General features: G+C 38.1%; 60 protein-coding genes, 1 pseudogene, 1 riboswitch and 1 other annotated feature. Of the genes and pseudogenes, 42 read left to right on the top strand and 19 right to left on the bottom strand.

All coding sequences use genetic code 11. The features are described 5' to 3' along the window. Window positions 1-77: 77 nt before the first annotated feature. From sigI to N7Z68_RS20370, 7 genes are all read left to right on the top strand, one after another. Window positions 78-803 (top strand): RNA polymerase sigma-I factor, encoded by a 726-nt coding sequence (sigI, locus tag N7Z68_RS20400; RefSeq protein ID WP_275120318.1) that lies wholly within the window; start codon window positions 78-80, stop codon window positions 801-803. Window positions 804-805: 2 nt separating this feature from the next. Beyond that, window positions 806-1,948: an anti-sigma-I factor RsgI family protein gene (locus tag N7Z68_RS20395; RefSeq protein WP_275120317.1), complete on the top strand. Its 1,143-nt coding sequence runs from the start codon at window positions 806-808 to the stop codon at window positions 1,946-1,948. Window positions 1,949-2,068: 120 nt separating this feature from the next. After that, the gene (locus N7Z68_RS20390) at window positions 2,069-2,686 is read left to right on the top strand and encodes a flavin reductase family protein (protein ID WP_275120329.1); all 618 of its coding nucleotides are present in this window, start codon (window positions 2,069-2,071) and stop codon (window positions 2,684-2,686) included. A gap of 270 nt (window positions 2,687-2,956) precedes the next feature. Beyond that, window positions 2,957-3,871: a sulfurtransferase gene (locus N7Z68_RS20385; protein ID WP_275120316.1), complete on the top strand. Its 915-nt coding sequence runs from the start codon at window positions 2,957-2,959 to the stop codon at window positions 3,869-3,871. Between the two features lie 220 nt (window positions 3,872-4,091). Then, complete coding sequence (locus tag N7Z68_RS20380) at window positions 4,092-4,808, top strand: MBL fold metallo-hydrolase (protein WP_275120315.1); 717 nt, start codon at window positions 4,092-4,094, stop codon at window positions 4,806-4,808. A 1-nt stretch (window position 4,809) separates the two neighbouring features. Beyond that, entirely contained in the window at window positions 4,810-5,391 is a 582-nt protein-coding gene (locus tag N7Z68_RS20375) for a TetR/AcrR family transcriptional regulator (protein WP_275120314.1), read from the top strand. A 188-nt stretch (window positions 5,392-5,579) separates the two neighbouring features. Next, window positions 5,580-5,735, top strand: coding sequence for a hypothetical protein (locus tag N7Z68_RS20370; RefSeq protein WP_275120313.1), 156 nt, complete (start codon window positions 5,580-5,582; stop codon window positions 5,733-5,735). Between the two features lie 187 nt (window positions 5,736-5,922). Here the strand turns inward: N7Z68_RS20370 and N7Z68_RS20365 are convergent, their stop codons facing one another. After that, the gene (locus tag N7Z68_RS20365) at window positions 5,923-6,465 is read right to left on the bottom strand and encodes a hypothetical protein (protein ID WP_275120312.1); all 543 of its coding nucleotides are present in this window, start codon (window positions 6,463-6,465) and stop codon (window positions 5,923-5,925) included. 152 nt (window positions 6,466-6,617) lie between these two features. Between N7Z68_RS20365 and N7Z68_RS20360 the strand changes: the two genes are divergently transcribed. The 4 genes from N7Z68_RS20360 (at window position 6,618) to N7Z68_RS20345 (ending at window position 8,273) form a co-directional block, all read left to right on the top strand. Further along, window positions 6,618-6,713: a YjcZ family sporulation protein gene (locus tag N7Z68_RS20360; RefSeq protein WP_275120311.1), complete on the top strand. Its 96-nt coding sequence runs from the start codon at window positions 6,618-6,620 to the stop codon at window positions 6,711-6,713. A 107-nt stretch (window positions 6,714-6,820) separates the two neighbouring features. Next, entirely contained in the window at window positions 6,821-7,063 is a 243-nt protein-coding gene (locus tag N7Z68_RS20355) for a YozQ family protein (protein ID WP_275120310.1), read from the top strand. Between the two features lie 135 nt (window positions 7,064-7,198). After that, entirely contained in the window at window positions 7,199-7,597 is a 399-nt protein-coding gene (locus N7Z68_RS20350) for a hypothetical protein (RefSeq protein WP_275120309.1), read from the top strand. Window positions 7,598-7,760: 163 nt separating this feature from the next. Beyond that, entirely contained in the window at window positions 7,761-8,273 is a 513-nt protein-coding gene (locus tag N7Z68_RS20345) for an HAD family hydrolase (protein ID WP_275120308.1), read from the top strand. 84 nt (window positions 8,274-8,357) lie between these two features. Here the strand turns inward: N7Z68_RS20345 and N7Z68_RS20340 are convergent, their stop codons facing one another. The 5 genes from N7Z68_RS20340 to N7Z68_RS20320 are packed head-to-tail and all read right to left on the bottom strand — an operon-like array spanning window position 8,358 to window position 12,120. Further along, window positions 8,358-9,152 carry a hypothetical protein gene (locus N7Z68_RS20340; RefSeq protein WP_275120307.1) on the bottom strand — a complete coding sequence of 265 codons (795 nt, stop codon included), beginning with the start codon at window positions 9,150-9,152 and terminating at the stop codon, window positions 8,358-8,360. Beyond that, entirely contained in the window at window positions 9,149-9,850 is a 702-nt protein-coding gene (locus N7Z68_RS20335; RefSeq protein ID WP_275120306.1) for an ABC transporter ATP-binding protein, read from the bottom strand. The genes N7Z68_RS20340 and N7Z68_RS20335 overlap by 4 nt, the downstream gene beginning before the upstream one ends. 5 nt (window positions 9,851-9,855) lie before the next feature. After that, window positions 9,856-10,227, bottom strand: coding sequence for a GntR family transcriptional regulator (locus N7Z68_RS20330; RefSeq protein WP_275120305.1), 372 nt, complete (start codon window positions 10,225-10,227; stop codon window positions 9,856-9,858). Window positions 10,228-10,249: 22 nt separating this feature from the next. Further along, on the bottom strand, window positions 10,250-11,203 hold the full coding sequence (locus tag N7Z68_RS20325; protein ID WP_275120304.1) for an ABC transporter permease: 954 nt from the start codon (window positions 11,201-11,203) through the stop codon (window positions 10,250-10,252). Then, window positions 11,200-12,120: an ABC transporter ATP-binding protein gene (locus N7Z68_RS20320; RefSeq protein ID WP_275120303.1), complete on the bottom strand. Its 921-nt coding sequence runs from the start codon at window positions 12,118-12,120 to the stop codon at window positions 11,200-11,202. The genes N7Z68_RS20325 and N7Z68_RS20320 overlap by 4 nt, the downstream gene beginning before the upstream one ends. A gap of 269 nt (window positions 12,121-12,389) precedes the next feature. Between N7Z68_RS20320 and N7Z68_RS20315 the strand changes: the two genes are divergently transcribed. Continuing rightward, on the top strand, window positions 12,390-13,337 hold the full coding sequence (locus tag N7Z68_RS20315; RefSeq protein ID WP_275120302.1) for a nucleoside hydrolase: 948 nt from the start codon (window positions 12,390-12,392) through the stop codon (window positions 13,335-13,337). 67 nt (window positions 13,338-13,404) lie between these two features. After that, complete coding sequence (gene ykzS, locus N7Z68_RS20310) at window positions 13,405-13,602, top strand: protein YkzS (RefSeq protein ID WP_275120301.1); 198 nt, start codon at window positions 13,405-13,407, stop codon at window positions 13,600-13,602. Here ykzS and N7Z68_RS20305 read toward each other — a convergent pair whose 3' ends face one another. Next, complete coding sequence (locus N7Z68_RS20305) at window positions 13,603-14,550, bottom strand: ATP-binding protein (protein WP_275120300.1); 948 nt, start codon at window positions 14,548-14,550, stop codon at window positions 13,603-13,605. Between the two features lie 165 nt (window positions 14,551-14,715). Between N7Z68_RS20305 and N7Z68_RS20300 the strand changes: the two genes are divergently transcribed. From N7Z68_RS20300 to N7Z68_RS20270, 7 genes are all read left to right on the top strand, one after another. Continuing rightward, a complete protein-coding gene (locus tag N7Z68_RS20300) occupies window positions 14,716-15,891 on the top strand; it encodes a MalY/PatB family protein (RefSeq protein WP_275120299.1) in 1,176 nt (391 codons plus the stop codon). 176 nt (window positions 15,892-16,067) lie between these two features. Then, entirely contained in the window at window positions 16,068-16,241 is a 174-nt protein-coding gene (gene sda, locus N7Z68_RS20295) for a sporulation histidine kinase inhibitor Sda (RefSeq protein WP_275120298.1), read from the top strand. A gap of 94 nt (window positions 16,242-16,335) precedes the next feature. Further along, window positions 16,336-16,482, top strand: coding sequence for a hypothetical protein (locus N7Z68_RS20290; protein WP_275120297.1), 147 nt, complete (start codon window positions 16,336-16,338; stop codon window positions 16,480-16,482). A gap of 131 nt (window positions 16,483-16,613) precedes the next feature. Next, window positions 16,614-17,120: a YwpF family protein gene (locus N7Z68_RS20285; protein WP_275120296.1), complete on the top strand. Its 507-nt coding sequence runs from the start codon at window positions 16,614-16,616 to the stop codon at window positions 17,118-17,120. 175 nt (window positions 17,121-17,295) lie between these two features. Beyond that, entirely contained in the window at window positions 17,296-18,492 is a 1,197-nt protein-coding gene (bcbE, locus tag N7Z68_RS20280; protein WP_275120295.1) for a bacillibactin exporter BcbE, read from the top strand. 29 nt (window positions 18,493-18,521) lie between these two features. Continuing rightward, a complete protein-coding gene (gene ytkD / locus N7Z68_RS20275; RefSeq protein WP_275120294.1) occupies window positions 18,522-19,031 on the top strand; it encodes an RNA deprotection pyrophosphohydrolase in 510 nt (169 codons plus the stop codon). After that, window positions 19,028-19,822, top strand: a complete 795-nt coding sequence (locus N7Z68_RS20270; RefSeq protein ID WP_275120293.1) for an alpha/beta hydrolase family protein — start codon at window positions 19,028-19,030, stop codon at window positions 19,820-19,822. Before ytkD ends, N7Z68_RS20270 begins: the two co-directional genes overlap by 4 nt. A gap of 75 nt (window positions 19,823-19,897) precedes the next feature. Here N7Z68_RS20270 and pckA read toward each other — a convergent pair whose 3' ends face one another. Further along, entirely contained in the window at window positions 19,898-21,481 is a 1,584-nt protein-coding gene (pckA, locus tag N7Z68_RS20265) for a phosphoenolpyruvate carboxykinase (ATP) (RefSeq protein WP_275120292.1), read from the bottom strand. A 440-nt stretch (window positions 21,482-21,921) separates the two neighbouring features. On the opposite strand from pckA, the gene N7Z68_RS20260 reads away from it, so the two are divergent. Together N7Z68_RS20260 and metK are read left to right on the top strand one after the other, a co-directional pair. Beyond that, window positions 21,922-22,353 (top strand): hypothetical protein, encoded by a 432-nt coding sequence (locus N7Z68_RS20260; protein ID WP_275120291.1) that lies wholly within the window; start codon window positions 21,922-21,924, stop codon window positions 22,351-22,353. Window positions 22,354-22,453: 100 nt separating this feature from the next. Beyond that, window positions 22,454-22,564: riboswitch (SAM riboswitch) on the top strand. A 189-nt stretch (window positions 22,565-22,753) separates the two neighbouring features. After that, window positions 22,754-23,956: a methionine adenosyltransferase gene (gene metK / locus N7Z68_RS20255; RefSeq protein WP_275120290.1), complete on the top strand. Its 1,203-nt coding sequence runs from the start codon at window positions 22,754-22,756 to the stop codon at window positions 23,954-23,956. A 79-nt stretch (window positions 23,957-24,035) separates the two neighbouring features. Here the strand turns inward: metK and N7Z68_RS20250 are convergent, their stop codons facing one another. The 3 genes from N7Z68_RS20250 to N7Z68_RS20240 all read right to left on the bottom strand — a co-directional run bounded on the left by N7Z68_RS20250 (window position 24,036) and on the right by N7Z68_RS20240 (window position 26,675). After that, window positions 24,036-25,193 (bottom strand): glycosyltransferase family 4 protein, encoded by a 1,158-nt coding sequence (locus N7Z68_RS20250; protein WP_275120289.1) that lies wholly within the window; start codon window positions 25,191-25,193, stop codon window positions 24,036-24,038. A gap of 42 nt (window positions 25,194-25,235) precedes the next feature. Continuing rightward, entirely contained in the window at window positions 25,236-25,775 is a 540-nt protein-coding gene (locus N7Z68_RS20245; protein ID WP_275120288.1) for a phosphatase PAP2 family protein, read from the bottom strand. A gap of 378 nt (window positions 25,776-26,153) precedes the next feature. Further along, window positions 26,154-26,675, bottom strand: coding sequence for a gamma carbonic anhydrase (locus N7Z68_RS20240; protein WP_275120287.1), 522 nt, complete (start codon window positions 26,673-26,675; stop codon window positions 26,154-26,156). Window positions 26,676-26,835: 160 nt separating this feature from the next. Between N7Z68_RS20240 and N7Z68_RS20235 the strand changes: the two genes are divergently transcribed. Both N7Z68_RS20235 and tbcS read left to right on the top strand, forming a co-directional pair. Next, window positions 26,836-27,615 carry an alpha/beta hydrolase gene (locus tag N7Z68_RS20235; protein ID WP_275120286.1) on the top strand — a complete coding sequence of 260 codons (780 nt, stop codon included), beginning with the start codon at window positions 26,836-26,838 and terminating at the stop codon, window positions 27,613-27,615. 235 nt (window positions 27,616-27,850) lie between these two features. Beyond that, the gene (tbcS, locus tag N7Z68_RS20230; protein ID WP_275120285.1) at window positions 27,851-28,909 is read left to right on the top strand and encodes a tetraprenyl-beta-curcumene synthase; all 1,059 of its coding nucleotides are present in this window, start codon (window positions 27,851-27,853) and stop codon (window positions 28,907-28,909) included. Between the two features lie 308 nt (window positions 28,910-29,217). On the opposite strand, the gene N7Z68_RS20225 is transcribed toward tbcS, so the two are convergent. From N7Z68_RS20225 to mnmL, 3 genes are all read right to left on the bottom strand, one after another. Continuing rightward, the gene (locus N7Z68_RS20225) at window positions 29,218-29,784 is read right to left on the bottom strand and encodes a beta-class carbonic anhydrase (protein ID WP_275120284.1); all 567 of its coding nucleotides are present in this window, start codon (window positions 29,782-29,784) and stop codon (window positions 29,218-29,220) included. Between the two features lie 127 nt (window positions 29,785-29,911). Beyond that, the gene (mnmM, locus tag N7Z68_RS20220) at window positions 29,912-30,484 is read right to left on the bottom strand and encodes a tRNA 5-(aminomethyl)-2-thiouridylate-methyltransferase MnmM (protein WP_275120283.1); all 573 of its coding nucleotides are present in this window, start codon (window positions 30,482-30,484) and stop codon (window positions 29,912-29,914) included. Further along, complete coding sequence (gene mnmL / locus N7Z68_RS20215) at window positions 30,481-31,449, bottom strand: tRNA modification radical SAM protein MnmL/YtqA (RefSeq protein ID WP_275120282.1); 969 nt, start codon at window positions 31,447-31,449, stop codon at window positions 30,481-30,483. Before mnmL ends, mnmM begins: the two co-directional genes overlap by 4 nt. A 630-nt stretch (window positions 31,450-32,079) precedes the next feature. On the opposite strand from mnmL, the gene N7Z68_RS20210 reads away from it, so the two are divergent. From N7Z68_RS20210 to N7Z68_RS20185, 6 genes and pseudogenes are all read left to right on the top strand, one after another. After that, window positions 32,080-33,291 (top strand): MDR family MFS transporter, encoded by a 1,212-nt coding sequence (locus tag N7Z68_RS20210; RefSeq protein WP_275120281.1) that lies wholly within the window; start codon window positions 32,080-32,082, stop codon window positions 33,289-33,291. Between the two features lie 112 nt (window positions 33,292-33,403). Then, window positions 33,404-33,637: a binding site (T-box leader), on the top strand. A 122-nt stretch (window positions 33,638-33,759) separates the two neighbouring features. Beyond that, window positions 33,760-36,180: a leucine--tRNA ligase gene (leuS, locus tag N7Z68_RS20205; protein WP_275120280.1), complete on the top strand. Its 2,421-nt coding sequence runs from the start codon at window positions 33,760-33,762 to the stop codon at window positions 36,178-36,180. 414 nt (window positions 36,181-36,594) lie between these two features. Beyond that, window positions 36,595-36,759: pseudogene (locus tag N7Z68_RS20200) on the top strand (acetyl-CoA C-acyltransferase); the annotation flags it as partial. A gap of 15 nt (window positions 36,760-36,774) precedes the next feature. After that, window positions 36,775-37,224: a universal stress protein gene (locus N7Z68_RS20195; RefSeq protein WP_275120279.1), complete on the top strand. Its 450-nt coding sequence runs from the start codon at window positions 36,775-36,777 to the stop codon at window positions 37,222-37,224. 172 nt (window positions 37,225-37,396) lie between these two features. Continuing rightward, on the top strand, window positions 37,397-38,770 hold the full coding sequence (locus N7Z68_RS20190) for a sigma-54 interaction domain-containing protein (RefSeq protein ID WP_275120278.1): 1,374 nt from the start codon (window positions 37,397-37,399) through the stop codon (window positions 38,768-38,770). Window positions 38,771-38,927: 157 nt separating this feature from the next. Further along, window positions 38,928-39,722 (top strand): enoyl-CoA hydratase/isomerase family protein, encoded by a 795-nt coding sequence (locus tag N7Z68_RS20185; protein WP_275120277.1) that lies wholly within the window; start codon window positions 38,928-38,930, stop codon window positions 39,720-39,722. Window positions 39,723-39,757: 35 nt separating this feature from the next. On the opposite strand, the gene N7Z68_RS20180 is transcribed toward N7Z68_RS20185, so the two are convergent. Continuing rightward, complete coding sequence (locus N7Z68_RS20180; RefSeq protein ID WP_275120276.1) at window positions 39,758-40,555, bottom strand: hypothetical protein; 798 nt, start codon at window positions 40,553-40,555, stop codon at window positions 39,758-39,760. A 311-nt stretch (window positions 40,556-40,866) separates the two neighbouring features. Here N7Z68_RS20180 and N7Z68_RS20175 point away from each other — a divergent pair, with 311 nt between their 5' ends. Genes N7Z68_RS20175 through N7Z68_RS20155 form a run of 5 tightly spaced genes read left to right on the top strand, consistent with a single transcriptional unit; the run spans window position 40,867 to window position 45,845 of the window. Beyond that, window positions 40,867-41,631 carry an enoyl-CoA hydratase/isomerase family protein gene (locus N7Z68_RS20175; RefSeq protein WP_275120275.1) on the top strand — a complete coding sequence of 255 codons (765 nt, stop codon included), beginning with the start codon at window positions 40,867-40,869 and terminating at the stop codon, window positions 41,629-41,631. A gap of 40 nt (window positions 41,632-41,671) precedes the next feature. Continuing rightward, window positions 41,672-42,514 carry a 3-hydroxyacyl-CoA dehydrogenase NAD-binding domain-containing protein gene (locus N7Z68_RS20170; RefSeq protein WP_275120274.1) on the top strand — a complete coding sequence of 281 codons (843 nt, stop codon included), beginning with the start codon at window positions 41,672-41,674 and terminating at the stop codon, window positions 42,512-42,514. A gap of 33 nt (window positions 42,515-42,547) precedes the next feature. Continuing rightward, window positions 42,548-43,696 (top strand): acyl-CoA dehydrogenase family protein, encoded by a 1,149-nt coding sequence (locus N7Z68_RS20165; RefSeq protein WP_275120273.1) that lies wholly within the window; start codon window positions 42,548-42,550, stop codon window positions 43,694-43,696. Continuing rightward, a complete protein-coding gene (locus N7Z68_RS20160; RefSeq protein ID WP_275120272.1) occupies window positions 43,697-44,395 on the top strand; it encodes an alpha/beta fold hydrolase in 699 nt (232 codons plus the stop codon). Between the two features lie 19 nt (window positions 44,396-44,414). Next, window positions 44,415-45,845 (top strand): NAD-dependent succinate-semialdehyde dehydrogenase, encoded by a 1,431-nt coding sequence (locus N7Z68_RS20155; protein ID WP_275120271.1) that lies wholly within the window; start codon window positions 44,415-44,417, stop codon window positions 45,843-45,845. Between the two features lie 513 nt (window positions 45,846-46,358). On the opposite strand, the gene N7Z68_RS20150 is transcribed toward N7Z68_RS20155, so the two are convergent. Both N7Z68_RS20150 and N7Z68_RS20145 read right to left on the bottom strand, forming a co-directional pair. After that, window positions 46,359-47,624, bottom strand: a complete 1,266-nt coding sequence (locus N7Z68_RS20150; protein WP_275120270.1) for a BaiN/RdsA family NAD(P)/FAD-dependent oxidoreductase — start codon at window positions 47,622-47,624, stop codon at window positions 46,359-46,361. Window positions 47,625-47,893: 269 nt separating this feature from the next. After that, window positions 47,894-47,977: a YjcZ family sporulation protein gene (locus N7Z68_RS20145; RefSeq protein ID WP_275120328.1), complete on the bottom strand. Its 84-nt coding sequence runs from the start codon at window positions 47,975-47,977 to the stop codon at window positions 47,894-47,896. Window positions 47,978-48,147: 170 nt separating this feature from the next. Between N7Z68_RS20145 and N7Z68_RS20140 the strand changes: the two genes are divergently transcribed. Together N7Z68_RS20140 and N7Z68_RS20135 are read left to right on the top strand one after the other, a co-directional pair. Beyond that, window positions 48,148-48,549, top strand: coding sequence for a secondary thiamine-phosphate synthase enzyme YjbQ (locus N7Z68_RS20140; protein ID WP_275120269.1), 402 nt, complete (start codon window positions 48,148-48,150; stop codon window positions 48,547-48,549). A 68-nt stretch (window positions 48,550-48,617) separates the two neighbouring features. Next, the gene (locus N7Z68_RS20135) at window positions 48,618-50,258 is read left to right on the top strand and encodes a putative polysaccharide biosynthesis protein (protein ID WP_275120268.1); all 1,641 of its coding nucleotides are present in this window, start codon (window positions 48,618-48,620) and stop codon (window positions 50,256-50,258) included. A 265-nt stretch (window positions 50,259-50,523) separates the two neighbouring features. Here N7Z68_RS20135 and N7Z68_RS20130 read toward each other — a convergent pair whose 3' ends face one another. Further along, entirely contained in the window at window positions 50,524-50,889 is a 366-nt protein-coding gene (locus N7Z68_RS20130) for a hypothetical protein (RefSeq protein WP_308447236.1), read from the bottom strand. 260 nt (window positions 50,890-51,149) lie between these two features. On the opposite strand from N7Z68_RS20130, the gene ftsW reads away from it, so the two are divergent. From ftsW to N7Z68_RS20110, 4 genes are all read left to right on the top strand, one after another. Beyond that, on the top strand, window positions 51,150-52,289 hold the full coding sequence (ftsW, locus tag N7Z68_RS20125) for a putative lipid II flippase FtsW (protein WP_275120267.1): 1,140 nt from the start codon (window positions 51,150-51,152) through the stop codon (window positions 52,287-52,289). Between the two features lie 27 nt (window positions 52,290-52,316). Continuing rightward, window positions 52,317-53,495, top strand: coding sequence for a rod shape-determining protein RodA (gene rodA, locus N7Z68_RS20120; RefSeq protein ID WP_275120266.1), 1,179 nt, complete (start codon window positions 52,317-52,319; stop codon window positions 53,493-53,495). A 328-nt stretch (window positions 53,496-53,823) separates the two neighbouring features. After that, entirely contained in the window at window positions 53,824-54,510 is a 687-nt protein-coding gene (locus N7Z68_RS20115) for a hypothetical protein (protein ID WP_275120265.1), read from the top strand. Next, window positions 54,500-55,213 carry a pseudouridine synthase gene (locus N7Z68_RS20110; protein ID WP_275120264.1) on the top strand — a complete coding sequence of 238 codons (714 nt, stop codon included), beginning with the start codon at window positions 54,500-54,502 and terminating at the stop codon, window positions 55,211-55,213. The genes N7Z68_RS20115 and N7Z68_RS20110 overlap by 11 nt, the downstream gene beginning before the upstream one ends. Before the next feature lie 42 nt (window positions 55,214-55,255). Here the strand turns inward: N7Z68_RS20110 and N7Z68_RS20105 are convergent, their stop codons facing one another. Next, window positions 55,256-55,474, bottom strand: a complete 219-nt coding sequence (locus tag N7Z68_RS20105; RefSeq protein WP_175576473.1) for a DeoR family transcriptional regulator — start codon at window positions 55,472-55,474, stop codon at window positions 55,256-55,258. 406 nt (window positions 55,475-55,880) lie between these two features. Here N7Z68_RS20105 and pepV point away from each other — a divergent pair, with 406 nt between their 5' ends. Beyond that, a complete protein-coding gene (pepV, locus tag N7Z68_RS20100; protein WP_275120263.1) occupies window positions 55,881-57,302 on the top strand; it encodes a dipeptidase PepV in 1,422 nt (473 codons plus the stop codon). The last annotated feature ends 369 nt before the right edge of the window (window positions 57,303-57,671 follow it).

Here is a 57,671-nt window from a genome sequence, read left to right as displayed (position 1 = left end):
TAAGCTTTACCTATTCATTAATTTAGCGTATGCTTATCGACATACAACAGCGGTTTCATGAAGAAGGTGTATCGATAATGGAGAATTTTAATTTAAACACAACCCTTGCTCAAGCAAAGACGGGGAATGACATTGCACGTGAGCAATTAATTCTTCATTACAAGCCATACGTCATCAATATTACTGGCAATATTTGTAAAAGGTTTATCACCTGGAGCGACGAGGAATCGAGTATAGCAATAATTGCCTTTAATCGAGCCATCGATACTTTTTCTGAAGAAGGTGGACGTACTTTTCAAAACTATGTTTATTTGTTGATTAAACGAGATCTAATTGACTTCTTCCGAAAAGAACAAAAGGAATCTCACCTATCTCTTACATTGGATGATTCTGAGCAGGATACACTTACTTCAAATTTTGAAAATGATAAGGCGATCGAAAAGTATGAAGAAATGGTCCAGTCACATGACTTAGTAGATGAAATCTTAGAATTAGATCAGAAGCTCAGCGAATACAAAATATCATTTGAGGAACTCGAGCATTACTCACCTAAACATGAAGATACTCGATTGTCTTTATTTGAAATGGCTGCTGTTTTTGTAAATGATGATGAACTGGTGGACAGCTTGCTACGGAAAAAGCAGCTGCCAATCGGTCCATTTTCTAAAAAAGCAGGCTACAAAAAAAAGACGCTTGAGCGTCACCGAAAATATATTATCACATTAATTGTAATTAGCTTAAATCCACAATGGGTCCACTTAGCCGAATATGTTAAAGGGACTTCAGGAAAAGGGGGGAAATAAAGATGGAGACGATCAAAGGTACGGTCGTAAAAGTTACAGAACAACATATTGTCTTGTTGACGACCGATGGAAGGTTTAAAAATGTTCCTCGATCTACTTCCGAGGTACCACTCATTGGACAATCGTTTACTCATATTGAAAAGTCGAAAAGAATATTTCCTATATATAAGGTTGCATCAGCAGCCGCCGCTTTATTTTTAATGATCGTCACTTACTTTATTTTTCCTTTTAGTGGGGACGGTAAAGAGGTATATATTATTTCACTCGACATTAATCCTAGCTTTGAAATCGCAACGAATGGTGACTTTAAAGTAGTTCGTGCAGAAGGTTTAAACGAAGAAGGATCAGAAATTATAGAGGCACTTCATTGGAATGACAATTTATATACTGTTATCGATGAAATTATCGACATGACGATTGAAGCCGGTTATATCGAGCAGCATATCGAGCCGGTTGTTGTGACATCAGTAATTCCTTTAGAGGAAACGTCTGAACCGTTCATTGATGAATTAAAAGAAGCTATTGATACATCGTTAGAAAAAAATGAAACGATCGTTCCGGTATCTGTTTCTCTAGATGAAAAAGAGACTTATGAAGAAGCGAAACAATTCAATATGTCTGTCAACTATTATAAAGAGTTTAAGCAATTGGAAAAACGAGGAATAGTACAAAATCCGAATGAAATCAAAGGAAGAACCATCTCTGAGTTAAAGAGAATGGAAAAACAGCCGGAACGAGCAAGAGAAAGATCAAATTCGTCAAATGGACAGTCTAAAAAGAAGAATGACGCTCCTCCAAAAGACGAAAAGAAAAAAACTTCAAACGAAAATCAGCTAGATAAACAGGAAGGTAACAAAGGAAAACCTTCTGAAAATAAAGGAAATGCTCCAAGTGAGCGAGGAAAGCCATCCGAAAATAAAGGAAATGCTCCAAGTGAACGAGGAAAGCCATCCGAAAATAGAGGGAATGCCCCAAGTGAACGGGGGAAACCAGCAGAAATTAAAGGGAATTCCAATTCAAATCCAGGGAAACAACAAAAAGAAATTAAAGGACCGCCATCACCACCCCCTGGGCAACAAAAACGAGAAGAACGGTCGAACGCACCCAAACAACCACCAGGGCAACAAAATAGAAACAACAATTAATTTAAAAACGGTAGCAGGTACCTTTAGCAGACTAAAGGTACCTGCTACCGTTTTTTGCTTTCTGTTTTGTTATAATGGTGGGGAGTTGTAGGAACGCAGCAAAACAAAGGAGTGTCTATGATGGTTTATATTGATCCGAAAGACCGAAGCAGAAAAGAGAACTATCAGTTATTGAGCAGTGCCGTCATTCCTCGACCGATTGCTTTTGTCACATCGCAAAATGAAGACGGGGTGGTCAACGCAGCACCCTATAGTTTTTTTAACGTCATTACGGCAGAGCCGCCGCTTATTTCTATTTCAGTCGGGCGCCGGAATGGTAAAACAGTGAAAGATACGGGACGAAACATTTTAAAAGGAAAAGAGTTTGTTGTGCATTTGGTTGATGAAGAAATCGTACAACAAATGAACCAATCGGCAGCCGAGTATCCATCAAATGTGAGTGAAGTAAAGGAAACAGGCTTAACACTGACAGACAGTCAAATCGTCAGGGTTCCTAGTATAAAAGAAGCTAAAATACGAATGGAATGTAAACTACATCACGCAGTAGCGCTCGGAACAGAGGAAGAAGCGAGCTGTGACCTGCTGATTGGAGAGGTCGTCATGTTTCACATTGCTGATGACTTCTACAAAGATGGAAAAGTCATCGCTGACGGCCTGAATTTAGTCAGTCGCCTAGGAGGCGCTGATTATGCTCGCATTAAGGACACTTTTACTCTTCAAAGACCAGAAATGAAGTAATAAGAAAACCGCCATCATGGCGGTTTTTTATTTTCGTTATGTTTAAGTCTAGATGGCTAAAGCTGATGTAATTCACTGAAGTTAGATTTAATCAATAAACAAGCACCAATAAAGAAGACCAAAAACGACCGGCCGAAATCACAAGCACAAAAGTGTATTCACTCATCTTTTTTCCCTTCTTGTATCATTTTGCCTCGATGATATGAATTGTATCTTTTTCGTAATTGAGCATAATAAGTCGGGACTAAAAGAGGTGGAGGGTCATAGAAGATGAAAAAGCAGTCAGTTTTACTCGTTGTTATTTTATCGATGTTAGCCGTTTTAGTAGTTAGTCCTTGGACAGACAAAACCATGGCGAGTGAAATAGGGCAAGATGTAAGAATTGCAGCAGATATAATCGTTAGCACGGAATGGCTCCAAAAAAATAATGAGCTAGTCAAAGTCATTGATACTCGAAAGAATGGTTTCGATGAAGGGCACATTCCAGGCGCGGTCCATTTGCCTTATACCGAATTAAATGATCCCAATCATCCCATTGAAGATTACATGATCTCGAAAAAAGACTTTGAAAAAAAGATGAGAACGTTAGGCGTACGGAACGACCAGACAGTAGTCGTATACGATGACGGCCGAAGTCCTTATGCGGCGAGGTTATTTTTAGCTTTAGATTATTATGGACATGAGGATGTACGGTTACTAGATGGCGGCCTAACAGCTTGGACTGAAAGTGGTAAAGAATTAGCACAGGATGTGGATGAATATAAAAAAGGAAATTTTAAAGCCAGCCTAAAAGAAAAGCTTCTAGTTGATAAGGACTTTGTAAAAAATGCGATTGGAAAAGAAGGTGTTGTCCTCCTGGATGTCCGGTCTCCTGAAGAGTATCGCGGGGAAGATAAACGCGCGAAAAGGGGAGGACATATACCAACAGCTGTAAACTTAGAATGGAAAAATACAATAATACCAGAAGGAATACCTTATCTTAAACCATTACATCAACTAGAACAGCAATTTGAAGAACTGGGGGTCACCAAAGAAAAAACGATTATTATTTATTGCCACACGGCTTTACGAACGTCACATACGTATGTTGTGTTACGGTTATTAGGCTTTGAAAATCTCCATGTGTATGAAGGTTCATGGGCAGAGTGGGGGAATGACCCAGATACTCCGATCGATAAACCGTAACTAAAAAAACACCTCAATGGATTTGAGGTGTTTTTTAGCTGTTTTCTCAAAGATTGTTGCTTTACGGGACATCCCAACGCGACAATCCGTACTTTCTTGGATCATTAAATACTCACTCCTCTAAAAAAATAAAAATACTGGAAAAAAGCTATTGAAAAACTAATGCCATTAGTTATAATTAAAACTAAGGGTATTAGTTTTAATATGAGGAGAGAATAACATGAGAATGATGCGAGAAGGTTCAGTTTACCAATTGTCGTTTATGCCACGATTTTTCCCTGTGAATTGTTACTTTGTTGAAGAAGAAGATGGTTTGACATTAATTGATACGGCATTGCCTTTTAGCAGTCAATCCATCCTGAAAGCTGCTAAAAGTATAGGAAAACCAATTACTAATATTGTGTTGACACATGCACATGATGATCATGTTGGTGCACTAGATCGCTTAAAAGACGTTCTTCCTCATGTTCCAGTTTATATTTCAAAGCGTGATGCCAGATTAATGGCTGGAGACGTGACTCTTGACCGAGAAGAACCACAGACGCCTATACGAGGCGGTGTGCCGAAAAAAATAAAAACGCGTGCGGATGTTCATCTCGAAGATGGAGACAAAATTGGCTCTCTTGTTGCTATTTCAACTCCAGGCCATACTCCTGGTCAGATGGCATTTTTAGACACGAGGTCTCAAGCGGTAATTGCCGGAGACGCCTTTCAAACGCTTACGGGGCTAACGGTTGTCAGTGACTTAAAACTACGTTTTCCCTTTCCAGCATTAGCTACATGGAATAAAACTCTTGCGTTAACGAGCGCCGAGAAATTATTAAATGTAAAACCCTCTTTACTAGCTGTTGGTCACGGGAACATGCTTAAAAATCCCGAGGCACGAATGGCAAGAGCTATTGATGAAGCAAAACGAAAGATAGAAAGGGATAATTAACATGTCACCGAGAGTTGGATTAGATACAGATACGATCGTAAAAGCAGCAATAGTTATGGCAGATTCAGAAGGAATTGACGCTGTAACAATAGCCTCTTTAGCTAAACATTTAAATATACGCCCGCCTTCACTATATAATCACATTTCAGGATTAGAAGAAGTGAAAAAAGAGGTAGGAATTTATGGATTGGAGCAACTGTATGAAAGGATAGCAGCAGCTGCTGCCAATAAAAGTGGAGATGATGCCATTAAGGCTATTTCTTTAGCATATGTTTCATACGTCCGGTCCCATCCTGGTTTATATGATGCAACGGTCCAAGTACCTGATTTGAGAGATCCTGATGTTCAAAAAGTTGGCGAAAAGATTGTAAATCTCGTCGTTCAATCATTTGCTAATTATCATTTATCAAAAGAGGACGCCATTCATGCTGTACGGGGACTACGGAGTATTCTTCACGGTTTTTCTGCATTAGAACAAAGTAATGGCTTTGGGCTCCCTCTAAATGTGGATTTAAGTTTGAACTTTATCATTGATACTTTCTTAAAAGGAATCCATACGATGGAAGGTAAAAGTGAGAAGTGAATTTTTTAGGAATACATCATGGTTGTATTGAAACGAGGAAAAGAAACGAGGGAGCCAATGGAAGACTCCAAGTTAATAAAACTGATTTAAGAAAAATACAACGAATTGTAAAAAAGATTACCAGACCCGAACCATTTAGGTTTTAGAGAATATTATAAAACTGATTAATGTAATGAGGAGGGTTTATGGTGGAAGAAAAAGAAAAAAAGGTTACAGAAGCAGAGACGAAACGTCAGGAAGTAGCAATGGATCCTTGGGATATGCTTGTATTTGGTCCTCCGAGGCAACCAGCGGCTCAACCCGAGAGTACTGAACAACAACCTGAGGAAAAGAAAAAAAAGTAAATACGGTCGTCAAGAAAAAGAAATGACCACACCCCGCTCAGCAGATGAATTTAAATTGATTTATCTGCTTTTTTGTGTTCATTTTACAAGCAACTTGTCCAATGTAGAAAAGATGGCTCAAAAAGTGCCATAAAGACATTTAATGAGTCATCCTCTCTTGTTGTTTTCCTAAATGAAGAACGCTCAATTATAAAAAGAATGGTAAAAACAGTCCGCCTAATCCGAAGAATGGGAAGCGACGACGTCTGAATCTACGGAAGCGCCTAGGATATCCGTATCCAGGGCCATATCCAAATCCAGGGCCAAATCCGTATCCAGGGCCATATCCTAAACCGGGGCCATATCCGAGTCCAGCACCATATCCTAAACCGATTTGGCGGGAATGATCATGCTGGTGTTGTTGGTGGTGATGCTGATGTTGATGGGTGTCATCATCCATGTCTCCTGTTGGAATTAACATCGTTACACCTTCATGGTCAACATGTTCAATAATTCCTTCAACTGTTTGCCCGTCAATCATTTGTAACTGAACAAAGTGTAAATGAAGACTCATGCAAGAGTCATGCATGTTCTTGTTATGGTCTTGGTGGCCTTCTGCCGCTGCCGTAATGTGTGGACCATGAACAGCAGGGTGTGCCATGTGACCATGTTGCATAGGTGCAGTATGTTGTTGAGTCATGTGTCCAGTAGGTTGATGAGCCATATGGGCGTTCATATGAGAATGTTGCATTTTGTTACCCTCCTTAATGTATTCACCCATATCATATTCATGAGGTAGGCATTTGTTCATTCTTTTTTAAAAGGACTCAAGCCCAAACATCTGAAAAACGATTTGCATACAGTATGGTTGTAAGCTGAAATTTATTTAAAGGAGTGAATGAAATGTCAGGTTACGGATACACTGGTGGATTTGCGTTATTAGTAGTATTGTTTATCTTGTTAGTAATCATCGGCGCTAGCTGGGGTTACGGTTATTAATTAGTTCATGGAAAGAGGGTGATGCTTTGTCGTCACCCTCTTTTCTTATGCTATTAATATTATTTTTCATGAAAGGGAAACTATAACTAATGAAGGGAGGGCTTACAGTGAACAAAGATAATAACAAAACACCGATTGACCAGAGCCTGGAAGTTGCTGAAAATTCGTATCACCCATCTGATTACAAAAGTTCAAATGAAACGGAGCAAGGTCTTGCGTTTGTTCATGAACAAGTAAGTGATGCGTATGTAGAAGGTACAATTGATGGTCAAATTGAGGAATCACGAAACAATGCAGATCTAGGAAGAGCTGAAGAAGGTTTTAAAGAAATGGAGAACTTCGAAAATTAGTAACACGACGGGCTATTTCAATAGTGCAGGACAAGCTCTATTGGAGTAGCTCATTACATTTTCATCTGAAGCTTCAAAAAGTTGATAAAGTTGTGTATATTAGAAGGACAGTCTATGAATTGAAGAGGTGAAATCATGAGTAAACTTAATATTAACCTTGTGCTTTGTCATGAAATTGACAAAGGTACAGGAGCATTAAAAGGCATACATAATCAATTTAAAAAAGAAGAAAAGGGAGTTACCTTTAGTCTCGTTATGTTTATCTCGGCTATCGATCAAATGGAGCGTGATTTACATTTAATTTTGTTAGCTGGAGACGGGAAGCAGAAAATATTAAGAAAAGTAACAGTAGAGCAGGCGGAAAAACAAGCATCGAATGATATGCATGTTAATACCTTTACTGATGTTGGGTTAGAAACAGGTCTATATGAATTTCGAGTGTTCTCAACGCCAATAAGTGATGAAACTGTTTCAATGGAGAAGTTAGCAAAAGAAGGAACTCTAGAGTCACTAGTTAAACTTAAAATTGTATAATAAACGGAAGGAATGTTTACTTTGAGCATTCCTTTTTTTATTGGTTATTTTCATCCTAATTAGGCGCCTAGAGCATAACAGAAAAAAGTTAAATAAACGTTTAATTAAATATGATCAAACTTAATATACGTTTAATATAACATACGCTAAAACATTTTATAGAGTGCTGTTAGACGAAGGCTATAATCAGTATACCTTAGATGAAATTTTTGTTTGGTTAACAGAAAAGATGGTTGATATCACAAAAGAAAATAGTCAATACATTGAGCCAACTGGAAACTTAATTGAAATGCTTAACGTGTTAAAAGCAAAAAAGATAGAAGTTGGCATTGCAACAGCAGATGACCTTGAAACAACTAAAATATGCTTAAATAAGCTAGGTCTCACTAATTATTTTTCTTTTATAGTTACTGCAGATACTCATGAGTTCTCTAAACCCCATCATTCTATCATTGAGAAATTTTGTAAACACACCGGCCTGCTGTCAAATGAAGTCGCTGTAGTTGGAGATACAAATGTTGATTTGGCATTAGCTCAAAATGGGAAGGCGGGACTAGCAATTGGAGTTTTAACTGGTGCAAGCAGGAGTGAGGAGTTAGCAGAATTAGCCGATTTAATTGTTCCAGCCGTTACGGATATTGTTAATGAAGAAGGGGTTTTTATTTGGGAGAATTAAGAGGATAACCTGTTTTTTTAAGGTTCTCTTACTCTCAAATATCGTATCCTTCTATGACAAAAGGAGCCATCCAGGCTCCTTATATCATTTATACAATTGAACGTAACGGTCTAATAACCAGCTGGCAATGATGAGCAGGGCAACGATGATCACAGCCTCAGAGACGAGGTAACCTAAATAAAATGTACCGTCCATATCCACGGACACGCCAACGTCAGCTTCTACTAGCATCAGCTGATGAAGTGTAGCCTGTATATCAGCAGGTGTAATTAGTGCTCCCCATTCAGTCATTGCTCGGTAAATCTCTGTGTTCTTCACTACGTTCCATACATAATGTGCTCCGAATCCAATGGCGACAGCAAGGATCCAACCACCTTTGTAAACCGTTTTTGAAATGAAATACAACACGGTTGCAAAAGCTCCAAGTTGTAATGAGGCTAAGATTAAGATAAAGGCCGGAACATACCAATACGTGTGAAAAATAGAAAGTGCAATAAAAAACGGATCGCTTATTTGATTATTAAATACAAAGATAAAAAGGTAAAAGCCGAGAAACGTAACCGCAAGTGAAATCAAAAAGTGGGTAGCCACTGCTGAAAACTTGGCAGTGATAAGGGACCAGCCACTTTGAGGTATAGTTAACCACAGATTCACATTATGATTGCGCCATTCTTTTGAAAGCGAGTCGAACATCCCGATCAATAAATAGATCACATGGAGCATAAGAACCGGAACAAAGCTCATTAAAATAAATTCGTTGTTGTATCGGAACATGATAAAAAAAATGGAGAGGAAGAAAAGAAGTAGGAGACTAATATTTACAACTAGACGTAAATTGTTCGCTCGTAAATCTTTTTGATATAAGGCAAACCAGCTCACTTTAACACCTCTCTCATGAAATCAATTACACTTTGTCCTCGTTCTTCACGAAGTTGTTCTACTTCATTAAAGTATAGTATTGAACCATCCTTAATGAACAGAACTTGATCAAGCAGCGGTTCAATTTCTTCTACTTCATGTGTGGATAATATGATTAATTGCTTTTCTAAGTCAGCATATTTAGCAAAAGCTTTAATAATGTCTTCTCTCACGATAGGGTCTAGACCTGACAAGGGCTCATCGAGAAGAAGGCAAGGAACCTTTCGTCCAAGAGCAAGCGCAATCTTCACCCGGGCCCGGTTTCCTTTGGAGAGATGGCCAATCTTTTCCTCCATTGAAACATTAATATCGTTCAGGATATTTTCCGATTTGGATCGCTCAAAGTCAGGAAACACTTTTTCATAAAAAAGTAATGTATCTTTAACTGTATAGAAGGGGTATAAATCATCATCTTCTGACAGGTAGGCACAATGTTTCGTTGTTTTTCTAGACACATTATTTCCTATTAGTTGAACAGTACCCGTTGATGTTTTGAGTAAGCCGGCAATGAGCTTCAATAACGTTGATTTACCACTTCCATTGGCGCCGATGAGACCGATGATGCCGGGTTGATTTACAGAAAATGTAATGTTGTCCAATGCCTTTTTTGTTCCATACCGTTTCGTTACATTTTCAACAGAAAGAATAGGTGTACTCAATTTAGCTATTCTCCTTTCTCTGTAATTTTGGTTTGCAGTCTTTGTAAAATTTCAGGTGGAGTAAAGCCAATACTTTTCATTTCTTCAATGAAAGAATCCATTTGTTCTTCGGCAAGTTGTAGTCTAAGTTGTTTAATGACTTCCGGCTCATTTACGACAAATGTACCCTGGCCCCGTTTGGATTCAACGACACCCATCCGTTCCATTTCCATATAAGTTCTCTGAACCGTATTTGGATTTACGCCTGCATCAACGGCTGTTTCTCTGACAGAAGGAAGCTTTTCTCCTGGTTGAATGTGACCACTGCAAATTTTATGGAAAAACCGATGCATTAGTTGATAATAAATTGGTTTTGTATTGTCAAAGTCACGAGACATAACTCATCTCCTTCACACCTAATTAAGCACCTACATCCCTTTTTACAAACATATAAGATGCAATCGCATGAAAAATAATAAAATAAATGAGCAGCATCATTAGCGAAAAGCCTAATGTTAAGCCTTCAATGAGCGGTTGCCCTGTAAAGAATTGTTGAAGGTGTGTATTTGCAAATAAAATGTACTTGACCCAATCGTATTGGCTTAAAGCAAAAACTAGCTGTGAGCCAGTAAACATTAAGAAGATCGATAAACCGATTGCTAACGATTGGTTACGGAAAACACTAGCAATCATAAAAGCAAATGTTACCATCATTAATAATTCTACACTGTTTAGTACATAAATGAAAAGAATGTGTAAGAGCATCGGTGTTTCAGTTATCATTCCTTGTTCATAAGAAAGATTTACTGCATTTACATTTTCAAATCCGAAAAATAAGGCTCCAACTAGCAAAGAAGCGATGAGTAATACCGCTAGAAATACGATCGAAAAACAAAAAGCAGAAATGTATTTAGAGAATAAAATCTTTAAGCGATGAACAGGCCGAATGAGTAAAAGCTTGATCGTCCCAGACGAAAATTCAGCAGCTACTGATGTAGCGGCGAAAATGATTGTAAATAATGTAATGATACTAATAAGCATCGAACTGCTTAATGTAAACCCCAAAATGGATTGATCACTAACAGGGGGGAGATCGTTAGTAAGCCTGTATTCATTGATGGCGATCGTTTCTTGAAGAGCTTGACGTTCTCCTTCAGATATCACAGGGTCGTTTATAATTTGAGTTAGATGATCATTTTCAGCGGAAACAACTGCTCTCCAGTCAGTTATTTCTTCAGAAGGCAATAAGAATTTTGTAACGATACCGACACCCATTACCATAAAAATCAATAAGCCAATCATGACCCATGTGCTCGTTCGTGAAGCTATTTTTATATTTTCATTGTGAATCAGGTTCATCATTCGTTTCATCATTTACGACCTCCTGTCACTTGTAAGAATTTATCCTCTAATGTAGTTGTTTTTCTTTCAATTAAATAAATTTGTATGTCCTTTTCAACAAGCTCACGCGTAATTGAAGGAATTTCCTCAGAAGAAGCAATCACCTGCAAGTGCTCATTTTCTATTTTGCAATGGAGTTGTGGGAATTTCTCAGTAATGACCATTAAAGCACGATCCAAAGGCTTAACCTCTAACCTATACGATTGTTTTTCTTCTTCGTTAACAAAATCTCTAACCGTTTTGATGTCAACCATTTTACCGTCTTGTATAATTCCGATCCGGTCACACATCAGTTCCATTTCTGAGAGTAAATGACTTGAAACGAGAACGGCTAATCCGTCTTCGTGTGCCAACCGTCGCAAGTAGTTGCGAATTTCTCGAATTCCAGCCGGGTCGAGACCATTTGTAGGTTCATCTAAAATAAGAAGGGACGGGGAGTGCAAAAGTGCTTGAGCGATTCCTAACCGTTGGCGCATGCCAAGGGAATATGTTTTTACCTTGTCTTTAATACGGTCTGTTAACCCTACTAATTCGATGACTTCTTTAATTCTTTCTTCCCCAACCCCATCTACCATGCGGGCATATTGCCGTAAATTTTCAATGCCGCTTAAATAGCTGTACATCTCGGGATTTTCAACAATTGCACCAGTATGAGCAATTGCCTTTTCGAACTCTTTTGAAATATGATTTCCCTTGATGTATATATCACCTTCACTAATGGAAATGAGTCCTACGATCATACGGATGGATGTCGTTTTTCCAGCACCGTTCGGGCCTAAAAATCCGAAAACCTCGCCTGGATAAACATCGAAAGAGACCGCATCGATGATCTTTTTATTTTTAATTACTTTAGAAACGTTTTGTACGGAAAGAACCGTGCCTTCTTTCATAACTGTCACCTCTAATATTATTTATTTAGTGTACTAGTTAAATAATACACTGTAACTAACTGATTTGTAAATGTAAATAAATAGAAAAATAAAACATTCATATCAATCATAGATTTCTCTATTGGTTCTTATAGATTTCCATTATTCAATCTTCAATATCCTTAACTACAGCTTATCTGTGAGATGTTATGGGTAGAAAAGAGTGGTTTATTATTCGTTTTGCGAGAATATGTATTTTAGTACTAATAAAAAACGGAAGGAGTTTATTCATGAAAAAAATTCTCCTTTTTTGTGATCCCGGTATCGATGACTCTTTGGCCATAATGTACGCCTTACTTCATCCTAATTTAGAAGTGGTCGGAATTGTGTCCAGCTATGGAAATGTTCCTCAAGAAAAAGCAACAAACAATGCTGCCTATTTACTGAAGCTAGCTGGCAGAGAGGATATACCGCTAATTGGTGGAGCAAAGGGCCCGTTGTCTGGTGAAATTACGGTTTACTATCCTGAGATTCACGGACCAGAAGGGTTAGGTCCGATCAGACCTCCTGAAACCATTGTCGGTGAACTTTTAAACTATGATCGCGTATTTGATATTATTGAAAAATATAAAGGAGAGCTTACAATTGTTGATGTGGGCAGGAATACATCATTGGCAATTGCTTTTATTCTAGGAGAAGAACATATGAAAAAAGTGAAGGAATATTTTATTATGGGCGGAGCCTTTTTAGTTCCTGGTAATGTTACTCCAGTAGCCGAAGCTAATTTTCACGGCGATCCGATTGCAGCCAATCTGGTGCTTAGTAAAGCAAAAAATGTAACGATTGTCCCTTTAAATGTAACGAATGAAGCAATCGTTACTTCCGAAGTGGTAGACTATATCACGCAAGTTCCATTCAACCCCTTCACCTCTTTAATTCAACCTATTTTTGAGTTTTATGCCGATGCTTACTTAGAGCTTGTCCCAGGAATGAACGGCGCACCGATGCATGATGTGCTGACTTTAAGTGCATTAACGAAGCCAGAAGTGCTTCAATACATTGAGCGTCCCGTTACAGTTCAAATATTAGAGGACACGAGAGGGCAAAGTGTTACTGATTTTCGACCTGGTTGGGAGCCGGAACCGACAGATCTTTTACACCATGTAGCTTTAGAGTTAGATTATCAATTGTTTATCCACGATTTTGTAGATGTCATGACAAAATCTCTTAATGAGTAGATCTCTTTTTAGTTTTTGTTAGATAAGGTATGATAGAGAAAATGAACAAACTGTTAGGGTGAGTAGGATGAATGAACAGCAAGCGATTGAATTATTAGAGCAATTGAGAAACGGGGCACAGGAGAAGGTCTTTATTTCAAAAGAGGACTTTATGGTTTTTCGGTCTCAATTAGTTCTTCAAAAGGACCGGCCTTCTTTTGTTGGAACAGCTGATAAAGGCGGAACCGCTACATATGTATACGTACAGCAAGAAGGGCAGAGTTAATTAATTCTGTCCTTCTGTTCTATGATTAAGGGTGACAGGATAGATATTTAGGGCAAGTTCCTTTTTTTGAATAGGAAGGTAGATGATGAAAGTGGAACCGACTCCCTTTTTACTATAAACTTCAATTCGTCCACTCAGACAATGAATGAGTTGGTAACAAAGCATTAATCCAAGCCCAGTCCCTTTTTCTTTTAATGAATAAAATGGGGCGCCGATTCGGTCCAATTCACTTTCAGTCATGCCAATTCCTTCATCACAGATTCGTATGGTCACTTCTTGTTTGGAAACGTCACCATCAATCGTAATTTTGCCCCCATTTGGCATTGCTTCAATTCCATTCATTATGATGTTGGACAATGCGCATTTCAATTTTTCAATATCTGTTTGGAATGTTCCATTATTACGTAACGATACCACAATGTCTATGTTTTTCGATTTACTAGTGCCTGAAAGGTCCATGGAGATTTCATAAAGGAGAATATCTAGGGAAGATGCGGTCAGACATAGTTGACCGGGATGAGTGATACGAATATATTTCTCCACGACTTCTTCAACTGTTGTGATTTCTCTTAGAATTAATTGAACATACTCCTGTTCTTTAAGAGGGAGCGCTTTTTCAGCTATTAGTAATTGAAGAAAGCCTTTTGCTGACGTTAGAGGATTTCGGATCTCATGGGCAACGGCCGCGGTTAAATTTGAAATCGCATGAAGGCGATTAATTTTATGAAAAAAGCTTTGATTATGTGTGTTGTAAATTCGTTTCTTGAGTAGCTTAGTTGTAACATATAAAACGACAAGAAGAAGAGTGGCTTGAATGATAATAAATTTAAAATAAATTGAATTGAGGCTGATAGTAGAAACGTTAAATACAAAGCTGGACCCAATTAAAAGTCCATCGAAAAAGAAGGTAAACATCATAGAATATTGAAAATGTAAATTAGAAAACAAAACGCTCCCTCCAATGGATTGCTATATTACAGTTCAAGCTTTATTCATTTCTAAACGGGGTATTCATAAACTTTCTAGTTAAATCAATCGTTTCGTGACGTTCATAGGAACTCTTATTGTACGATCGAGATAAATTCTAACTAAATTTGAAAAGGGGGAAAAAGAATGACATCACGCTTTGATCATGTGGAAAATCGTAAAGGTACTAATTCAATGAAATGGGATGCCGTAGATAAGCTTTATGAAGGTGAAGACTTATGGCCAATGTGGGTAGCCGATATGGACTTTTCAGCGCCGCCCGAAGTCATAAAGGCAATTCAAGAGGAAGTTGGAAGAGGTATTTTTGGTTATCCGGTCAGGTCGGCTTCTGTTGATTCTGCCGTACAATCTTGGTTAAAGAAAAGGTTGAGTTGGGAGGTTGACGCAGATGAGTTAGTGTACACATCAGGAGTCGTTCCAGCTATTTCGCAAATTATCAATCGGTTTACCGAACCAGGAGATAAAGTGATCATTCAACCACCTGTCTACTATCCTTTTTTTAACGTAGTGACCAATCAGGATCGTCAATTAATTGAAAACCCATTAGTTTTTGACGGATGTCATTATCGAATGGATTTAGAACATCTACGGTCAGTTATTGATCATAAAACGAAAATATTATTATTATGTAGTCCGCATAATCCAGTCGGCCGAGTATGGACAGAAGAAGAACTTCAGAAATTAGCAGAAATTTGCATTGAACATGATTTGTTAGTCATATCTGATGAAATTCATTGTGACATCATTTTTAAAGGGCACCAACATATACCAACAGCTACATTATCAGAGGAGATGAAACAACGAACGATAACCTGTATGGCGCCCAGTAAAACGTTTAATCTAGCAGGATTGCAAACCTCGTATACAATTATCTCTAATCCAGCTCTAAGGCGAAAGTTTAAGAACCATCTCAGTCGAGAGTTCTTAAATATGTTTAATTCAATTGGTGCGGTGGCTATGGAAGCTGCATATAACGAAGGTGAAGCGTGGCTGGAAGAATTTCTTTCCTATCTCCAAGAAAACGTTCAATTTGTCAAAACATACATCGAAGAGCATATGCCGAAAATAAAAGTTATCCAGCCTGAAGGCACCTATTTACTATGGTTGGATTGCAGTGACTTAGCGATGACGGCTCAGGAAAGAAAAAAATGGCTGACAGCACAAGCGAAATTAGCTTTAAGTAACGGAATAGTGTTTGGTAAAGAAGGGGAGCCATTCGAACGAATGAACTTAGCTTGTTCAAGGGATTCGGTAAAGGAAGGACTTGAGCGATTGAAAAAAGCATATGACTCTTTAAAGTAGTGTACCCACTTTAGTTTACACTAGGAATATTAACGAATTGTTAAGCAGAAATGTTAAATCACACAAAAAATGTTAAAAAAGTATGATAAATCTGATAATTACTCTTGAAATTTGATAATAAACCTTGTATCTTAAAACATGTTGTGAATAATTACCATGCTGAAAGAGGGCAAAGTATGTATCATATCGATAATGAGTTGTTATTAGAAGTTTATGCGAAGGCACTAGAACTCGAATTAGACGAGGATTTCATAACGTTATTAAAAGAGGAACTTGAGGAAAGAGAGCTTTTAGGTTCATTGACTCCTACCCAAGCTGACAAAATTAAAGTCTTGCATCCACAATGTTAAAAAAAATTAAAATATTTGAAGGTGTTCCTATAAGTAATGTCTAATAAGTAGAGTGGTATTCAAAATGAAATCTAATACAAAGGAGTCATCATTCATGACCTTTGATAAGTTTTACAATGATTTAGTTACCGAATGTACTTTAAAATTAGGAAGAAAGCTTACGAAAAAAGAGCTGGAATTTATCATGTGGGTGAAAGAGCGCCAATATGAAAAGAAGTATAACAATTTAAAAAGTTCTTAAACCTTATTATGTTGAGGCTGACACAAACTATTGAGTCAGTCTCTTTTACGTTTAGGTCATGATGAACATGCATCATGATAAAATATATGTTTTAATGATACATATAAAATGTAGTTAACGGAGGCGATCGTGTGAAAACTTATCGGTTATTTTCACTTCGAGTGTTGCAACCTCATGAAAAAGGGGTTAGCCAAGTTGATATTCCTTTACAAGATGGTCTAATCATCGATATGGAAGATACGGCTAAAAAATGGTTGATCGATGCTGTTATTAATCAAGATGGTATCGGTATTTTTGAAACATGCGAAAAGGAGAATGGGAAATTAATTATTGAAGCAGTAATTACAAGTGAAAATAATTATCCGGCAACGATGGTAACAAAAGTGCGAAAAATTACTCACCTGTCGAATAAAGTGAGTATTCTGCTAGATGGATTAATGGCCGTCCGTAAAGATGACATTATTGATGTTATTTTAGAAAGTATTGTTGATGAAGGCTTAACAGGCGATGCCTTACTTGAAGAATTCAAAAAAAGAAAAGCAACGCGTGGTGTCGAAAAAATTGTAGAAAATATATACAAACAAGTAAACGCCGATGAAAAACTTAGCTTTCATAGTACTGAACCTAGTGAGAAATAAATGTCCATAAGATTAAACAAAGTTCCAAAACACAGATAAAAAAAGTTGCGATGTCACCGTTATTCGACTTAAGTCTGCTGGTTGGCAAACTCCCAAATAATCCGACAATCCGAAGTATAGAATCATGCTGATGATTTATACTACATATATTGATTGGACTTTAGGGGGTTTTGTGATGGAAGAGAAAAAGACATGGGATTTGGTCTCCATAGCCTCCATACCGTTAGTAATGACACTTGGGAATTCCATGTTAATACCAGTCTTGCCAGCGATTGAAAAAGAATTAAATATTTCAGCGCTGCAAGTAAGTATGATCATTACCGTTTACTCGATTGTTGCTATCATATGTATTCCTATTGCAGGTTATATGTCGGATCGTTATGGACGAAAAAAAATCATTATTCCTAGTTTAATCATCGCAGGGATTGGAGGTTTAATCTCCGGTTTTGCCTCCTGGCAAATCGATGATCCTTATGGAATTATTATTTTCGGCAGACTGTTACAAGGGCTCGGAGCAGCTGGTGCCTCACCAATTGTACTGCCGTTAGTAGGTGATTTGTTTAAACAGGAAAGTGAAGTAAGTGAAGGACTAGGAGTTATCGAAACATCGAACACATTCGGTAAAGTATTAAGTCCAATCCTAGGGGCACTCCTTGCAAGTTGGGTTTGGTTTATGCCATTCTTTGCCTTTCCGATCTTTTGTACCATTTCAATTTTTTTAATGATATTTCTAGTTAAGACTCCGCCCAAAACTGGAGCACCTCTTGCATTTAAGGATTTTCTACATTCAATTAAAAGAATATTTAAAAATGAAGGTCGCTGGTTATATGCGATCTTTTTAATCGGCTGTATTTGTATGTTCGTGATCTTTGGTGTACTTTTTTATTTATCAACGATGCTTGAGGAACAACACGGAATTGATGGTGTGAAAAAAGGGATTATCTTAGCGATTCCCTTAGCTGCACTTTGTCTATCGTCTTATGTAACTGGAAAAGGAATTGGTGAAGAGAAAATTAAAATGAAATGGATGACCGTTATTGGTTTGGGGTTATTAACCATTTCTGTTTTTTCCATTTCTTTTTCAAAAGATATTTATGTTCTTCTAACAGCACTATTTGCAAGCGGGATAGGGATTGGAATTGCCTTGCCTAGCTTGGATGCTCTTGTTACAGAAGGAATAGCCAAAGAGCAAAGAGGAACGATTACTTCCATTTATAGCAGTATGAGGTTTGCTGGGGTTGCCCTCGGACCACCTGTCTTTGCTGTGCTTATGAAAGCATCACATTTTATTTTATTTTTTACAAATACACTTGTTTGTATTGCTGCTCTCGTAACGGCATTGGTGGCGGTTAAACCGACAGAAGATGAATAGAAAAAACAAATAGGGTTGAGGAGAAATAAATGAGTAAGTTCATTCGTTTTTATGATGAAAAAGGATATCTTGTTGAATTAAGTCTAGGTACGACAACCTTTTCACTACAGCCAAAGCATGTGTTAGTGATTTCTTTTTATAAGGGCAGTTGGTTATTCATTCAACATCCGAAAAGGGGAATTGAATTCCCAGGTGGAAAAGTGGAAAAGGGCGAAACTGTTGAAGAAGCTGCCAAACGAGAACTCTTTGAAGAAGCAGGAGCAACTATAAAAGAACTTTATTATGTAGGACAATATAAGGTTAACGATCCAGACGGAGAATTTGTTAAAAATATTTATTTTGGGCTAGTCGATCAATTGATAAAGAAGGAAAATTATTTAGAAACAAATGGTCCAGTATTGATGAAGAAATTCCCATTAAATGTAAAAGGTGATGGTAGGTTTAGTTTTATTATGAAGGATCAAGTGATAGAGCTTGGTATGAAGGAAGTAAATCAAAAGTGGCACCATCTACTGACGGATAGTGAGGGTGCGGAATGATGGATGGTCAAGTCATCGAAAAGGTACGCTTACCTTCACCACATCCCAGAATAAAGCTTTATTTAGTCACTTATAGAAGTGACGGTCTAAGAGTCAAAGGCTACTTAGCTGAACCAGATACTGATGAACAATTACCCGGATTTTTATACCTAAGAGGCGGAATTAAAAATGTAGGTATGCCGAGAATTGCGAGAATTATTCAGTTTTCTTCAGAGGGCTTTGTTGTTTTTGCCCCTTTATATCGTGGTAATAAAGGGGGAGAGGGGCAGGAGGATTTTGCGGGTAATGACCGTAATGATGCAATAAATGCATGCTGGCTCTTACATAGACATCCTGCTGTTCAGAAAGACAATATTCATTTATTTGGGTTTTCTCGCGGTGGTGCAATGGCTTTACTTACAGCTTCTGAATTGAATTTTATTCGTTCAGTTGTATGCTGGAACGGTGTTTCTGATATGAGGCTTACGTATGAAGAACGGATTGATTTACGGCGAATGATGAAACGAGTTATCGGAACACCGGCTAAATATCCGGAACGGTATGACTGGAGAACTCCACTCAATGTCAGTGAACAAATTTCATGCCCTATACTCCTTATCCATGGACAAAAGGATGAACATGTTTCGATTGAGCACAGTTATCGATTAGAAACGAATTTACATAGTAAAGGGAAAAGCGTAGAAACTTGGTATTACGAAGAGTATAATCACTTTTTTCCGGAACCGGATAATCGAAGAATTGTTGTACAGTTAACGCAATGGATGAAACGGCAGAGTCAATATGATAAGTGAAGAAAAATACAAAGGGTTCATAGATAAAGGAGACTGACATTTATCAGTCTCCTTTTGGCTTGCGCCCTTTTCTTATTATACGTTTGGACCTGCGTTTTTAATATCTTCTGTAACGTTATCGAACTTCTCGAAGTTCTCTTTGAACTTGTTTGCAAGCTCTTGAGCTTTTTTATCATACTCTTCGCCGTTGGCCCAAGTTAGTTTCGGTTGAAGAACTTCATCTGGAACACCAGGGCAGTGAACAGGGACGTTCAGGCCGAAGATTGGGTCTACTGAGAATTCAGCAGAGTTTAATTCGCCTTGAAGAGCCGCTTGGATCATTGCACGAGTATAAGCTAAGTTCATACGCTTCCCGACACCGTAAGGACCACCTGACCAACCTGTATTTACTAGGAACACTTGTGCATCGTGTTGTGCGATTTTTTCACCTAACATTTCAGCATAACGACGAGCTGGTAATGGAAGGAATGGTGCACCGAAACAAGTTGAGAATGTTGCTTCAGGTTCTGTAACCCCGCGCTCAGTTCCTGCTAGTTTACTAGTGTAACCAGATAAGAAGTGATACATCGCTTGCTCTTTTGTTAACTTACTGATTGGAGGTAATACACCGAAAGCATCAGCAGTTAAGAAAATAATCGTATTAGGGTGACCCGCAATACTAGGCATTAATGTATTTGGAATAGCTTCTAACGGATAAGCTACTCGAGTGTTTTCAGTTAGGCAAGTGTCATCGTAATCAGGATTTCCTGTTTTTTCATCAAGAACAACATTCTCTAATACGGAACCAAAACGAATCGCATTCCAAATTTCTGGCTCTTTTTCATAAGATAAATTCACGCATTTAGCATAGCAACCGCCTTCAACGTTAAATACCCCGTTGTTAGACCAACCATGCTCATCATCACCGATCAGGTAGCGGTTAGGATCTGCAGATAACGTTGTTTTACCCGTTCCAGAAAGTCCGAAGAATAGTGCAACGTCTCCTTCTTTCCCAGCATTTGCTGAACAGTGCATAGAAAGAACATCTTGTTCTGGTAATAAGTAGTTCATAATAGAGAAGATTGATTTTTTCATTTCACCAGCATATTCAGTACCACCGATTAGAACAACTCTCTCTTCGAAAGAAACGATAATGAATGTTTCAGAGCGAGTCCCATCCACTTCAGGATCTGCTTTAAAATTCGGAGCAGAAATAACCGTGAATTCAGCTTCGTGATCTACTAATTCTTCTTGAGACGGGCGAATGAACAATTGTTTTGCAAAAAGGTTATGCCAAGCATATTCGTTGATCACTTGGATTGGCAGACGATAGCTTTTATCGGCACCGGCAAAGCCGCGGAAAACAAAAAGTTCTTCTTGTTCTTTTAAGTAGTTCATTACTTTGTTATATAATTTAGTGAATACTTCTTTTTCAATTGGTTGGTTAACAGAACCCCAGTCAATTTTATCTTTAACTGAATCTTCCATAACGATAAATTTATCTTTAGGTGAGCGTCCAGTGTATTTTCCCGTAGCTACACTTAATGCACCTGTTGAAGTTAAAGCACCTTCATTTCTCATTAGTGACCTTTCGACTAATTTAGAAACAGGAAGATCTAGGTGAACATTCTCTCCTCGTAAAATATGCTCTAATTCAGTAGCGAAGCTAATTGTACTCATTGGTCACAAAACCCTCTCTTTTTTATATTTTATAATTATGTTAGTCAGGATTAACATTTAATTTTTTATGTTGAAATTAGTATAACACATTTTACTAAATAGTCTATACTATTATTTCAATTTGTGTGCAAATAAGTTGAAAAATTATGTGTCTAATTTAGTATGGGGTTTATTATATAAGGAAGTTATTAGTTATGTAAGTTGGAAAAGCTTTTATAAAGTATCATAATTTTTAAGCCTGTTTATATAATTGTACCATTCAACGACGCAATCTACTGTTAAAAAAGTTACATTTAAAAGGAATAAAAAAATTTAGAAAAGTGGGATATTAGTAAAGTTTGTCGAATGGATGGTTATAAGGGGCAAAAGCAATTAGGACTAGGAATACTGTGGCCTTTTTATCTATGCTGCATAGTATAGAAGGAAAAGGAGGGAGTGCAGTGGACAGTATTTCAATAATGGACCTTGCGACCGTTTCAGCTGTCGTTGCTGCATTAGTTACGGTTGTAGGAAATGCTTTTAATATTGATAAAAAGTATCGTGCATTGCTGGCCATCGGAGTTGCCTGTCTTTTATGGTTTATTCCGAGAGAATGGGGAAATGAAGTGTTAGTTGCTTTAGTGATCGGTTTAACGGCAAGTGGTGTGTACAGCCAGGTTAAACCGAGAGATAACCAAAATGAATTATTAAGGATGCAAATGCGTGAAGAAATTAGAGAAGAACAGGATCAACAAAGGCAAAACCAAATAAATCCAAACCATAATATGAACTATAATCAAACCAATAATATACGACCAAATCGTAATCCTAACCAAAACCAAAACCAAAATGTAAATCATAACAATAATCATGATATAGATACGCCTTATTAAACCAATTATTATATGTTTTGTTTTATCGACTTCTAAAGATGTCAACTAGCAATAGTTGACATCTTTTACTATGTAAGTTATGATATGTCGCGAACGGATACTCTTATCCCGAGTCGGTGGAGGGACAGGCCCGAAGAAACCCAGCAACCAACACCCTGATAAAAGGTGAAAAGGTGCTAACCTGCAAAGCGAATGCTTTGAACGATAAGAGGTTAAAGGTGATAAGTCTAACCCTTTTCCTCATGAGGAAAAGGGTTTTCATGGCTATATATGTCTTAAATTTTTACTCACAATGGTGAGGGAATGAGTGCCGTATCAATATTTAACACATGTTATGGGGAAGCTATTTTTATAGGATTGTATTCACCCTAAAAGATGTGTAAAAGGAGGATACTGTAAGATGGTAGAAAAGAAAAGTCGTCGCTTATTCACTTCAGAATCAGTGACAGAAGGGCATCCAGATAAAATTTGTGACCAAATTTCGGATGCAATTCTAGATGCAATCTTAACAAATGATGCGAATGCACGTGTAGCTTGTGAAACGTCAGTAACTACAGGGCTAGTACTTGTAGCCGGTGAAATTACGACAAGTACATACGTTGATATTCCTAAGATCGTTCGTGAAACAGTTCAACATATTGGGTATACGCGAGCGAAGTACGGATTTGACGCTGAAACGTGTGCAGTATTAACTTCAATTGATGAGCAATCTGCAGATATCGCCCAAGGGGTAGACCAAGCACTAGAATCTCGTGAAGGACAAATGTCAGATGAAGAGATTGAAGCGATCGGTGCTGGAGACCAAGGGTTAATGTTTGGTTATGCTGATAACGAAACGGAAGAATTAATGCCGCTTCCAATTTCTTTAGCACACAAATTATCACGCCGCCTGACTGAAGTGCGTAAAGAGGAGATTCTTCCATACTTACGTCCAGATGGAAAAACACAAGTAACCGTAGAATATGATGAGAACGGAAAGCCGGCACGAATTGATACGATCGTTATTTCGACTCAACATCACCCGGAAGTAACGTTAGAGCAAATTCAACGTAATATTAAAGAGTATGTTATCAAACCAGTGGTTCCTGCAAAGTTAATTGATGACGAAACAAAATACTTCATTAATCCAACGGGTCGTTTTGTAATTGGTGGACCTCAAGGAGATGCTGGATTAACAGGACGTAAGATTATTGTTGACACGTATGGTGGTTATGCCCGTCATGGCGGGGGTGCATTCTCAGGTAAGGATCCAACAAAAGTTGACCGTTCTGGTGCATATGCAGCTCGTTACGTTGCGAAAAATATCGTAGCTGCCGGTTTAGCTGATCGTTGCGAAGTGCAACTTGCTTATGCTATTGGTGTAGCACAACCAGTATCCATCGCAGTGGATACATTTGGAACAGGTAAAGTATCAGAAGAAGTACTAGTAGGACTTGTTCGTAAGCACTTTGACCTTCGTCCAGCTGGTATTATTAAAATGCTAGATCTTCGTCGTCCGATCTATAAGCAAACAGCTGCATACGGTCACTTTGGACGTAATGATATTGATCTTCCTTGGGAGCAAACAGACAAAGCGGAAGTTTTAAGAACGGAAGCTCTATAATATAGGAAAGAAAGGAGCGAATTTTCGCTCCTTTCTTTTATGATAAGAATTTGAAGATGTATAGCACCAGCGCCTTGTCTCAGTTAGAAGAAGCCAGCCTAATGTGGGAACGTGACATTTCGTAAGCTTTCTCATATTGGATCAGAAGGTTGTCAAAGATAGTTTCCCATGATTGTGTTTTAGCATACTTTCTTCCTTCATAGCCCATTTGTAAGCGAAGCGTATGGTCAGTTAATAGTTTTTCAATGGCACTAATAAAGGATTGTGGTTTTTTCGCTTCACAAATTAACCCTGTTTTTTCATGATGCACAATTTCAGTGACGCCACCTTTGTTGGCAACAATTGCAGGTGTTCCTGATGCTAAAGCTTCTAAAACGACATTGCCGAATGTTTCAGTAGTGGACGGGAATACGAACAAATCTGCTAAGGCATAAATAGAAGCTAACTCATTACCGGCTAAATAACCAGTGAATGTAATGTTTTCATTAAAGCGTTCTTTATATTCATTTAAAAGCGGACCATCTCCAACGTAAATCCAGTGAATTTCATTCCTCAGTTGTTCTGGCAGTTGTTCCATAACTAAGCGTAATGTGTCTAAGTCTTTTTCAGGAGCCATTCTCCCTACATACAGAAGGACGTATTTCTTGCGTATGTTAAAGTGATCGTATAAACTGAAATCCTTTTCTTGTGGACTGAATTGAAAACAATCTACTCCTCGAGTCCAAAGTTCAATATTTGTAAAACCCCGTTTAGCTAAATGTGTCTTCGTTTCTTTCGAAGGAACAAAGGTTTTATTAAAATGAGAATAGAACCACTTCATAAATTTCCATAACCACTCTGACATAAAGGTGAGCTTATAGTATTTTAAGTAATGGTCGAAATGAGTGTGATACGAACCGACCATAGGAATATTATGTTTTTTTCCGTAATGGAGGCCACTTAAGCCGATATTAAACGGAGTTGTAATATGAATGAGGTCGGGTTTAAAGCTGTCCATCTGTTGCCGGATAGTAAAAAGGTTAGGAAGGGCCATTCGACATTCCGGATATAAGAAAAAAGGTAAACTAAAAAATGAGTGAATATGATTAGAGTACATGTCAGTTTGCTGAATGGTTTCAGGAACAAATAACTGATAAGGTACGTTTCGATGTTCAAAGTGATTGACTAGTCGTTGTAAAGTTCGAGCTACCCCGTTTATTTGTGGAGTAAATGTATCAGTAAATAAAGCAATTTTCATTTATAGACCTCCTACATCTTTCCTTCATTAAAGGTTAGCGAATTAATAGAACCAGTAATTCATGAAGATAGTCGTCAAAAATGCACTAGAGAAACCAAGTAAAGCTCCAACGACTACATCAGAAGGATAATGCAGCCCTAGAAATATTCTAGATATACCTACTAAAGTAGCAATAGGCAACAAAAGAAGGGAAAGCATAGGATTATAAAGAATAAATGGTGTTACTATTGAGAAGATAGCTGTCGTATGTCCCGAAGGAAAGGAATGATCCTTGAACGGGTTATCAACTACATTAATATTTGGTAAGACGAGGTAAGGGCGCTTTCTGTGGTAGCCTTTTTTTACAATTACGACAACGGCATGACTAAGAGTTAATGCGAGTGCTGCTGCGAGTGCCGTGGATTGAAATGGAGCGGTGAGCAGTATACAAAGGATAACGGTGCTGCCTACCGTAAATGTCGCTCCTCCTAAATGTGTAATGTAGTTCATGAAAAGAAAAGAACCTTTGGAACGACTTTTCTCGTTGAAAAAATAAAACAAGTTACAATCAGTACGGTAAAACCATTGTTTTGATCGATCCATGCGAAAACCTCTTTTCAAGGAAGTTGCCCATAAGGCACTAAATGAATGTTGTTAACAGAATTGTAACAATTATTTGTTTGCTAAATATGAAGTTAATTTTAAAATTTATTTAATTAACGTAAAGGGCACTTAATGATATTCTTCAATTTTCTGCAATTACTGACGAAGGGATAGCGAGTGGGAGTGTTAATAGAGAGGGCAGGGGCAAGGAAAGGCACAACACGTTAAAGTTGAAGACTAGAGTGTCTGAATGTGGAAGAAGGAACTTAGGAGGGAAATGAAACATTGTAATCAAAATAAAAACCATAATTTTGATCAAAAATTCTCAAAATTATGGTTTTATATTCGCTGTTGTATTGAGAGTCTAAGTGGTTTTAATCAATCTTTATTTTTCTGCAAACTTTTATAGTATTGTCCTTTTTCCACATATTCTCTTCGAATGCGGGCCATATCTTTACGGTCTTCTTCTGTTAATTCACGTACGACTTTTGCAGGCCGGCCGAACGCAAGAGTGTTGGGTGGAATGACCTTACCTTGGGGAACGAGACTTCCAGCACCGATAAAAGCTCCTTCACCGACTTCAGCCCCGTCAAGCACGATCGAGCCCATTCCAATAAGAGCATTTTTGCGAAGAATACAGCTATGTAAAATCACTTGATGACCTACCGTAACGTCATCTTCTAGAATAAGAGGATTGTTTGGACTTTGATGCAAAACTGAATTATCCTGTACATTCACTCTGTCGCCAATGATGGTAGGGGCTACATCTCCACGGATCACGGAGTTAAACCAAATGCTCGTTTCCTCTCCAATTTTCACATCACCCGTAACTGTTACAAAGTCTGCGATAAATGCAGACTCAGCAATATCTGGTGTTTTGCCGTTATATGGATAGATCAAAGAAAACAGCTCCTTTTATAAAAAAATGATAAAAAAAGATTTCAGATGACAATGACGCGAAAATCTGACATAAATATAATAAACACCGTCAAATCTCCTGATACAATACGTTTAGTTTAGCAAATACTGGGGGAAAAAAATAGAGAGAAAGGGGATTAATATGTGGAAATGGGAATGTAGTGAACAACCAAAAGGTGTGATCGTAATCGTTCATGGAGCCGGAGAGCACCATGGCAGATACGGCTGGTTAAGAAAAAAATGGCAGGAAGCTGGCTTCCATATCATCATGGGAGACTTGCCTGGACAAGGAAAAACGAGAGGGAAACGTGGTCATATCGACTCGTTTAATCAATATATTGAGACGGTTTATGAATGGTATAAAGAAGCTGCCTTATATGGTTTGCCTATTTACTTACTAGGCCATAGTATGGGAGGGCTCGTTTCCATACGTACGTTAATGGAAAAGAAGATGGATCTACACGGAGTTATCTTGTCGTCACCTTTATTAAAGTTAGCGGAAGAACCACCGAAATACAAGACGATGACTTCGAGGGCTTTGCACAGATTATTACCGACTGTTACTGCACCATCAGGGTTGAAGACACATCTAGTCACTAGAAATGCAGAGATCCGTGAAGCGTATATGATGGATGAATTACGAGTAACGAAAGTATCTTTACGATGGTATCAAGAGATTGTAAAAGCAATGACATTAGCTAAAAGAAATATAAATAAATTCCCAAATGTTCCACTTCTTTTAATACAAGCTGGTGATGATCATATTGTAGATAATGAAGCTTCTAGGTTCTGGTATGATGAGTTAAAAATTAATGAAAAATGGTTTAAGGAATGGGACGGGTTATACCATGAGCTATTTAATGAACCTGAACGGGATGACGTTTTTCAATATGCAAAACTATTTGCTGAGCTTCACCTTTGACGGGGTGAGGCTTCTTCACGGTAAAATACAGTCTTATAAGACGAGTTTTTGTTGCAGACGTCTTGGCTTGAGGTGGTTTGATCTAACAAGCCGTTAAAAGCAGGCCATTTGTTGATGGTATAGGGCCTAGTGATATACAGCATTACAATTTTCTCAAAATCAATAGATTTGGATAATAAAAACGGGTGTGATAAAGTACTATTATTAAAGGAAGAAACTGGTGAGGGGGGTTAATTTGAAAATACCTAATCAGCCGTGGACGTTAATGTACAGCATCTACCGGAATGTCATACCAAGCGTTCATCGTTATTTAGAGGAATGGAAAGAAAAAGCTGAAGCCATTCCAAATCCAGAATTAAGAAAACAAGCACTGATGAGTATAGAGACAAAGACTTTCCATTGTGAAGGCGGCGGTATTTACGGCTTATTGGCAGGACCGGAAGTTGACAAAGTAATAAAATTTATCGTTGCGTATCAAACGATCAGTGATTACTTAGATAACTTGTGTGATCGCAGTACTTCTTTAGATCCTGAAGACTTCCGTGCGCTTCACCAATCTATGGTACACGCTTTAACTCCTGGAACTGAGCCGGAAAATTATTATCGACTGAGAGCTGAACAGAACGATGGAGGTTACTTAAGCAGTTTAGTGCTTACATGCCAGCAAGTTTTAAAGCACCTGCCATCCTTTGCAAAGACTCAGTCTGTCATGCTGGAGCTTTGTCAATATTACTGTGATCTTCAAGTTTACAAGCATGTTAAAAAAGAAGACCGTGTACCGCTTCTTGAAGACTGGTTTTCCTTACATAAAGACAAGGTTCCTGAAATGTCATGGTTTGAGTTTTCAGCTTGTGCAGGCTCAACCCTAGGCATCTTTTGTCTTGCGGCTTATGCCACGAATGAAGACCTTTCGGAAGAGACGGTTCAACGAGTGAGAGATGGGTATTTTCCTTATGTACAAGGGTTACATATATTACTAGATTATTTTATTGATCAAGAGGAAGACCGGATCGGCGGGGACTTAAATTTTTGTTTTTACTATGAAAATGAAGAAGAGCTTATTTTTCGTTTTCGCCATTTTGTAGAACAAGCGGAGGCGAGTATCGAACAACTTCCTAATCGAAATTTCCATTACTTGATTAATAAAGGTTTAGTCGCAATTTACCTAGCAGATGAGAAAGTACAAAGGCAAAAGAAGGTCAAGGATACAGCCAAGAAGTTTATTCGATTTGGCGGCATGTCTACTCTTTTCTTCTATATAAATAGTTGGGTTTACCGGCGAGGAAGTAAGTGAAGAGCTGGCGAGTTGCAGTTTGTATGTATGCGGCAGGGTGAAGGTGCTGATTAATTAAAAAGTACTAGTATTCATTTAATGGACTTATGTAACTAACTTTGATCCCGTAAAATTTTATATAAAAAAAAAGACGCATTGGAGGTTGTAATCCAATAGCGTCTTTGTTTTCTAACTATTACGTAGGATAACTCCTATGTACTTACAATGTTTCCACCCGCTATATCATGTGACTCGTCAATATGACACACTTGCAAAATCTGCGTGTGAGGGAAAGCTTTTGGTGTATTTTCCATCTAGTTGCATTTAGGTTAGGATGATTGATATCCATCGCTGATTATATCCAACTTACCTGTTTCAGGACAAATGACTAATCCATGGACCGGTGTCTCCGGTGGTAGTAGTGGATGTTTTCTCACCATTTCAACACTATGCATTACACTTTCTTCTACCTTTGAAAAGCCTTTTAGCCATTCGTTCACATTAATACCGGCAAAGGCGATCGTTTCGACTTTCTCCATGGAGACCCCGCACTCCTCAGCTTTAGCCAGAACACTAGAAGACTCGAGTCCTGCCATTCCGCAGCCATGGTGACCGATCACACATACTTCTTGCGCTTTTAACTCGTATAGAGCAACAATAATACTTCTCATAATACTACCAAACGGATGACTAATGAACGCTCCTGCATTTTTAATAATTTTCGCATCTCCATTTTTTAAGTTCATTGCACGAGGCAGTAATTCCGTAAGACGAGTATCCATACAAGTTAAAACCACTAACTTCTTATTTGGAAACTTTGTCGTTTGGTATTCTTCATACTTTTTTTCTCTTACAAACGTCTCATTATAGTCAAGTATCGTCTGTAATAATGCCATTGATTTCTCCCCCGGCCAATTCATTGATTGGCCTGTTTCTCTAATTTTCTCATTCTCTTATGTTAACTATAGTTTGATGAAATCTATCGATAAATGTCAACCTTTGAAAAATGGAAAATTATGAAATTTATCTTTTTTCAATCGCAATAATAAAGGGGGGATTGTTTTTTTGATTTATAAACTCGTATTTTAATACATGAGCTTTTTCTTGATTAAGTTGTTCCGCATAATGTAAAACAGCAGTCTTTTCAAGTTTTCCTTGCTCGTGTCCGTGATAGATCACTAGAACAATGATGCCACCTGAATCTAACATACGAAAGAGCTGTTCAATAGATGATAGGGTTGAATCGGGTTTAGTTACAATTTCTTTGTCGCCGCCAGGCAAATACCCTAAATTGAAAATCGCTCCTTTTACTTTTCCTTGGTGATCTTCTGGAATGCAATCTGTTAAACGATCATGACTTTGATGAAGAAGGGTTACTTGTTCCTCAACTTCATGTTCTTGTATTCTCTTTTTGGTTTTTTCGATCGCCTGTTCCTGAATATCAAAAGCATAAACACGTCCATTTTCCCCGACTCGTTTCGCTAGGAATAAGGTATCATGACCATTTCCTGCCGTACAATCGATCGCAATGTCCCCGCTGTGAACCACTTTTTCTAATAGGATTCTGGCAAAAGGAAGAACTCCATCTATATTCATCCCATCTCAACGTCCTTTCGGTACAACTTTCCTTGCCATGTGTCACGGCGTTTAAGTTCGGCTTCGATTGCATTTAGTACATCCCACTTTTTTAAACTCCACATCGGTCCAATCATCATATCGGCTGGTCCGTCTCCAGTTAAACGATGAATAATAACATGAGGCGGCAGCATTTCGATTTGATCGACGACCAGGTTGATGTATTCATTGAAATCCATAAACTGTACGAGTCCTTTTTCATATTGTTTAACCATTGGCGTTTTTTTCATTAAATGAAGCAAATGAATTTTAATTCCTTGGATGTCTAATTTACAAACTTCTTCTACCGTTTGTTTCATCATGTCAGTCGTCTCTAAAGGCAGCCCGTTAATGATGTGAGCACATACACGGATGCCGTGCTTTCTGAGTTTATCTACACCATCAATATAACATTGATAATCATGTGCCCGGTTGATTAATAGAGCCGTTCGTTCGTGAACGGTTTGTAGGCCGAGTTCAACCCATAAATAAGTTCGCTTGTTTAATTCAGCTAAATAGTCAACGACGTCATCAGGCAAGCAGTCTGGGCGAGTTGCGATTGAAAGCCCGACCACATCTTCTTGTTGTAAAATAATTTCAAACATTTCTCTAAGCTCGCTGACCGGTGCATACGTATTACTGTAGGCTTGAAAATAGCCGATATATTTGCCGCTTTTCCATTTTCGGTGCATCCGCTCTTTAATGGTATGAAACTGTGTGACTAAGTCGTCTTTTCGATCACCGGCAAAATCACCAGAACCGCGTTCGCTGCAAAACGTACATCCGCCACTGGCCACCTTTCCATCGCGGTTAGGACAATCAAAGCCGGCATCAAGTGGTATTTTAAACACCTTTTCACCGAATTGTTGTCTTAAGTGGAAATTCCACGAATGATATCTTTTGTCTCCGAAACGTAGAGGAACAGCTTGATGTTGTTTTATGTCCATTTATATCACCTTTAGTTGGTTATAAGTTACTGTCACTTCATCATCCTATCACAAACGAGCAAGAAACTCGAACGGGTGAAATAGAGCCATTTGAAAAGTTGGAGGGACATGGTTATATGTGTTTTTTTCGGTGTTCACCGCTTTTTAACATGTGATTATGTTAAGGTGTCGCTGATGCGTCATTTGATGCTGTGTTCTCGCACATGTGTGTTATAGGTATTATTTTTTAGGGCACTGAGAGGACGCTATTTTATCAGAAATGACCTCATATAAAAATTTGTGGACCTGAAAGGCCCTTATTCCCCTATTCTTGAGCAAAAACATCATGAAATATAGTAAATAAGGGCTTGTGAGGACCATTACGGATTTAAAATTGCCATTTTTAAAGAAATAAGGGCCTGTGAATGCTCTAATATTCTCATACATCTTGAAGGCACTTCCATGTGCAACAACCAACCTATGACTTGTCGAAAGAAAGCATGGGCAGTCTGTGGCCACGATCCGATGGCACCTGCAACTATAAAAACTTCTAAACACTTATACTTTCATTTCCATTGAAAAAGCATTGCTATTTTGATTGTTATCTTTTACTATTTCCTTAGAGAGACGAAATAAGAGGAGAGTTATATAATGCCTAAAGCAATTTGGTTACTTGTTATTGGTATGGTTATCAATGTAACAGGTGCTTCTTTCATTTGGCCGTTAAACACTATTTATTTACATCAAGAGTTAGGTCAACCATTATCTGTTGCAGGATTCGTATTAATGATGAATGCTGGTGCTGGTGTCATTGGAAATCTTATTGGGGGAACGTTGTTTGACCGAATCGGCGGGTATAAAACGGTCATTTATGGGATTGCGATTACGATTATCAGTGCCTTTATTCTTGCCTATAACCACACGTTTTTGTGGTATGTAGCTCTTTTAGTAGGGATTGGTTTTGGGGCTGGGATGACATTTCCTGCCCTTTATGCGATGGCTGGAACCGCATGGCCTGAAGGAGGAAGAAAGGCCTTCAATGCAATGTACGTTGCCCAAAATGTCGGTGTTGCTTTAGGAACAGCATTAGCTGGTGTCGTTGCTTCCATCAAAATTGATTATATTTTTATTTCAAATGGCATCGTCTATTGTTTATTTTTATTGTTGGCTATTTTCGGTTTTAGACAAATAGAAGCGAACCGACAAGTGACGCCAGCTACGTCAAATGTGTTTGAACAAAAGAAAAACTTTTCGTTTAGCCGTCCGTTTATAGCATTGCTCATTGTGTTAACGGGGTATTTTATATGTTGGCTGGCCTATGTGCAGTGGCAGTCCAATATTTCCGTATATACTCAACAGCTTGGAATTTCATTAAAACAATATAGTATCTTGTGGACGATAAATGGGGCGATGATCGTGCTGTTTCAACCGATTATTGCGTTCTTCGTTCGAAGATGGGTGCACACACTAAAAGCACAAATCTACACAGGATTAGTTATCTTCATCATTTCCTTCTTTGTGTTATCGCAAGCACAAGTGTTTACAATGTTTATTGCGGCCATGATTATCCTAACGATTGGTGAAATGTTTATTTGGCCGGCCATTCCTACGATTGCCCATAAGCTCGCCCCTGAAGGTAAAGCTGGTTTTTATCAAGGTGTTGTTAACAGTGTAGCGACAGGCGGGAGAATGATGGGGCCATTTGTTGGAGGTTTAATTGCTGAAGCTTTTGGAATGGTTATTCTTTTTTACGCGATCATGGGATTATTCTGTCTTGCGTTCATATCAACGGCTCTATACGACCGAGTTTTAAAAGAAAAAATAACTGCAGAACCTGCTACAAAACATTCGATCCAATCATAAATTAGATAAAAAGAGTATGTTTCTAGTTGAATTTGGCAAAAATGGTCTTGACAGAAAATCGACATATTCATACAATAGCAAGTATATTGACTTTATAGTTAAGAAATAAAGGCTAATAACGATGAAGAGGAATAGTAGTGACGTATCTCGTAATTAGAGAATTGACGGTTGGTGAAAGTCAATCGATGATACCCATGAACTCGCCTCAAAGTTGCAGTAGTGAACAATTAGTAGTTGCTGCCGTCCGCCGCGTTAAGGTTACTAAAGTGAGTGTAAACTTAGGTTTATGCTAATTTGGGTGGTACCGCGGGAAATTTTACTTTGTGATCAACCTCTCGTCCCTAACGATAACGCTAGGGGTGGGAGGTTTTTTTATTGTCATAAGCAAAATTTTCATACGTGGGTTGAGCTTAAAGTAATACGAATACATATGCATCTAAACAAAATATTCAATTGGAGGAAAAAATAATGTCTTTTCAACATCAAACAATCGAAAAAAAGTGGCAACAGTATTGGGAAGAAAATAAGACGTTTAAAACGTTAGATGAGCTAGAGAAAAAGAAATTTTACGCACTCGATATGTTTCCTTATCCATCTGGAGCAGGTCTTCACGTTGGGCACCCGGAAGGTTATACAGCAACTGATATTTTATCGAGAATGAAGCGTATGCAAGGATATAATGTATTACATCCAATGGGGTGGGATGCGTTTGGACTTCCTGCAGAACAGTATGCGCTTGATACAGGCAAACACCCGCGTGATTTTACGCAACAAAATATTAATAACTTTAGAAGACAAATTAAATCTCTAGGATTTTCATATGATTGGGATCGTGAAGTTGATACGACAGATCCGAACTATTATAAGTGGACGCAATGGATTTTCATACAGCTCTATAATAAAGGGTTAGCCTATGTCGATGAAGTAGCCGTAAACTGGTGTCCTGCGTTAGGTACAGTACTTGCGAATGAAGAAGTTATTGACGGGAAAAGTGAGCGTGGCGGACACCCTGTAGAACGCCGCCCAATGAAGCAATGGATACTGAAGATTACAGAATATGCGGATCGTCTGTTAGATGATTTAGAGGAATTGGATTGGCCTGAAAGCATTAAAGACATGCAACGTAACTGGATTGGAAAATCAGAAGGGGCTGAAGTGACGTTCATGATCGACGGTCACGATGAGTCGATTACGGTATTTACAACACGTCCTGACACGTTATTTGGTGCAACGTATATGGTACTAGCGCCAGAACATAAATTAATTAATCAAATCACAACAGACGAACAAAAAGAAGCAATTGAAGCTTATAAAAAGAAAGTGGCAACGAAGAGTGACCTGGAGCGAACAGAATTGGCTAAAGAAAAAACTGGTGTTTTTACGGGTGCTTATGCGATTAACCCTGTAAATGGTGAAAAGCTGCCGGTTTGGATTGCTGATTATGTACTTGTCAGCTATGGAACAGGTGCGATTATGGCAGTTCCAGGACATGACGAAAGAGACTATGAATTTGCAAAAGAATTTAACTTGCAAATTAAAGAAGTTGTAGCTGGCGGTAACATTGAAGAAGAAGCGTATACTGGAGACGGTCCTCATGTCAATTCAGACTTCCTTGATGGTTTAAATAAAGAAGAAGCCATTACCAAAATGCTTGAATGGCTTGAAGCAGAAGGAAAAGGGACGAAGAAAATTACGTACCGTCTTCGTGACTGGTTATTTAGCCGTCAACGTTATTGGGGTGAGCCGATTCCAATTATTCATTGGGAAGATGGAACGATGACACCAGTTGCAGCAGAAGAATTACCGTTAATACTGCCAGAAATGGATGAAATCAAACCATCTGGAACAGGTGAATCACCATTAGCTAATGCTAAAGATTGGTTAGAAGTCGTTTGTCCAGAGACAGGGAAAAAAGGACGTCGTGAAACAAATACAATGCCTCAATGGGCAGGCAGCTGCTGGTATTACTTACGATATATTGATCCAAAAAATAACGAACAGCTTGCAGACCCTGACAAGTTAAATCACTGGCTTCCAGTGGATATTTATATTGGTGGAGCAGAGCACGCGGTACTTCACTTACTATACGCTCGCTTCTGGCATAAAGTTCTTTATGATCTTGGCATTGTTCCAACGAAAGAGCCGTTCCAAAAACTATTTAACCAAGGAATGATTCTGGGTGAAAACAACGAAAAGATGAGTAAATCAAAAGGAAATGTCGTAAACCCTGATGATATTATTGAGAGTCACGGAGCAGATACACTTCGTCTATATGAAATGTTTATGGGGCCGCTTGATGCTTCCATCGCTTGGTCTGAAAATGGCTTAGATGGTGCGCGTCGTTTCTTAGACCGCATTTGGAGGTTGTTTATCGATGAGGCGACTGGCGAACTTAATTCAACAATTACCGAAGAAGAAGGAACTGAAGTATTAACACGTACGTATCATCAAACGGTTAAAAAAGTAAGCGAAGATTTTGAAGGCTTACGTTTTAACGTTGGGATTTCACAACTAATGGTCTTCATTAACGAAGCCTATAAGCAAGAACAATTACCGAAATCATTCATGGAAGGCTTTGTGAAGCTAATTTCCCCGGTGGCTCCACATTTGGCAGAAGAATTATGGCAAAAGCTTGGGCATCAAGGAACGCTTGCATATGAAGCATGGCCGACATATGATGAGAAGTATTTGGTCGAAGATGAAGTTGAAATCGTTGTTCAAGTAAACGGGAAAGTAAAAGCAAAATTAGTCATTCCGAAAGATGCAAATAAAGAACAAATGGAAGAACTGGCACGAGCGGATGAAAAAGTAGTAGAAGCAATCGCAGGGAAAACAATTCGTAAAGTAATTGCCGTTCCTGGGAAGCTTGTAAATATCGTAGCAAATTAAGATAAACGAGCAAAACATTATTATAAAAAAATGTTTTGCTCGTTTTCATTTTTTATAACTAAATACTAGATGGCACGAAGGGTTGTGGATGTCCGTGAATAATGTGTATAAGTCTGTGAATAAAATAGGAAGTTATCCACAAAAAGCTGATAAAGACGATAATATCAACATTTATTTATTAACATTTAATCGTTTACTTATTAACAACCTGTGAATAAATATGATTAGGTATAAGGAGATAGTATATAAAGATAGTTTGTTTTAAGAAATTCATTTTATCCAGTAATGAAAAATGTGTAAATTTATGAGTGGAAACTTTATCTAATTTTGTCAGATTATTTTCGTTTTTATTGACATATTAACAGATTTTTCATAAAATTTAAAAATAAATGACCGATCGGTTAGTGAGCGATTATAAACGTTGTTGCAATAGCGCTAGGGCATCCTGTCGGGGCAAGTGGAGCTCGAATTGTATATTCATTGGCAAAAGAATTAAAGCTTCAAAATAAGAAATACGGTCTGGCGTCACTTTGTATTGGTGGCGGACAAGGCATTTCACTTATTATAAAATCGATCTAACTGAGGAGGAGAAATATGGGATTTAAAAAAGTAGTTGTTGCGATTGATGGTTCGAAGCATAGTTATCACGCCTTAAAAAAAGCGGTAGAGCATGTAAATGAGGTTTCAGGGGAATTAACGGTCGTTCACATTGTTCCAGACACAGGTTCAGCACCTATTATTATTGGTGATTTTTCAACAGCTCAGTATGATTACAGAAGAAAATTAAAAGAAGTAAAGATAGAAGAGGCTGAACAAATTATTAACCGTGCAAAACAAGAAGTGCAAGAAAATGGAGGTACTTCTCAATATTACATTCTTGAAGGTGACCCGGCAAATTCCATTTGTCAGTTTTCAGAAAAAGAAAACTTTGATTTAATCATTATTGGAAGTCGTGGACTTGGGAGTTTCAAAGAAATGGTGTTAGGAAGTGTCAGTCATAAAGTTGCACAAACTTCTTCAATACCTGTTATGATTATTAAATAATGTTTCTATAGGGTGACTCATAAGATCAGATCACTGTGCCTTGCATTGCATTGTGAGGCCAGGATATTTATGAGTCACCTTTCTATATGATGGACTTTAATGAAATATCGCTGAGTATATTTGCAAGTTGAACAATTGCTATAAAAATACCAATTGAATGGGGAGAATGCAGATGAAATTAGACCATCAACTATTATCTATTTTAGAATCTCTTCATGATGCAGTAATTGTTGTTCTCACTGATTATACGGTAGCATATGTGAACAAAGCATATACCGAACAATTTAATGTACCTAAAGAAAAAATTGTCGGTAGAAATTTACATAAAATAGAAGAAAACTCTAGGATTATTGAAGTATTAAAAAGCGGCCAGCCACTTATTAATGATTGCAGTTATGTCCATTCTCTAAAAAAAGATGTCTGTGCAAATATCACACCATTAATAGAAAAAGGTAAGATGACTGGTGTTGTTACCATTATGAGAGATATTAGTGAAGTAACAAACCTACAGGAAGAACTGAAACGTTATAAAATGTATTCCTCGGAACTAAGAAAACAATTAGATCAAAAGAGCTTTTCACTGTTACATAGTAATGTCTATAAAATGAAGACAGTTGTTTCTCTTGCTAAAAAAGTGGCTGCAACGGATGCCACGATTATGTTATACGGTGAAAGTGGTGTAGGAAAAGAAGTTTTTGCAAAAGCCATTCATGAAGCGAGTACAAGACATAGTAAGCCCTTTATTCCAATAAATATTGCATCGATACCAGATACATTATTTGAAAGTGAATTGTTCGGTTTTGAGGATGGTTCTTTTACGGGGTCACGAAAAGGCGGGAAAAAGGGGTTAATTGAATTAGCAAGTGGTGGTACGTTATTTTTAGATGAAATCGGAGAAATGTCTTTAAATGTTCAAGCGAAGCTCCTGCGTGTTATCCAAGAACGTTCGTTTCATAAGGTTGGCGGGATGAAAGCCATTCCAATGGATGTACGTATTATTTGTGCGACGAATCGAAATTTAAGTGAAGAAATAAAAAAAGGGACTTTCAGAGAAGACTTGTATTACCGAATTAATGTCGTTCCAATAACCATACCTCCTCTTCGAGAAAGACAAGAGGACTTACCGTTTTTAGTTGAAAATCTATTACACCAATTGAAGTCCAAGTACGGAAAACATGTGAGCGTCGATGAGGAAATCATCGCTGTCTTACAGCAGTTCACGTGGCCTGGGAATGTGAGGGAGCTTTATAACGTACTCGAACATATGGTAGCTGTTTGTCCGAGATCTCATTTTGTTATCGATGATATTCCAGATTATATTCGAGAAGGAACAGAGAATAAACATTCAGAGCCACCCGTATTTCAAAGAGAGCGGGTTGAATTCAGGACGACAAATTATCAGCTGAACGAGGTATTAGAAAAAACGGAAAAAACCTTATTACAGCAAGTGATAAAAGTAAGTAAAAACCGTTCCGACGCTATTAATAAACTGGGGATCAGTAGAAAAGCGTTTTATGCAAAATTAAAAAAATACGATATGATGTAGCACCGTTAAAATACTAACTGTAAATGTACGCCGTTAGATTTTATCTAATAGATTTTTTTACGCTATCCGACCCCAATGATTTTTGTTCACAAATATTGGCACGTAATTTGCATAATAAAACGTGAAGATAATTAGAGAAAGAAGGGGGAGGAAGGATTTGCGAGTTCAAATTCAAAGAATGGAAGAAGACGATGCAAAAATCACGTATCAAGAAACGGCCGGTTTAGCGATTATTAGTTTAAGTCGCCCTCATTCCAGAAATGCGCTTACGTCCAATATGTGGACCCAGTTATCAGAGATTGGGGCCAAAATATTAGATAACCCTAAAAATAAAGTGGCGATTTTAAGAGGCACAGGAGAGCAGTTTACAGCAGGATCAGATATTAAAGAATTTCATCAAATGTCTGTTGAAGAAGCTGAAGCTTCTTTTCTACTCATGGAAAGAGCGATCTCAACATTCGAACGTTTGCCTATCCCGACTATAGGTGTAATAAATGGCCCGGCAATGGGGGCGGGCTTAGAACTGGCGCTAGCGTGTGACATAAGGATTGGTTCAAATAAGACAAGAATGGGTATCCCAGTTGGCCGGTTAGGAATTACACTAAATAATAAATTTGCCCAACGCCTAGTAAGTTTAATTGGTCCAAGTAGAACGAAAGATTTAGTTTTTACAGGTCGATTATACGATGCTGATGATTGCAAAAGCTTAGGGTTGATCAACTACCTCATTCAAGAAGAAAGGCTCGATCGCTATGCGATCCGAATGGGAAGACTTGTTGCCTCGCAATCTCCAGCTTCACTTAAGGCCATTAAACGATCTGTTGCTAATTGTGTAAATAGTGTAGAGGAATTGTGGCAAGAAGAAACACCGTTCGTAGACGCTCATGATTTTCCAGAAGGCGTAGCATCGTTTGTAGAAAAAAGAACACCTAACTTTCAAAGAAGACTATGACAATGACACCGAAGGATTAACGACCCCTTCGGTGTTTACTTTTTAACAAAATGAATATGAATAGAATGAAGTTCCAATTGCAGATATTTAAGAAAAGCTTGTTGAACTCTTGATTGAATGTGTTCACCAATATCTTGAATCGTTCGTAGGGGCGGATGGTGCAGACTGACGGTTAAATCGACGGTAGGGAGTGCAGTCATCTGAACGGTTGCTTGATGACATTGTTTAACTTCTGAAATCTGTTCGCATTCATAAGCAGCAATTGAAGTTAAAACTTTTTTAGAAATACGAATAGAGTTTGAATCAAAATCAGGGTAAACGACGGTCGTTTCTCCAATAACTTCTTCTTTTTGGGAGAAGATTTTCATGCCTTGTTTTATAAGCCGTTTAAAAAAACTTTGTTCAACTTGTCTATGCGGGATAGGAATAACATGCTTTCCTTGCGTTAACCGAACATATAAAGCCATTTTAATTTCTCGCGATGAGCGTATTTCGCTAATGTCTATTAGATGATCAATGTCTCCTAATTCCAATGTCGAGCAAATTCGTTTCACCATTTTTGGAGAAGTACCAATGATAAGTATTTTAGCAAGGTTATATATTTTAATGGCTTCTTGAACTTCTTTTTTATGGTCTTCGAAATGGAACGTTGCTCTCTTAACCGCAGTAATATAGTTTTTCTCAAATTTTGCTGATGTACCGGCTACTTTCTTCCCTCTAACGATTAATAATCCATCATCAATAATCGCAGGGATGTTTTTTTCATATGCGAATGAAAGAGCGCTTGTACTTTTACCCGTTCCACTAGCCCCGCTTAGTGCATAAATGATCATATATTCACCACCTTTAAGAAATCACCATTTAGACAAAGTTCAAAGAATTGAAGATTTAGAATAGTTAATAAATATTGCAATTTCAATTCATTATACTTAAGCTTTTATTATGCAGCAAGAAGTTGTCCGCACACAGATTATATTGTTTCCAATAGAAACTATTGTTTCTTTAAGAAACACCTTTCGTTTCCTGGAGAAACAGTTTAAGGAAGGCTCTTTTATTTCATGTGTAAAAGTAGAGTTCTGAATTTTGGCATAGTTTTTGCAATAAGAAATTGAGATGATTTAAACATAACTAGGAGGGGTATACGATGGCAAAAGTAAAATATGAGGTAGAAAATCAAATTGGAACAATAACAATAGATTCACCTCCAGTAAACGCGCTTGAAAAACAAGTACTTGAGGAGTTATCAGTGATTGTAAATGACATTGCTGAAGATGTGAATGTAGTTATTATTACGGGAGCTGGAAATAAAGCATTTGTAGCTGGTGCCGACATTAAGGACTTTCCTACTTTAACAGCTGAAACAGGGGTAGAGCTCGTAAAGAAAGGCCAACAAATCTTTCAACAAATCGCAGATCTCGAACAGCCTGTCATTGCTGCAATTGATGGATTTGCACTTGGTGGTGGATTAGAGTTAGCTCTTGCGTGTGACTTTAGAATTGCAACAAGCCGCTCGCAATTTGGTCTGCCAGAAGTGAAACTAGGAATTTTACCAGGGTATGGAGGAACGCAAAGATTACCACGTTTAATCGGCAGTGGAAAAGCAAAACAGCTTATCTTCTCTGGTGAATTTCTTTCAGCTGAAGAGGCTTATAAAGTGGGAATTGTTGAAGAAGTAACAGAAAATTCAGCATTAGATGAAGCTAGAAAATGGGCTGAGAAAATTTCCAAAAGAGGTCCATTAGCTGTAAGAGCTGCTAAAAAAGCAGTAAATGAAGGCCTTGATCAATCAGTAGAAGAAGGATTGCATACGGAAGCTACATATTTCGGGACGTTATGTGAGACAGAAGATAAAAATGAAGGCGTTGCAGCATTTTTCGAAAAAAGAGAACCGAATTTCACTAGAAAGTAAGAATTATAAAATTTATAGATAAATTAGGGAGGATATTAAAATGAAAAAAATTGGTGTAATTGGATTCGGAACAATGGGTTCCGGTATTGCTCAAGTATGTGTAGAAGCAGGTTATGAAGTGACAGGAATAGAACAAGAAGCGGCATACTTTGAAAGAGGTCTAAAGCAAATTAACAAGAATTGGAGCCGAGCGGTCGAAAAAGGGAAATTAACAGAAGGACAAGTTGAAGAATTTCAAAGTAAACTATCAACATCTACTGATTGGCAGGCACTTGCAGAGATGGATTGCGTGATAGAAGCTGTTAATGAAAATATTGAACTGAAAAAAGAGATTTTTAAGAAAGTCGATCAAATCGTAGGTAACGAGACATTGCTCGTAAGTAATACGTCAGGTTTAAGTATTACAGAAATGGCTAGTGTAATCGAGGATCCTAGTCGTGTAATGGGTTTTCACTTCTTTAATCCAGTACCAGTCATGAAATTAGTAGAATTAATTCGTGGATATGATACGACAGAAGAAACGTATGAAAAGTCAAGAGCTTTAGTAGAGTCTCTTGGAAAAGAATCGATTGATGTTAAAGAAGCGCCGTTATTTGCTGTTAACCGAATTCTTGTACCAATGATTAATGAAGCAATCTTCGTATTACAAGAAGGAATTGCAAGTGCAGAAGATATTGATAAAGGTATGAAATTAGGAGCTAATCATCCGATTGGACCGTTAGCATTAGCTGATTTAATTGGCCTTGATACGTTATTATTCGTTCAAGATTCTCTTTATGAAGAAACACAAGACTCAAAATACAGAGCGGCACCTTTATTAAGAAAACTAGTAAGAGCAGGTCACCTCGGTAGAAAAACAGGAAGAGGTTTTTACCAATATTAAGAAAAATTTTATGAATTAAACGGGGGATAAGAAATGAGTTATTTTGAATTATCGGAGGAGCATCAGCAAATTAAACAAGAGATTCATAGATTAGCTCAAGAAAAGATTAAACCACGTGCATTGGAAATTGATGAAGAAGCAAAGTATCCGTGGGATATATTGAAGCTTGTTTCTGAGTACGGGTATATTGGAGCAAATATGCCAGAAGAGTATGGTGGTGCTGGATTAGACCTACTTAGCTTTTGTACGATAGTAGAAGAAATTGCACGTGTTTGCGCATCATCCTCACAGGTTGTTGTGGTTCAAGAGCTTGGGGCGTTACCGATTATTATTAGCGGAAGTCATGAGTTAAAGCAACGCTTTCTCCCAGATGTTGCTTCAGGAAAAAAGGTTATTGCCTATGCCTTAACAGAACCAGGTGCTGGTTCTGATGTAAAAAGTCTAAAGACACGTGCGGAAAAAGATGGAGACAGTTATATTCTCGACGGTCAAAAAATGTTTATCAGTAATGGTGGGGTTGCCGATCTATACACTGTATTTGCGCAAACAGAAAATGGCATCTCAGCGTTTGTTGTTGAAAAAGATACACCAGGGTTTGAAGTCGGTAAGTTGGAAAAGAAAATGGGGATTAAAGGCTCGCCAACAGCTCAACTCTTCTTTGAAAACTGTCGTGTTCCAGCTGAGAATATGATCGGTGATGAAGGTGACGGGTGGATGGCGGCTATGAAAACCTTTGACAAGTCACGGCCGACCGTTGCAGCCCAAGCACTTGGTATCGCACAAGGTGCTTTAGATGCTGCATTAGAGTATGTTCAAGAAAGAGAACAGTTTGGCAAGCCGATTGCTTCCTTCCAAGGGGTACAATTCATGTTAGCTGATATGGCGACACAAGTAGAAGCTGCCCGCGGTCTTGTATATCGTGCAGCTGCAAAAGTGAATGATTTAACAGCAACAGGCAAAAATCCAGAACTTACGCAAGCTTCATCAATGGCCAAAATGTTTGCTTCTGATGTAGCGATGAAAGTTACAACAGATGCCGTCCAATTGTTAGGTGGGTACGGTTATATTCAGGAGTACAATGTAGAGCGAATGATGAGAGATGCTAAGATTACTCAGATATATGAAGGTACAAATCAAATTCAACGTTTAGTTGTTGCGAAAAATTTGTTAGGAGGGAAGTAAATGAAGCTTTTATTTATTCATGGTGCTGGCGGTTCAAGTAGCAAGTGGCGGAAAATGGATGAACATTTACAAGGTGTTTCGTTTGAGAATATCGATTTGCCAGGACACGGGTCTAATCAAGAGGTGATCGCTGAGTCAGTTGAAGACTATGCTAAACGGTTATCCGATACAATTACGGAAGATGTTATTGTTGTGGGTCATTCAATGGGCGGAATGGTAGGTATTGAACTAGCTGCAATCAACCCTCATGTGAAAGGTCTCGTACTAGCTGCATCTTATTACGAACTACCTGTTCACCCGAAGATTATCAGTCAACTAGAAATGGGTCAATTTCCAGAATTCCTCTTCTTAGCTTCATATAGCAAAGGGACGGATGAAAGTCTAATGACTGAAGAGAAAGCGGAATTAGATCAAACGCCAGTATCCATTGCTTTAAATGATTTTAAAGCGTGTCAGTCATATAAAAACGGAAAAACAACGATTTCTCAATTAACAGTTCCTATATTAGCTCTTTACGGTGATGAGGATAGATTATTACCACCGAATGCACAAGCAGAAATAGGAAATGTGAATAAAAATGTTCAGTTAGAGGTTATTTCAGGAGCAGGACATTACGTTCAACTAGAAAAGCCAAAACAGTTTGCACAGCAAATTGAAGCTTTTTGTGATCAAGTAAAAAAAGCAGTAAACGTCAAATAAACATTAGGAGCGATTTATTGTGTTGTATATCAATGGAAACTGGAAACAAACAGAAAGCGGAAACACTTTTTCTTCGTTTAACCCAGCTACTGGTGAAGTGCTAGACACGGTTGCAAATGGGACGGCTGAAGATGCTCTGAATGCGATCCAGGCAGCTGAAAATGCATTTGAAGCATGGTCTGAACTAACTGCTTATGAACGTTCTAACTATCTTTATAAAGCGTATGAAATTATGATGGAAAAGAAAGAACAGCTAGCAGTTATGATGTCAAAAGAGCAAGGAAAGCCATTGAAAGCAGCAAGAAATGAAGTTAAATACGGCGCAGATTTTCTCTTATTGTATGCAGAAGAAGCGAAGCGAGTAAACGGTGAGATTTTGCCTTCCCCACGAAAAGACCAAAGATTTATGGTGCTGCATCAGCCTGTGGGAGTTGTTTGTGCGATTACACCTTGGAATTATCCAATTTCAATGATTACTAGAAAAATAGCTCCAGCCATTGCAGCCGGTTGTACGGTCGTACTAAAACCTGCTGAACAAACACCGCTATGTGCAGTTGAAATGTTCAAAGTCTTTGAAGAAGCTGGGCTTCCTGAAGGAGTCGTAAACTTAGTTACAACTGATAAGCCAGAAGAAGTTGGTCAGGTGTTTTTAACACATAAATCAGTTAAGAAGATTACGTTTACCGGCTCTACAGAAGTAGGAAAATATATTGCAGAACAAGCAGGAAAACAAGTGAAAAGAGTGTCGATGGAGCTTGGCGGCCATGCACCATTTATCGTTTTCGAGGATGCAGATCCTGTTCATGCCGCAAAAGGTGCATCCCTTGTGAAATTTTTAAATACGGGTCAAGCGTGTATCAGTCCTAACCGAATATTTGTCCACAGAAGTATTGTTGACAAGTTCACTGAAACATTTGTCGAACGTGTAAGTAAAATGAAAGCAGGAAATGGGCTGGAAGAGGGAATTGCGATCGGCCCGCTCGTTGATACGCAAGCACTTGAAAAAGTTCATAACCAAGTAAGTGACGCAACGAGTAAAGGTGCTAAAGTGGCCATTGGTGGTGAGCGTATAATCAGTGAGCCTCTTCATAATGGGACATTCTATTCACCAACTGTATTGACTGGTGTAGATGAGTCGATGACTATTTATTATGAAGAAACATTCGGTCCTGTAGCCCCGATCATTCCATTTGATACAGAAGAAGAGGTATTGAAGATGGCAAATGACACTGACTATGGATTAGCTGCATACGTCTATACGAATGATTTAAAGCGAGCGATGACGATGTTTGAAAAATTGAAGTTCGGAATTATCGGAATAAACGATATTAACCCGACTGCAGCCGCAGCTCCATTTGGAGGTATGAAAGAAAGTGGACTCGGACGCGAAGGTGGAAAAGAAGGCATTCATGAGTATTTAGAAACAAAACTTGGAGGCTTTTCGATATAAGTAAGAATGAGGCTGACACTTCAGCCTCATTTTTTTTCACATTAGGAAAGTATAAAATTTAAGCATAGATGGTTCTCGACGAGGGTGAAAATTTTAAAGTACCAAGTATAAGGGCGACTACGCATAAACTTCGCCCTAAGATTCGCCAATCGGCGAGTTTTCTTTAGGATATAACGAGACTTCCGGCACCTTCTTGTGATTAGGCAAACAACGGATTACTAGCGTTCACCGTGTTTCCTTTATCTTATACGGCATCTTCAGTCCGTATGAGATAAAACGGGTGCTTCGCTTTTCTGGTTCAAGCACATAAATTTACAAATGCTGATGAAAAATTTGAAAAATCTAAATAAACATGTCGAAAAATCGCTTTTTTTGTGAATAAGATTGTGGGTAAATAAAAAACTTATCCACAAGTTATTCAATATGTAAGGAAATCGTTAATTTACTGTAAATAATTTATACACAGTTTGTGGCTACAGTTATCCACAGAGTGTGTATAAAACTGTGACTAACTCACATTTTTCTTGATCCGGCCGAAAAACCAGCGGTATATCCTGTGGAAAAAGCTGCTGTAATGTTATATCCACCTGTATACCCGTGGATGTCTAAAACTTCTCCACAAAAATATAAGCCATTCTTACATTTTGATTCCATGGTTTTCGGATGAATTTCTTTTACTGAAACGCCGCCTCCTGTAACAAACGCCTTTTCAATCGGTAAAGTTCCGTTTGCTTCAAAGCGAAACTCTTTAATGAGTTGAGAGAGAGAACGCAAAGGGTCATTTCCAATGTTGGCGCAACTAGTTGCTAAATCGATTTCTATTTTTTCTAATAAGAAAGTGAGCATTCGATCAGGTAAATAGCCTTTCAGGACATTTTTCACTGCTTTTTTCGGCTCCTTGTTGACAAGTTTCCGTAATTCTTGAAAGATCTCTTCTCCAGATTTACCAGGATTAAGATCAATGCTCATGACAACAGTAGCGGGCTGTTTTTTTTGTTTCTTTAATTCTTTTACAACGTATTGACTACATCTTAAAACAATCGGTCCCGAAATGCCAAAGTGAGTGAAGATCATGTCTCCTTCATGAGTTTTGATTACTTTTCCTTTTGCATTCAAAACTGATAGTTCAACGTCTCTTAACGATAAGCCTTGAAGTTCCTTATTTTTAATAAATGGTTCATTAGATGTAATCGGTACTTCGGTGGGATATAAATCAGTAATCGTGTGACCGGCTTTTGTTGCCCATGGATAACCATCGCCAGTAGAACCCGTATGAGGTACACTTTTTCCGCCTGTTGCAATGATAACGGCATGTGCGTCAATCACTTCGCCATTTTCAAGAGTAACCCCAAGCACTTTTTCTTCATCATAACGTACTTCTTTGACCGGAGAATGCGTTTTTATTTTTACCCCAAGGTCTTTTACTCTATCAATGAGTGTTCGGACAACAGTTGAAGCTTTATCACTGACAGGAAACATTCTACCGCGGTCTTCTTCTTTTAGTCGAATTCCTAAATTCTCAAAAAATTGAATGATATCTTCATTATTAAAGACGGAAAAAGGACTGTGCATGAAGCGGCCATTTCCGGGAATGTGAGCAATTAAGTCATCAAGTGCCATTCGATTGGTCACATTACAGCGACCACCACCTGAAATACCTAGCTTTCGACCAAGCTGATCTCCTTTATCAATTAGAAGAACGGCAGCACCTTGACTAGCAGCTGCAATGGATGCCATTAAACCAGATGGTCCACCGCCAATTACAATAACATCATACATACTTTCATAGCACCTTTCATTAGGTATTTATAGAGGTTAGTTTATCATGGTTATACGTTTGTTGGTAATTGTTTCACTATTAAAAGAAATTATACTACGAGAGGCGCGTCACAGCTAATCCATACGAAAAAACTTCTCAGAATAAATAGCCATAAAGAATTACGCTAGCCCTATAGAAAAAAATATTTAAAAACAGGCACCGAATGGGTGCCTGTAAGTTAAGCAAGGTAGGTTGATCTTTGTACATAGATGGTACTCCTATATCTTGATTAGTAAGTGTAGAAAGTACCAACAATAACTAACAAGATAAATAGGACTACGATTAACGCAAAGTCGAATTTGTATGCGCCCATCCTAAACACCTCCTCTAACCTTACTTAGTACAACTTATGCAAAAAGTCACAAGTTGCAATAGGTCATATGTGGAAAGTACCAAATGATATCGTAAAATGGTTTAATAACATTGATCTAAAAATAAGAGATTAGTACAATGTAGAAATGGTAGTAAGAAAGGGGCCCTCTCATGTTAACAAAACTAACAATACATACAAATTCTCGTGATGAAATGATTGATATTACGACTGAAGTACAGCAATTTGTAAAAGATGTTGGCGTAATGGATGGTATAGTATTGATTTATTGTCCACATACAACGGCTGGAATTACAATTAATGAAAATGCAGATCCAGACGTAAAGCATGACATGCTCATGCGATTAGATGAGGTTTATCCCTGGGAACATGCAAAGTACCGTCATATGGAGGGGAATTCAGCTTCTCACTTGAAAGCGAGTACGGTAGGCACTTCGCAGTCTGTCATTATTTTTAGTGGAGATCTCGTATTAGGACAGTGGCAAGGAATTTATTTTTGCGAGTTTGACGGACCAAGAAAAAGAGACTATTTTCTAAAAATTTTAAAAGGGTAACTTGATACTTTGTAAAAATACGGTAGACTGTATATGTTCAGTTCGTTTTAATGACTCAGGAGGACAATATGTCAGACTCTAAACTTCTCCGTGGCACGATGATTTTAACTGCCGCGACATTCATTTCTAAAATACTTGGCTTAATTTACATTTTCCCGTTTAGCGCAATTGTGGGCCAACAAGGTTTAGCGTTGTATGCATACGGATATTTGCCATATACGGTCATACTTAGTTTAGCTACAATGGGAGTCCCGTTGGCAGTTTCTAAATTTGTAGCAAAATATAATGCACTGGGAGACTATTATACAGGGCGAAGATTGTTTCGTTCAGGAATGGTCGTTATGTCGATCACAGGATTTATTGCCTTTTTAATGTTATTCTTTATGGCTCCTGTTTTAGCTACTTTGATTATTAGAGACCCGAGTGAACTTCAAGGAAACTCAATGGATGATATTATCTTTTCGATCCGAATGGTGAGTACGGCCTTAATCATTGTACCGATCATGTCTGTCATCCGCGGGTATTTCCAAGGCTTTCAATCGATGGGGCCAACAGCTATATCCCAAGTTGTCGAACAAATCGTAAGGATTATTTTTATTTTAAGTTTAACGTTCTTAATTGTTGGCGTTTATCAAGGGGGAATCGGATTAGCCGTTGGATTTGCTACTTTCGGTGCGTTCGTTGGAGCATTAGGTGGTCTTGCTGTCCTATTAGTTTATTGGTTTAAAAGAAAAGAGCTTTTAAATCGTCAAATGAGTGAGAGTACAATCGATCATCAAATCCCGCTTAAAAGCATGTATCGGGAGCTTATTTCCTATGCCTTACCTTTATCGTTTGTTGGGCTTGCCATTCCGCTCTATCAACTCATTGACTTATTTACATTTAATAATGCGTTAATTGCTTCAGGAGTTCGTCAAGAAGAGGCGGAGGTTGCTTTCGGTGTATTTTCACAATCTGCTCATAAGCTCATTTTAATACCAGTAGCATTAGCAACTGCTTTTTCAATTACTCTTGTCCCAACGATTACAAAGTCGTTTATTAATGGCGATGAGGATTTATTACGAAGTCAAATCACACAAACGTATCAGATTATCTTATTTTTAACGATTCCTGCAGCGGTCGGTTTATCGATTTTATCATTCCCAGCGTTTGGTGTCTTGTTTGGACTGGGTGATGTTGAAATAGGTGGAAGTATTCTAAGATACTACGCACCTATTGCTATTTTCTTCTCCTTGTTTGCGGTCTCTGCAGCGATTTTGCAAGGAATGAATAAGCAAAAATATGCTGTAATCGGATTACTAGTGGCACTCATCGTAAAGCTCTTATCGAATTATTTGGCTATTTATTCACTAGGTGCACTTGGTGGTGTGTTAACAACTTATCTAGGCTACACGATTTCGATTGCGATTAACGTTTGGGCGATTGGGAAGTTTGCTAACTATAATTATCGTTTTATTGTTAAGCGATTAATCCTTATATCAATCTTTGTAGCGATTATGGCATTTGTCGTTGTCATCATCAAACATGTACTTGAACTTGTTTTCCCGATGACAAACTGGACGAATACGTTGATTGTGTTAATACCATCGATTGCGTCGGGTGGACTTGCTTATTTCTTCTTAACGGTGAGGTCTCACTTAGCAGGCCAAATTCTGGGTCAGCGCTTTTCTTTCCTCCGTTGGAAGAAAAAAAGAACGGAAGCACAATAGGAGAGCGATCAGGTCGTTGAATAGTGTCAGAAGGGGAAAGCGGTCACCAAAGCATGTGAATAGCGCCCGAGATCAGTGTCAGAAGGAGAAAGCGGTCAATAAAGTGAATGAATAGCACCCGAGAGCTGTTACTGCACTTTTAATCTTCCTTTCAACGATCACTCTACGACAAACGTAAATACACCAGATTAAAATTTAAATGCTAGGGCAAACGCGAACCCTAGCATTATCTCGTTTGTTAAGCAATTAATAAACTGCTTTTTTCTTAAAATCCGTCAGCGAATCCTCCAAAGCCTAGTTGGCGCTCTACTCTGCGAAGACGACGGTTTAAGCGGTTAATTCTCTCCGTATTTTGTTCAACAGTACGCTCTAGTCTTGCTAAGCGCCGTTCAATATCTCGTGGCGGTGTATGGCCAGGGAAGCCAGTGCCGGGAAAACCAGTGCCAGGAAATCCGGGACCAGGTAAGCCAGGTGCTCCAGGAGATGGGAAAAATTGAGGCTGTTGTCTTTCGTCCTGTTGCACATAAGACTGCTGCTGGAATTGGTTTTCGCCTTGCATCATAGGCTGCTGCTGAAGTTGGCTTTCATCCATCACATAAGGTTGTTGTTGTTGATAGTAATTATAATTCAATGATCTCTCTCCTTAATTGGGTATTCGTACATTACAGTTTTAGCTTATGTAAAAAGCGGGCGAATGGAATGAGGCAACTGCCTATTTTTCTATAATTCTTGATTAAATCCTCATTATTACTTATTTTTCTACAATAAGTGCCAGCAAAAGTCTCTTTCTCTTATTTTCACGGTTTGATATAATTGTACAAGCATAAAAAGTAATCGAATTTCAATTACTACGTTTGTGAGCCTTTTGACGACATAAACTTTGGAGGGGCCATGAAATATTCAATTTCAAAAGACAATGACTGGCTGCTCATTGTCGTTACTGCATTGTTATCAATATTTGGGTTGATTATGGTATTTAGCTCAAGTTATGTTTGGGCTCTCTATCAAACTGGGGATTTTAATTTTTTCATTAAGCGACAGACGATGTGGTTTTTTATAGGGATCTTTATGTTTTTTATTGTCATGCATGTGCCTTTTCAACTCTATCGGAAGCTATCAGCAGTAATTATACTAGGGTCGATCATCATACTTACTGCAGTCTTGCTTTTTGGGCATGAAGTTCTCGGCGCTCAACGCTGGTTAAGAATAGGATCGTTTCAAATTCAACCATCAGAGTTTGTGAAGTTGGGAATGATTATGTATTTAGCATCTGTATATAGTAAAAAACAAGCTTATATAGATCAGTTTATTAAAGGAGTTATGCCGCCTTTAATTGTTGTAACAATCGTATTAGCTTTAATTGTTAGACAACCTGACCTAGGAACGGCAACATCAATCCTCATGGTCACGATATTAATCGTATTTTTATCAGGAGCAAAGATCAAGCATCTTATCTTATTAGCGATGTCAGGCTTTGCAGTGTTTGTTATTGCCGTTTTCGCAGCCCCTTATCGGATGAAGCGGATTATGTCTTATCTGGATCCATTTGCAGATGCCTCAGGTGATGGTTATCAGATTTTACAGTCGTATATCGCGATTGCTCACGGAGGTCTTACTGGTGCCGGTCTTGGTCAGAGTGTTCAAAAGTTAATGTACCTTCCTGAACCACAGACTGATTTTATATTAGCGATTATTTCAGAAGAGCTTGGGTTACTAGGTATAGCCTTTGTTTTTGCTTGTTACACGATTATTTTCTTTAAAGGGATAATGGTTGGAATTCGTTGCAAAAATCCGTTTGGCAGTCTATTAGCGTTTGGAATTGTCTTTCAAATTGGTATTCAAATTGTTTTTAACGTTGGAGCAGTTTCAGGATTATTACCGATCACCGGTATCCCATTACCGTTTATTAGTAATGGAGGATCTTCATTGCTTGTATCGATGATTTCGATAGCTGTTCTAGCTAATATTGCAAGACAAAATCGACAACAACGACGGCTAGCTGAAGAAAGTGATGAACGCATAGGGGCATAGCTCGTTTTTATATAGATGGAGGAAATTATGGAAGAACGTAAATCGGGTTTACAGCAGATTGATTATACGTTACTGTTTTTGTTCTTTTTGTTAATGTGTATCAGTTTAATGGCAATCTATAGCGGATCGGGTGGACAGTATACCGCTGATCCCATGCAATTCGTTAAAAGGCAAGTGATTTGGATAGTACCAGGGCTCTTTTTAATGGTTGCTGCAATGGTTCTTGATTATGATATGTTTAAGAATTTTTCAATTCCTTTATATATTCTCGGAATATTACTACTGTTGTGGGTTGAATTTTTTGGAGTTGTCTTTAATGGCTCCCAACGTTGGATCCAAATTGCTGGCCAACGATTTCAACCGTCAGAATTTGTAAAAGTCTTTGTTGTTATTGCACTAGCTCATTTATTGTATAAGATCACAAAAGATGGTCGTGAAAAAAGTTTTAAATCAGATTGTATCGTTGTTGCGAAAGTGGTTGCAGTAGGTTTGCCGCCTTTTTTCCTTATTTTAAAACAACCTGATTTAGGGACGGCTTTAGTTATCGGAAGTATTATGGCCACTATGATTTTAATGTCTGGTGTCGGATGGAGAATGTTATCCTTACTAGTAGTTAGTGTCATTAGCGGGATTGGTTTCTTAGTTTGGTTACACAACAATTATTTTGCGATATTTAATAAAATTATTAAGAACCACCAGATGGAACGGATCTATGGTTGGCTGTATCCGAATGAAAATGCAGGTAGTTACGGATATCAGTTGGTTGAGGCTTTAAAAGGAATTGGTGCAGGAGGACTATATGGAAGTGGATTTATGCAAGGGGTCCAATCACAAAGTGAACCTGCACGTGTTCCGGAGCTTCATACGGACTTTATTTTTACAGTAATCGGAGAAGAGTTCGGCTTTCTCGGGGCGACCATTTTAATCGTTATTTATTTCTTAATGTTTTACCGAATGATTGTTATTGCTTTTAGTTGTAATAACTTATTTGGAACGTATTTAGTCTCAGGTATTGTTGGCTTACTAGTGTTTCAAATTTTCCAAAATATCGCTATGACGATTGGTCTAATGCCTATCACAGGTCTTGCTTTACCTTTTATCAGTTATGGCGGTAGTGCCCTGATGACCAATATGCTGGCTCTTGGGATCGTTTTGAATGTCAATATGAGAACAAGGCATTATATGTTCCAAACCGAAGAATTGTAAAAGAGATGCCCGCACTATTGTATGGATGAGGTATAGTGTAATGTAATGTACATTAGCACTAAAGCTCTTCCATCAGGTGTGGGTGTTTTATTTTATTTAGTTTCTTTGCGAGAGGGCCTAAAAGAAGATATAGATCAATGGATTTCCTTATAGTGGAAATGAGCGGATCTAAAAAGAAATTTAGAACAATAAAATTCCTTATAGTGGAAATAAATGGATCTAAAAGGGGATTTAGGGCAATATAACTCCTTAAAATGGAAATGGAAGAATTTAAAACAAGTTTTGAAGTTCAGGCGACATTCAATTGCCATTGAAGGGGGCGGATCACATGATCTTATTTATTGGATTTGGTCGATTGACGCAGTCACTTTTACCCTTTATAAAAAGTGAAGAAACCATTTATGTGTTTCATAAAAACCGTCGAGATGAGGATTATTACAATCAATTTAAAGTTCAGTATGCAGGTACAGATATGTTTTCAAAGGCTAGTCATATTTTTTTAGCATTACCTGGTTCAGCCTACAACGATTTTTTAACTCAATATGGTCAATACTTACATAAAGAAGCCATTATCTTTCATATGGCGACTGCAATTATGGAGCAAGAAGTCATCTCATATATGAAAGGCAGCAAAGTCGTACCGTGCAAATGTGTAGGTCAAGCGGATCAGATGGTAACAGAAAAACAAGGATTACTCATTGTACCAGAATCTTTTGAGCAGGAAGCTAAGTGGCTCAAATCTTTTTTTGCAAAAGACATGAAAGTGCAATCTGGAGAAGAAGAAGACGTGCTCCTTATTAATCAACATGCCACTAAAGCTGCGCTTGAACTAGCAGTTTCATTAAAAAAAGAACTACATAAAAAGAGTTTTGAAGAGCAGTGGATCGACCATTCACTTGAAGTAACGGTTAGAGGCGTGATAAAAAGTTATTGTCATCAACAGCTAGGAGGGTTTGGACGAAACCTCCTAAAAGATATAGAAAAACAAAGTGAGGGGTCAGAAGATGAGGATTGATAAATTACTCGCTAATGTTGGTTTTGGTACAAGAAAAGAAGTGAAAAAGTTATTGAAAACGGGCGTTGTCCATGTTGATGGTGAACCGGTTAAGGACGGTAAGTACCACGTAAAACCCGATGAGCAGTCGGTTACAGTTCACGGTGAACCGGTCGAGTATAAGCCGTATATCTACTTGATGCTTAATAAGCCTAAAGGAGTTATTTCAGCTACTGAGGACAACCAACACGAGACCGTCATTGATTTACTCGCCTTTGAACATGCGGTGTATGAACCCTTTCCTGTTGGCAGGCTCGATAAAGATACGGAAGGTTTTCTCATATTAACGAACGATGGAAAGTTATCACATGAATTGATGTCTCCTAAAAAACACGTCGATAAAACCTATGCAGCGACGGTAAGAGGAGAAGTGACAGAAGAAGACGTGCAGAAGTTTAAAGAAGGGGTTGAATTAGATGATGGCTATGTTACGAAGCCTGGCCATCTCGTAATCCGTGAAGCAGGTCCGATTTCTGAAATTGAATTAACCATCACTGAAGGAAAATTTCATCAAGTAAAACGCATGTTTCAAGCGGTTGGAAAAAAAGTATTAGAGCTAAAGCGCATCTCAATCGGTCCACTAGATCTAGATTCTAATCTCCGTCTTGGGGAATACCGAGAGATGACAGAAGAGGAAATCGAGATATTAAGGAATTCAAAATGAAGAAAACAGCCACTTCAGTGGCTGTTTTCTTATTCAAAGGATCTAAGATACTTTCGTTTTCTTCTTGTTTACTGTCCATTTTCCACGGCTAGGACTAAGTACTAAATCATTATACTCTAAGACATTCAAGTCTCGCTGGATCGTTCTTTGAGTTATGCCAAACTCTTCAACCAATTCATTCGTTGTGACAGTCCCCCTTTGTTTAATGTAGAGGTAAATCGACTTAATACGAGTCAGCATTCGATCAGTTGAAGCTTTCAAAAAACCACTCCTTGTTATAAATGATCGTCCTTACAACCATTGTATTAAAAAGGGGTAATGATCATTCGTGCCAATTACAGTTATGGCTGCATGGTCGAATGAGCAGTGAGTGGACATTAGCCTTTTATACCAATGTTTTGTCCTAGAATCGGGTGAGGGGCTGATGTCTTGTTTGAAATCTTAATGAATTATGATCAATCTTAATCACTGCAAAAGCTGCTTGTGTTGCCATTAAACAGTTAGTATATTAATACGTAACGTTTGTTGTAATTGACTAACATTCGCAGCCATCATATGGCTAAAATTCACATCAAATCCCTCTTGTTACTTATTGTACAATAATTCATTTAATTTAGCAAAGTACCGTAATACGTTTTTGAAGAAAATGAAAGGTTGTGAAGACAAATTGTCAAGTATTAATTGGAAGAATGAAGTCGAAAAAAGAAAAGCCGATTTAATCAGTGAAACACAAAAATTCCTACAGATACCAAGCGTTTTGGACGAATTTAGTGCAGGATTAGGACAACCATTTGGTACGGATATAAACGAGGCTTTAAAGTTTTTATTAAAAATAGGTGAAGAATGTGATTTTCGTGTAAAAAATTTAGAAGGTTATGCAGGATATATAGAGTTTGGTCATGGGGAAGAATCAGTAGGGATACTATGCCATATCGATGTTGTACCAGAAGGTGAAGGGTGGACTAGTCCTCCTTACGCTGCTGAGATTATTGACGGGAAACTCATTGCTCGTGGTGCGATTGATGATAAAGGGCCGACAATGGCTGCATTTTATGCCATGAAAATCGTTAAAGACCTAGGCTTGCCATTATCTAAAAGAGTAAGAATGATAATAGGAACGGATGAGGAAAGTACGTGGCAATGTGTGGACCATTACTTTAAACATGAAGAAATGCCAACCGTCGGCTTTGCTCCAGATGCCGATTTCCCAATCATTTATGCCGAAAAGGGAATATGCGATATTCAATTAAAGACGACTTGGAATGGTATGGAAGATCAATCTTTGCCTTTATTAGTAAGTTTTCAATCAGGCAGAAGAATGAACATGGTACCTGACCAAGCAACAGCAACAATCCAAGTAAAACAAGAAGACATTTTACGAATGAAAACGGACTTCCACTTATTTTTGAGAAATAATAATTTAGAAGGTCATATAACGGAAGAGAATGAAAAATTGATCTTACATATGAAAGGAAAATCTGCCCACGGCATGGAGCCTAAATTAGGTGTAAATGCTGGTTTGTATTTAGCTGAATTCCTAAATGGAATTTTAGTTAAAGGCGGTGGTGGCAAGCAGTTTATTCAATTGACAGCTGAGTATTTACATAACAAATCTAGAGGCACTCAGTTAGGAATAGCTTTCACTGACGACATTACAGGTGATTTAACCGTTAATTGCGGCCTTCTTTCCTATGAACGAGAAAGTGGTGGAAGTATAGGGTTAAATATTCGTTACCCCGTTACGAATGATGGTGAAAAGATGATTAACATTCTTCAATCGTTTGCAGAGAACAAAGATTTTTTGTTAACTGTACTTGACCACTCGCCACCTCATCATGTGGATAAAGAGCACTCGCTGATTCAAGTGTTATCTAGAGTATATGAGGAACAAACAGGTGAAAAGGCGGAGCTTCTTTCAATTGGCGGCGGTACATATGCGCGCTCATTGGAAGCTGGAGTTGCATTCGGCCCTCTATTTCCAGGCCGTGAAGATGTGGCCCATCAAAAAGACGAGTATATCATGATTGACGATTTATTAAAGGCAACAGCCATATATGCCCAAGCTATATATGAATTAGCTAAGGAATAGTTTTTTATATGTACTGAAACTTGGTAATAAATTCAAAGTGTTTATGAATAACGTTCCAAACTTTCTTGCGTTCTCAAGACGTGTTGAGGGCATTGCACTTTTATTGGCGTAGATCACACACCGTCTAACTAATGAAGAAGCGGACTCACAGGCCCTTATTGGTGTCAAAATTGGCATTTTACAGGCTTAAGCGGACTCAGAAGCCCTTATTTGCAAGAATCCGTGATGTTTTCGAGTAAAATCTATTTAGCCCCCTAACTCATTTGGACACCTACTCCTCTACATATTAAAATGGAATTAACTAAAGGAGGAGCCGAAATGAAAAGAAGAATGGGGCCAATAGAAGATGTAAAGAAACAATATGTTCGT

It is taken from the genome of Alkalihalobacterium chitinilyticum (genome assembly GCF_029028005.1).
GTDB classification, from domain to species: Bacteria; Bacillota; Bacilli; order Bacillales; family Bacillaceae_F; genus Alkalihalobacterium; species Alkalihalobacterium chitinilyticum.
This window is presented reverse-complemented; position numbering and strand designations above follow the sequence as displayed.

Excerpts from the sequence above, each read along its gene's own strand:
- sigI (WP_275120318.1), top strand. The coding sequence starts at position 78 with ATGGAGAATTTTAATTTAAACACAACCCTTGCTCAAGCAAAGACGGGG.
- N7Z68_RS20395 (WP_275120317.1), top strand. The coding sequence starts at position 806 with ATGGAGACGATCAAAGGTACGGTCGTAAAAGTTACAGAACAACATATT.
- N7Z68_RS20390 (WP_275120329.1), top strand. The coding sequence starts at position 2,069 with ATGGTTTATATTGATCCGAAAGACCGAAGCAGAAAAGAGAACTATCAG.
- N7Z68_RS20385 (WP_275120316.1), top strand. The coding sequence starts at position 2,957 with ATGAAAAAGCAGTCAGTTTTACTCGTTGTTATTTTATCGATGTTAGCC.
- N7Z68_RS20380 (WP_275120315.1), top strand. The coding sequence starts at position 4,092 with ATGAGAATGATGCGAGAAGGTTCAGTTTACCAATTGTCGTTTATGCCA.
- N7Z68_RS20375 (WP_275120314.1), top strand. The coding sequence starts at position 4,810 with ATGTCACCGAGAGTTGGATTAGATACAGATACGATCGTAAAAGCAGCA.
- N7Z68_RS20365 (WP_275120312.1), bottom strand. The coding sequence starts at position 6,465 with ATGCAACATTCTCATATGAACGCCCATATGGCTCATCAACCTACTGGA.
- N7Z68_RS20360 (WP_275120311.1), top strand. The coding sequence starts at position 6,618 with ATGTCAGGTTACGGATACACTGGTGGATTTGCGTTATTAGTAGTATTG.
- N7Z68_RS20350 (WP_275120309.1), top strand. The coding sequence starts at position 7,199 with ATGAGTAAACTTAATATTAACCTTGTGCTTTGTCATGAAATTGACAAA.
- N7Z68_RS20330 (WP_275120305.1), bottom strand. The coding sequence starts at position 10,227 with ATGTCTCGTGACTTTGACAATACAAAACCAATTTATTATCAACTAATG.
- N7Z68_RS20325 (WP_275120304.1), bottom strand. The coding sequence starts at position 11,203 with ATGATGAAACGAATGATGAACCTGATTCACAATGAAAATATAAAAATA.
- N7Z68_RS20320 (WP_275120303.1), bottom strand. The coding sequence starts at position 12,120 with ATGAAAGAAGGCACGGTTCTTTCCGTACAAAACGTTTCTAAAGTAATT.
- N7Z68_RS20315 (WP_275120302.1), top strand. The coding sequence starts at position 12,390 with ATGAAAAAAATTCTCCTTTTTTGTGATCCCGGTATCGATGACTCTTTG.
- ykzS (WP_275120301.1), top strand. The coding sequence starts at position 13,405 with ATGAATGAACAGCAAGCGATTGAATTATTAGAGCAATTGAGAAACGGG.
- N7Z68_RS20300 (WP_275120299.1), top strand. The coding sequence starts at position 14,716 with ATGACATCACGCTTTGATCATGTGGAAAATCGTAAAGGTACTAATTCA.
- sda (WP_275120298.1), top strand. The coding sequence starts at position 16,068 with ATGTATCATATCGATAATGAGTTGTTATTAGAAGTTTATGCGAAGGCA.
- N7Z68_RS20290 (WP_275120297.1), top strand. The coding sequence starts at position 16,336 with ATGACCTTTGATAAGTTTTACAATGATTTAGTTACCGAATGTACTTTA.
- bcbE (WP_275120295.1), top strand. The coding sequence starts at position 17,296 with ATGGAAGAGAAAAAGACATGGGATTTGGTCTCCATAGCCTCCATACCG.
- ytkD (WP_275120294.1), top strand. The coding sequence starts at position 18,522 with ATGAGTAAGTTCATTCGTTTTTATGATGAAAAAGGATATCTTGTTGAA.
- N7Z68_RS20270 (WP_275120293.1), top strand. The coding sequence starts at position 19,028 with ATGATGGATGGTCAAGTCATCGAAAAGGTACGCTTACCTTCACCACAT.
- pckA (WP_275120292.1), bottom strand. The coding sequence starts at position 21,481 with ATGAGTACAATTAGCTTCGCTACTGAATTAGAGCATATTTTACGAGGA.
- metK (WP_275120290.1), top strand. The coding sequence starts at position 22,754 with ATGGTAGAAAAGAAAAGTCGTCGCTTATTCACTTCAGAATCAGTGACA.
- N7Z68_RS20250 (WP_275120289.1), bottom strand. The coding sequence starts at position 25,193 with ATGAAAATTGCTTTATTTACTGATACATTTACTCCACAAATAAACGGG.
- N7Z68_RS20245 (WP_275120288.1), bottom strand. The coding sequence starts at position 25,775 with ATGGATCGATCAAAACAATGGTTTTACCGTACTGATTGTAACTTGTTT.
- N7Z68_RS20235 (WP_275120286.1), top strand. The coding sequence starts at position 26,836 with ATGTGGAAATGGGAATGTAGTGAACAACCAAAAGGTGTGATCGTAATC.
- N7Z68_RS20225 (WP_275120284.1), bottom strand. The coding sequence starts at position 29,784 with ATGGCATTATTACAGACGATACTTGACTATAATGAGACGTTTGTAAGA.
- mnmM (WP_275120283.1), bottom strand. The coding sequence starts at position 30,484 with ATGAATATAGATGGAGTTCTTCCTTTTGCCAGAATCCTATTAGAAAAA.
- mnmL (WP_275120282.1), bottom strand. The coding sequence starts at position 31,449 with ATGGACATAAAACAACATCAAGCTGTTCCTCTACGTTTCGGAGACAAA.
- N7Z68_RS20210 (WP_275120281.1), top strand. The coding sequence starts at position 32,080 with ATGCCTAAAGCAATTTGGTTACTTGTTATTGGTATGGTTATCAATGTA.
- leuS (WP_275120280.1), top strand. The coding sequence starts at position 33,760 with ATGTCTTTTCAACATCAAACAATCGAAAAAAAGTGGCAACAGTATTGG.
- N7Z68_RS20195 (WP_275120279.1), top strand. The coding sequence starts at position 36,775 with ATGGGATTTAAAAAAGTAGTTGTTGCGATTGATGGTTCGAAGCATAGT.
- N7Z68_RS20190 (WP_275120278.1), top strand. The coding sequence starts at position 37,397 with ATGAAATTAGACCATCAACTATTATCTATTTTAGAATCTCTTCATGAT.
- N7Z68_RS20180 (WP_275120276.1), bottom strand. The coding sequence starts at position 40,555 with ATGATCATTTATGCACTAAGCGGGGCTAGTGGAACGGGTAAAAGTACA.
- N7Z68_RS20175 (WP_275120275.1), top strand. The coding sequence starts at position 40,867 with ATGGCAAAAGTAAAATATGAGGTAGAAAATCAAATTGGAACAATAACA.
- N7Z68_RS20170 (WP_275120274.1), top strand. The coding sequence starts at position 41,672 with ATGAAAAAAATTGGTGTAATTGGATTCGGAACAATGGGTTCCGGTATT.
- N7Z68_RS20165 (WP_275120273.1), top strand. The coding sequence starts at position 42,548 with ATGAGTTATTTTGAATTATCGGAGGAGCATCAGCAAATTAAACAAGAG.
- N7Z68_RS20160 (WP_275120272.1), top strand. The coding sequence starts at position 43,697 with ATGAAGCTTTTATTTATTCATGGTGCTGGCGGTTCAAGTAGCAAGTGG.
- N7Z68_RS20150 (WP_275120270.1), bottom strand. The coding sequence starts at position 47,624 with ATGTATGATGTTATTGTAATTGGCGGTGGACCATCTGGTTTAATGGCA.
- N7Z68_RS20145 (WP_275120328.1), bottom strand. The coding sequence starts at position 47,977 with ATGGGCGCATACAAATTCGACTTTGCGTTAATCGTAGTCCTATTTATC.
- N7Z68_RS20140 (WP_275120269.1), top strand. The coding sequence starts at position 48,148 with ATGTTAACAAAACTAACAATACATACAAATTCTCGTGATGAAATGATT.
- N7Z68_RS20135 (WP_275120268.1), top strand. The coding sequence starts at position 48,618 with ATGTCAGACTCTAAACTTCTCCGTGGCACGATGATTTTAACTGCCGCG.
- ftsW (WP_275120267.1), top strand. The coding sequence starts at position 51,150 with ATGAAATATTCAATTTCAAAAGACAATGACTGGCTGCTCATTGTCGTT.
- rodA (WP_275120266.1), top strand. The coding sequence starts at position 52,317 with ATGGAAGAACGTAAATCGGGTTTACAGCAGATTGATTATACGTTACTG.
- N7Z68_RS20115 (WP_275120265.1), top strand. The coding sequence starts at position 53,824 with ATGATCTTATTTATTGGATTTGGTCGATTGACGCAGTCACTTTTACCC.
- N7Z68_RS20110 (WP_275120264.1), top strand. The coding sequence starts at position 54,500 with ATGAGGATTGATAAATTACTCGCTAATGTTGGTTTTGGTACAAGAAAA.